This is a genomic window from Siphonobacter curvatus (assembly GCF_002943425.1).
Taxonomy (GTDB): domain Bacteria; phylum Bacteroidota; class Bacteroidia; order Cytophagales; family Spirosomataceae; genus Siphonobacter; species Siphonobacter curvatus.
In genome coordinates, this window is record NZ_PTRA01000001.1 from 57,672 (window position 1) to 115,342 (window position 57,671).

Annotated in this window: 48 protein-coding genes and 2 tRNA genes (2 of these 50 cut by a window edge); 23 read left to right on the top strand and 27 right to left on the bottom strand. The window is 46.1% G+C overall.

Annotated elements, in window-relative coordinates:
* Positions 1 to 824: the beginning of a glycoside hydrolase family 3 N-terminal domain-containing protein gene (locus C5O19_RS00215; RefSeq protein WP_165795899.1), read on the bottom strand. 2,071 nt of this gene lie to the left of the window's left edge; the window shows 824 of its 2,895 coding nt (coding positions 1–824); the start codon lies at positions 822 to 824; the stop codon falls past the left edge of the window.
* A 345-nt stretch (positions 825 to 1,169) separates the two neighbouring features.
* Between C5O19_RS00215 and mutL the strand changes: the two genes are divergently transcribed.
* The 4 genes from mutL (at position 1,170) to porT (ending at position 5,667) form a co-directional block, all read left to right on the top strand.
* Positions 1,170 to 3,233 (top strand): DNA mismatch repair endonuclease MutL, encoded by a 2,064-nt coding sequence (mutL, locus tag C5O19_RS00220; protein ID WP_104709403.1) that lies wholly within the window; start codon positions 1,170 to 1,172, stop codon positions 3,231 to 3,233.
* 178 nt (positions 3,234 to 3,411) lie between these two features.
* Positions 3,412 to 3,948, top strand: a complete 537-nt coding sequence (locus tag C5O19_RS00225) for a hypothetical protein (protein ID WP_104709404.1) — start codon at positions 3,412 to 3,414, stop codon at positions 3,946 to 3,948.
* Positions 3,949 to 4,158: 210 nt separating this feature from the next.
* Positions 4,159 to 4,881 carry a bifunctional demethylmenaquinone methyltransferase/2-methoxy-6-polyprenyl-1,4-benzoquinol methylase UbiE gene (gene ubiE / locus C5O19_RS00230; RefSeq protein WP_262509713.1) on the top strand — a complete coding sequence of 241 codons (723 nt, stop codon included), beginning with the start codon at positions 4,159 to 4,161 and terminating at the stop codon, positions 4,879 to 4,881.
* Between the two features lie 6 nt (positions 4,882 to 4,887).
* Positions 4,888 to 5,667, top strand: a complete 780-nt coding sequence (porT, locus tag C5O19_RS00235) for a type IX secretion/gliding motility protein PorT/SprT (protein WP_243406288.1) — start codon at positions 4,888 to 4,890, stop codon at positions 5,665 to 5,667.
* A gap of 81 nt (positions 5,668 to 5,748) precedes the next feature.
* Here porT and ftsZ read toward each other — a convergent pair whose 3' ends face one another.
* The 8 genes from ftsZ to C5O19_RS00275 all read right to left on the bottom strand — a co-directional run bounded on the left by ftsZ (position 5,749) and on the right by C5O19_RS00275 (position 15,956).
* On the bottom strand, positions 5,749 to 7,266 hold the full coding sequence (gene ftsZ, locus C5O19_RS00240) for a cell division protein FtsZ (protein WP_104709405.1): 1,518 nt from the start codon (positions 7,264 to 7,266) through the stop codon (positions 5,749 to 5,751).
* A 120-nt stretch (positions 7,267 to 7,386) separates the two neighbouring features.
* A complete protein-coding gene (ftsA, locus tag C5O19_RS00245) occupies positions 7,387 to 8,943 on the bottom strand; it encodes a cell division protein FtsA (RefSeq protein WP_104709406.1) in 1,557 nt (518 codons plus the stop codon).
* Positions 8,944 to 9,196: 253 nt separating this feature from the next.
* Positions 9,197 to 10,003, bottom strand: coding sequence for a cell division protein FtsQ/DivIB (locus C5O19_RS00250; RefSeq protein WP_104709407.1), 807 nt, complete (start codon positions 10,001 to 10,003; stop codon positions 9,197 to 9,199).
* Positions 10,004 to 10,089: 86 nt separating this feature from the next.
* Entirely contained in the window at positions 10,090 to 11,499 is a 1,410-nt protein-coding gene (murC, locus tag C5O19_RS00255) for a UDP-N-acetylmuramate--L-alanine ligase (RefSeq protein WP_104709408.1), read from the bottom strand.
* Between the two features lie 119 nt (positions 11,500 to 11,618).
* Positions 11,619 to 12,719 carry an undecaprenyldiphospho-muramoylpentapeptide beta-N-acetylglucosaminyltransferase gene (murG, locus tag C5O19_RS00260; protein ID WP_104709409.1) on the bottom strand — a complete coding sequence of 367 codons (1,101 nt, stop codon included), beginning with the start codon at positions 12,717 to 12,719 and terminating at the stop codon, positions 11,619 to 11,621.
* Positions 12,720 to 12,832: 113 nt separating this feature from the next.
* Complete coding sequence (locus tag C5O19_RS00265; RefSeq protein WP_104709410.1) at positions 12,833 to 14,062, bottom strand: FtsW/RodA/SpoVE family cell cycle protein; 1,230 nt, start codon at positions 14,060 to 14,062, stop codon at positions 12,833 to 12,835.
* 131 nt (positions 14,063 to 14,193) lie between these two features.
* On the bottom strand, positions 14,194 to 14,994 hold the full coding sequence (gene epsC, locus C5O19_RS00270; RefSeq protein WP_108724052.1) for a serine O-acetyltransferase EpsC: 801 nt from the start codon (positions 14,992 to 14,994) through the stop codon (positions 14,194 to 14,196).
* A 110-nt stretch (positions 14,995 to 15,104) separates the two neighbouring features.
* A complete protein-coding gene (locus tag C5O19_RS00275; RefSeq protein WP_133163280.1) occupies positions 15,105 to 15,956 on the bottom strand; it encodes a hypothetical protein in 852 nt (283 codons plus the stop codon).
* A 101-nt stretch (positions 15,957 to 16,057) separates the two neighbouring features.
* On the opposite strand from C5O19_RS00275, the gene C5O19_RS00280 reads away from it, so the two are divergent.
* Positions 16,058 to 17,260 (top strand): AI-2E family transporter, encoded by a 1,203-nt coding sequence (locus C5O19_RS00280; protein WP_104709412.1) that lies wholly within the window; start codon positions 16,058 to 16,060, stop codon positions 17,258 to 17,260.
* Here C5O19_RS00280 and C5O19_RS00285 read toward each other — a convergent pair.
* From C5O19_RS00285 to C5O19_RS00310, 6 genes are all read right to left on the bottom strand, one after another.
* Complete coding sequence (locus tag C5O19_RS00285; protein ID WP_104709413.1) at positions 17,232 to 17,855, bottom strand: LON peptidase substrate-binding domain-containing protein; 624 nt, start codon at positions 17,853 to 17,855, stop codon at positions 17,232 to 17,234. The genes C5O19_RS00280 and C5O19_RS00285 overlap by 29 nt on opposite strands.
* Positions 17,856 to 17,930: 75 nt before the next feature.
* Positions 17,931 to 18,392, bottom strand: a complete 462-nt coding sequence (locus C5O19_RS00290; protein ID WP_104709414.1) for a gliding motility lipoprotein GldH — start codon at positions 18,390 to 18,392, stop codon at positions 17,931 to 17,933.
* A gap of 43 nt (positions 18,393 to 18,435) precedes the next feature.
* Positions 18,436 to 19,629, bottom strand: a complete 1,194-nt coding sequence (locus C5O19_RS00295) for a PSP1 domain-containing protein (protein ID WP_094816247.1) — start codon at positions 19,627 to 19,629, stop codon at positions 18,436 to 18,438.
* Between the two features lie 88 nt (positions 19,630 to 19,717).
* Positions 19,718 to 20,995, bottom strand: coding sequence for a phosphoribosylamine--glycine ligase (gene purD / locus C5O19_RS00300; RefSeq protein ID WP_104713753.1), 1,278 nt, complete (start codon positions 20,993 to 20,995; stop codon positions 19,718 to 19,720).
* A 136-nt stretch (positions 20,996 to 21,131) separates the two neighbouring features.
* On the bottom strand, positions 21,132 to 23,450 hold the full coding sequence (locus C5O19_RS00305) for a RecQ family ATP-dependent DNA helicase (protein ID WP_394341754.1): 2,319 nt from the start codon (positions 23,448 to 23,450) through the stop codon (positions 21,132 to 21,134).
* Positions 23,451 to 23,655: 205 nt separating this feature from the next.
* Positions 23,656 to 24,126, bottom strand: a complete 471-nt coding sequence (locus C5O19_RS00310; RefSeq protein ID WP_104709415.1) for a DUF4293 domain-containing protein — start codon at positions 24,124 to 24,126, stop codon at positions 23,656 to 23,658.
* A 328-nt stretch (positions 24,127 to 24,454) separates the two neighbouring features.
* Between C5O19_RS00310 and C5O19_RS00315 the strand changes: the two genes are divergently transcribed.
* Together C5O19_RS00315 and C5O19_RS00320 are read left to right on the top strand one after the other, a co-directional pair.
* Positions 24,455 to 24,527, top strand: a tRNA-Gly gene (locus tag C5O19_RS00315).
* 41 nt (positions 24,528 to 24,568) lie between these two features.
* Positions 24,569 to 24,653 (top strand) — tRNA-Leu (locus C5O19_RS00320).
* Positions 24,654 to 25,077: 424 nt separating this feature from the next.
* Here C5O19_RS00320 and C5O19_RS00325 read toward each other — a convergent pair.
* Together C5O19_RS00325 and C5O19_RS00330 are read right to left on the bottom strand one after the other, a co-directional pair.
* On the bottom strand, positions 25,078 to 25,500 hold the full coding sequence (locus C5O19_RS00325) for a response regulator (RefSeq protein ID WP_104709416.1): 423 nt from the start codon (positions 25,498 to 25,500) through the stop codon (positions 25,078 to 25,080).
* Positions 25,501 to 25,511: 11 nt separating this feature from the next.
* Positions 25,512 to 27,740, bottom strand: coding sequence for an ATP-binding protein (locus C5O19_RS00330; RefSeq protein WP_104709417.1), 2,229 nt, complete (start codon positions 27,738 to 27,740; stop codon positions 25,512 to 25,514).
* Between the two features lie 478 nt (positions 27,741 to 28,218).
* Between C5O19_RS00330 and C5O19_RS00335 the strand changes: the two genes are divergently transcribed.
* The 4 genes from C5O19_RS00335 (at position 28,219) to C5O19_RS25905 (ending at position 31,234) form a co-directional block, all read left to right on the top strand.
* Entirely contained in the window at positions 28,219 to 29,055 is an 837-nt protein-coding gene (locus tag C5O19_RS00335; protein ID WP_165795900.1) for a sensor histidine kinase, read from the top strand.
* Positions 29,056 to 29,158: 103 nt separating this feature from the next.
* Positions 29,159 to 29,677, top strand: a complete 519-nt coding sequence (locus tag C5O19_RS00340) for an HNH endonuclease (RefSeq protein ID WP_104709419.1) — start codon at positions 29,159 to 29,161, stop codon at positions 29,675 to 29,677.
* A 114-nt stretch (positions 29,678 to 29,791) separates the two neighbouring features.
* Entirely contained in the window at positions 29,792 to 30,817 is a 1,026-nt protein-coding gene (gene ruvB / locus C5O19_RS00345; RefSeq protein WP_104709420.1) for a Holliday junction branch migration DNA helicase RuvB, read from the top strand.
* A 267-nt stretch (positions 30,818 to 31,084) separates the two neighbouring features.
* Positions 31,085 to 31,234, top strand: coding sequence for a hypothetical protein (locus C5O19_RS25905; RefSeq protein ID WP_165795901.1), 150 nt, complete (start codon positions 31,085 to 31,087; stop codon positions 31,232 to 31,234).
* Between the two features lie 38 nt (positions 31,235 to 31,272).
* Here the strand turns inward: C5O19_RS25905 and C5O19_RS00350 are convergent, their stop codons facing one another.
* From C5O19_RS00350 to C5O19_RS00360, 3 genes are all read right to left on the bottom strand, one after another.
* The gene (locus tag C5O19_RS00350) at positions 31,273 to 32,055 is read right to left on the bottom strand and encodes an alpha/beta fold hydrolase (RefSeq protein ID WP_104709421.1); all 783 of its coding nucleotides are present in this window, start codon (positions 32,053 to 32,055) and stop codon (positions 31,273 to 31,275) included.
* 107 nt (positions 32,056 to 32,162) lie between these two features.
* Positions 32,163 to 33,255, bottom strand: a protein-coding gene (gene prfB, locus C5O19_RS00355) for a peptide chain release factor 2 (protein ID WP_108724053.1) whose coding sequence is annotated in 2 segments (ribosomal slippage) — positions 32,163 to 33,194 and positions 33,196 to 33,255 — 1,092 coding nt in all. Because the reading frame shifts where the segments join, the coding sequence is not laid out codon by codon here.
* Between the two features lie 138 nt (positions 33,256 to 33,393).
* The gene (locus C5O19_RS00360; RefSeq protein ID WP_104709423.1) at positions 33,394 to 35,517 is read right to left on the bottom strand and encodes a peptidylprolyl isomerase; all 2,124 of its coding nucleotides are present in this window, start codon (positions 35,515 to 35,517) and stop codon (positions 33,394 to 33,396) included.
* A gap of 312 nt (positions 35,518 to 35,829) precedes the next feature.
* Here C5O19_RS00360 and C5O19_RS00365 point away from each other — a divergent pair, with 312 nt between their 5' ends.
* Complete coding sequence (locus tag C5O19_RS00365; protein ID WP_207766375.1) at positions 35,830 to 36,840, top strand: NAD(P)H-dependent glycerol-3-phosphate dehydrogenase; 1,011 nt, start codon at positions 35,830 to 35,832, stop codon at positions 36,838 to 36,840.
* Between the two features lie 169 nt (positions 36,841 to 37,009).
* Positions 37,010 to 38,626, top strand: a complete 1,617-nt coding sequence (locus C5O19_RS00370) for a hypothetical protein (protein WP_104709424.1) — start codon at positions 37,010 to 37,012, stop codon at positions 38,624 to 38,626.
* Between the two features lie 39 nt (positions 38,627 to 38,665).
* Here C5O19_RS00370 and C5O19_RS00375 read toward each other — a convergent pair whose 3' ends face one another.
* Both C5O19_RS00375 and C5O19_RS00380 read right to left on the bottom strand, forming a co-directional pair.
* Positions 38,666 to 40,129 carry a hypothetical protein gene (locus tag C5O19_RS00375; protein ID WP_104709425.1) on the bottom strand — a complete coding sequence of 488 codons (1,464 nt, stop codon included), beginning with the start codon at positions 40,127 to 40,129 and terminating at the stop codon, positions 38,666 to 38,668.
* 46 nt (positions 40,130 to 40,175) lie between these two features.
* Complete coding sequence (locus C5O19_RS00380) at positions 40,176 to 41,060, bottom strand: hypothetical protein (RefSeq protein WP_104709426.1); 885 nt, start codon at positions 41,058 to 41,060, stop codon at positions 40,176 to 40,178.
* A 281-nt stretch (positions 41,061 to 41,341) separates the two neighbouring features.
* Between C5O19_RS00380 and carB the strand changes: the two genes are divergently transcribed.
* Together carB and C5O19_RS00390 are read left to right on the top strand one after the other, a co-directional pair.
* Positions 41,342 to 44,167 carry a carbamoyl-phosphate synthase large subunit gene (gene carB / locus C5O19_RS00385; RefSeq protein WP_104709427.1) on the top strand — a complete coding sequence of 942 codons (2,826 nt, stop codon included), beginning with the start codon at positions 41,342 to 41,344 and terminating at the stop codon, positions 44,165 to 44,167.
* A 235-nt stretch (positions 44,168 to 44,402) separates the two neighbouring features.
* Complete coding sequence (locus tag C5O19_RS00390; RefSeq protein WP_104709428.1) at positions 44,403 to 45,263, top strand: alpha/beta fold hydrolase; 861 nt, start codon at positions 44,403 to 44,405, stop codon at positions 45,261 to 45,263.
* 134 nt (positions 45,264 to 45,397) lie between these two features.
* Here the strand turns inward: C5O19_RS00390 and C5O19_RS00395 are convergent, their stop codons facing one another.
* The 3 genes from C5O19_RS00395 to C5O19_RS00405 form a co-directional block, all read right to left on the bottom strand.
* Positions 45,398 to 46,150, bottom strand: coding sequence for a ferritin-like domain-containing protein (locus tag C5O19_RS00395; RefSeq protein ID WP_104709429.1), 753 nt, complete (start codon positions 46,148 to 46,150; stop codon positions 45,398 to 45,400).
* Between the two features lie 24 nt (positions 46,151 to 46,174).
* On the bottom strand, positions 46,175 to 46,921 hold the full coding sequence (locus tag C5O19_RS00400) for a ferritin-like domain-containing protein (RefSeq protein ID WP_104709430.1): 747 nt from the start codon (positions 46,919 to 46,921) through the stop codon (positions 46,175 to 46,177).
* Between the two features lie 366 nt (positions 46,922 to 47,287).
* Complete coding sequence (locus C5O19_RS00405) at positions 47,288 to 48,811, bottom strand: capsule assembly Wzi family protein (protein WP_104709431.1); 1,524 nt, start codon at positions 48,809 to 48,811, stop codon at positions 47,288 to 47,290.
* Between the two features lie 148 nt (positions 48,812 to 48,959).
* Between C5O19_RS00405 and C5O19_RS00410 the strand changes: the two genes are divergently transcribed.
* From C5O19_RS00410 to C5O19_RS00425, 4 genes are all read left to right on the top strand, one after another.
* A complete protein-coding gene (locus tag C5O19_RS00410) occupies positions 48,960 to 49,592 on the top strand; it encodes an NUDIX hydrolase (protein ID WP_104709432.1) in 633 nt (210 codons plus the stop codon).
* Between the two features lie 13 nt (positions 49,593 to 49,605).
* Positions 49,606 to 49,842 (top strand): DUF4834 domain-containing protein, encoded by a 237-nt coding sequence (locus tag C5O19_RS00415; RefSeq protein ID WP_133163281.1) that lies wholly within the window; start codon positions 49,606 to 49,608, stop codon positions 49,840 to 49,842.
* 2 nt (positions 49,843 to 49,844) lie between these two features.
* The gene (gene prmC / locus C5O19_RS00420; RefSeq protein ID WP_243406291.1) at positions 49,845 to 50,687 is read left to right on the top strand and encodes a peptide chain release factor N(5)-glutamine methyltransferase; all 843 of its coding nucleotides are present in this window, start codon (positions 49,845 to 49,847) and stop codon (positions 50,685 to 50,687) included.
* Positions 50,688 to 50,813: 126 nt separating this feature from the next.
* Positions 50,814 to 51,782: an AAA family ATPase gene (locus C5O19_RS00425; protein WP_207766376.1), complete on the top strand. Its 969-nt coding sequence runs from the start codon at positions 50,814 to 50,816 to the stop codon at positions 51,780 to 51,782.
* 89 nt (positions 51,783 to 51,871) lie between these two features.
* On the opposite strand, the gene nadA is transcribed toward C5O19_RS00425, so the two are convergent.
* Positions 51,872 to 52,876, bottom strand: a complete 1,005-nt coding sequence (gene nadA / locus C5O19_RS00430; RefSeq protein WP_394341755.1) for a quinolinate synthase NadA — start codon at positions 52,874 to 52,876, stop codon at positions 51,872 to 51,874.
* A 110-nt stretch (positions 52,877 to 52,986) separates the two neighbouring features.
* On the bottom strand, positions 52,987 to 53,838 hold the full coding sequence (gene nadC / locus C5O19_RS00435) for a carboxylating nicotinate-nucleotide diphosphorylase (protein ID WP_104709436.1): 852 nt from the start codon (positions 53,836 to 53,838) through the stop codon (positions 52,987 to 52,989).
* A gap of 159 nt (positions 53,839 to 53,997) precedes the next feature.
* Here nadC and C5O19_RS00440 point away from each other — a divergent pair, with 159 nt between their 5' ends.
* From C5O19_RS00440 to secDF, 4 genes are all read left to right on the top strand, one after another.
* Entirely contained in the window at positions 53,998 to 54,981 is a 984-nt protein-coding gene (locus C5O19_RS00440; RefSeq protein WP_104709437.1) for a hypothetical protein, read from the top strand.
* An 84-nt stretch (positions 54,982 to 55,065) separates the two neighbouring features.
* Complete coding sequence (locus C5O19_RS00445) at positions 55,066 to 56,088, top strand: acyltransferase family protein (protein ID WP_104709438.1); 1,023 nt, start codon at positions 55,066 to 55,068, stop codon at positions 56,086 to 56,088.
* Positions 56,089 to 56,242: 154 nt separating this feature from the next.
* Positions 56,243 to 56,599: a hypothetical protein gene (locus C5O19_RS00450; protein WP_104709439.1), complete on the top strand. Its 357-nt coding sequence runs from the start codon at positions 56,243 to 56,245 to the stop codon at positions 56,597 to 56,599.
* 112 nt (positions 56,600 to 56,711) lie between these two features.
* A protein-coding gene (gene secDF, locus C5O19_RS00455) for a protein translocase subunit SecDF (RefSeq protein ID WP_104709440.1) crosses the window boundary here: on the top strand, positions 56,712 to 57,671 show its beginning. The gene runs 2,118 nt beyond the window's last position; 960 of the gene's 3,078 nt are visible here — the first part of the coding sequence; its start codon is at positions 56,712 to 56,714; the stop codon falls past the right edge of the window.

The window sequence follows — 57,671 nt, forward strand, 5'->3', positions numbered from 1 at the left end:
ATGGCATCCGTCACCACCAGTCCATTGAACTTGAGCTGATTCTTTAGCAAATCCGTAACGATGGGGGCCGAAAGGGTAGACGCAATGGGTCGGGATTCGTAGGCCGGTACTTCCAGGTGAGCGACCAGAATACTCGCCACACTGTCTTCGATTAAAGCCCGAAAGGGCGGCAGCTCAAACTGATTGAGACGGGCCAGATCGTGCGTGATTTTGGGTAAGGTACGGTGTGAATCGGTATGGGTATCGCCGTGGCCGGGAAAATGCTTGGCACAGGCTAGTACGCCCGCTTCCTGTAAGCCTCGGGCGTAGGCCTTTCCTTTTTCGGCTACGTTTACGGGATCTTCGCCGAACGAACGGTACCCAATAATCGGATTGAGCGGATTGGAGTTAACATCTACGACCGGGGCAAAATTCATCTGTACACCAATGCGTTTACACTGACGACCAATTTCCCGCCCCATTTCGTAAATCAACTGATTGTTTTGAATGGCTCCCAGGGTCATCTGATGCGGAAAGGACGTACCCAACGCCAGCCGCATCCCTAAACCGTTTTCAGCATCCAATGAAACGATGAGGGGAATCCGCGACTGCCGCTGATACCGATTGCTCAGTTCAGCCTGTGAATACGGGTCTCCCTGAAAAAAGATTACCCCTCCAACATGATACGCTTTGATGAGTCGATCAATGGTCGCGTAGTATGATTCATACCGATTGGAGTACGTACCAATGACAAAAAACTGGCCGATCTTCTCGTCCAGTGTCATGCTCGAAAGGGTACTGTCCACCCATAGCTGAGCGGCCGAAACTCTGGTAGAATCCAGCATCGGGTTCGTCAGTACGAGGGAAGAGACCGGTTGACTTTCCGTACTTACACGTTCAATAGATTTCGGGGATTTCCAAGCCGTCAGAGCCCACAGAACACTTAATCCCAGATAAACTAACTTATTCTTCAACATCCTGATCATCAATACGTACTACGAGAACGCGAAAATATCTCTAAAGTATGAGTTCAAAACATACATATTTCAAAAATTCGGTTCGCTTTTACGAGGGATTTGGACGAAATTCGCGTTTCTACAGTATCCAACACACCCGATTAGGAATTCATTCAGAGTCTTTTTCGGAATCATACATTCATTCGGAAGACCCATTATAAGCCGATTTTTTTCATGCAAGATATAATTCAACTCCTGCCCGATTCTATTGCGAACCAGATTGCGGCGGGCGAGGTCGTACAACGACCCGCATCGGTAGTGAAGGAGTTGCTTGAAAATTCCATCGATGCAGGGGCTACGCAAATTCAGTTGCTGGTCAAAGACGCGGGTCGTACGCTGATTCAGGTTATTGACAATGGTATCGGAATGTCTGAAACCGACGCCCGGATGTGTTTTGAACGTCACGCTACCTCTAAAATCCGCACGGCAGAAGATTTGTTTAAAATCCGTACCATGGGTTTCCGGGGTGAAGCGATGGCATCCATCGCGGCGGTATCTCAGGTCGAATTACGCAGCCGCCGGGAATCGGATGAACTGGGTACGCACCTGAAAATTGACGCTTCTGAACTGAAAACGCACGAGCCTTGCCAGACGCCCGTTGGCACGAACATCTGCGTGAAAAATCTGTTTTTTAACGTTCCGGCTCGTCGTAACTTTTTGAAATCCAATCCTGTAGAGATGCGTCACGTACTGGACGAATTTCAGCGGGTTGCTTTGTCGTATCCCGAAGTGAGCTTCACATTACACCACGGCGAAACGGAAGTATACAATTTGCCGGGGGGCAAAATGTCCCGCCGGATTGTTGATTTATTCGGGAAAAACTACCGGGAACAACTGGCAGATACGCGAGAAGAAACCCCATTCGTGAAAGTATCGGGCTTTATTGGGAAACCGGAGTTTGCTAAGAAAGTACGCGGCGAGCAATTCTTTTTCGTCAATCAGCGATTCATTCGCCATCCGTACCTGCACCACGCCGTACTGAGTGGTTTTGAAGGACTCATTCCCGAAGGCAATCATCCCTTTTACGTACTCAATATCGAAATCGACCCGGCTCATATTGACATCAACGTCCATCCGACTAAAACGGAAATTAAGTTTGATGACGAACGCTCCGTATACGCGATTGTGCGGGCGGCGGTGAAACGGGCGACGGGTGTATACGGACTGGCTCCGGCCATCGACTTTGAGATGGACGTCAATCTGCTCAACCCGGCTCAATCGCTTTCGTTTCAGCAGAAAGACTACGCCAGTCACTTCGACGCGTCCGTTCGCGAGAATCGAAAAGTTACCGACGAAGAACAAGTTCCCAGCCGTGACTCGTACGCTTCGCAGGCTTCCCGACCCCCGGTTCCTAAACGGAATGTCAGTAGCTGGGAAAAGTTGTTTGAAGGACTCGAAGGCCCGATTAAGGAAGAGCGTCACAGTATTTTTGCTATTCCCCCCGATATTATTCCCAGTGTAAAACCCTTCACGCCACCCGCTCCCGAAGCTGCTCCGGAAGAAGAAGCGATTTCGGTAGGATCCAGCATTACTTTTCAGAGTAAGGCCAATCGGCTGCCGATGGAAGAGTCGCCTGCCGAACCCCTTGAAGAAACTCCGCAAGAGTCTGCCCACGAGCAAACCTTCAGTTCGAAAGCGACGCCCCGTCCAGCGGCTAAAGCTCCTTTACTGGATTATGAACGGATGCTGTTTCAGGTGCATAATCGCTACGTACTCTCGCAGGTAAAGTCAGGACTCATGGTGATTGATCAAAAGGCGGCTTACGAACGCATTCTGTACGATAAGTACCGGGGTTCCCTGGAAAAGCGTAATGCAGCATCCCAGCAATTGTTGTTTCCGAAAACAGTCACCCTAAATCCGATTGATTTTCAATTGGTACTCGAAATTCAGCAGGAAATCCGGGCTTTAGGCTTTGATTTCGCTGAAATTGGAAAAGATGCGTTCATCCTGTACGGTATACCCGCCGAAGTGATGGATGAAAATGAAGAGGATTTATTCGAAGGCTTATTGGCTCAGTTTCGACAACATTACGCCGAATTGAAACTGGACCGACCCGAAGCCTTGGCCCGTTCATTTGCCAAGCGTTCGGCGGCTCGCTACCTGACCCGTTTATCTGCCGAAGAAATGAGTGCTCTGGTCGATCAGTTGTTCGCTTCGAGCAATCCTTCCTACACGCCCGGAGGCGATCCGACCTTTACTATTCTGGGACTTGAAAAACTCGCGGGTTTATTACGGTAATTATACGTTGATAGCATTCATTCGTAGCTCAGGTCTGTTTATGGCCTGAGCTTTTTTGTGTTCAGAAACAAAAGTTTACCTTGTTTATGCAACAATGTTGCAAAGTATGCTACTTTTGTAACGAATTTGTTCCACGTTTACCGAAAGGAAAATTTCCGTTCGCAAACTTCAACGTTTTATGCAAAAGAAATTCTGGCTGTATTTGCCACTCCTTGCCTTAGTTACTTTAGCCTCCTGCAAAAAAGAGGATGATCCGGAACCGGATGAAAACGAATTGATTACGACCGTAGAATTAACGCTGACGGGTAATGGTACTTCAAAAGTGTATACCTGGAAGGATGTAGACGGGGAGGGCGGAAATGCTCCCGTAATCGATTCCATCGTGCTGGCGAAAGATCAGACGTATACGTATGCCTTACGTTTTCTGGATGAATCCAAATCACCGGTAGAGAATGTAACGGAAGAAATTAAGGAAAGAGATTATGAACACCTCGTGGTGATGACGCCCAGTCCAGTTGGCTCGATGACCGTTACGATTACGGACAAGGATCGTAATAACCGACCCGTTGGGTTGGTCGGAGAAATTAAAACCCAGGCTACGGCGGTAAAGGGAAAATTGAAAGTACAGCTTCGGCATCAGCCCGGGGTAAAGGATGGCTCTCCCATTCCCGGCGATGACGACGCCAATGTCGATTTTGATGTGGAAATCAAATAAAACGCTTCGGTACGGCTGATCGTTTTGTACGAAGGTCTTCCGAAAACGTTTACTTGGAAACAGCGGCTTCTTTGGAGTCGCTGTTTTTTTGTACCTCGTAAAAATCATTCGTGCGAAGTCACGTACCTTTGCCGAACTTTCCCGGGCAAACCAGCGTATAATGTTATACAGCAAGCCTATGATTTTCAGGTCATTTAAATTCTAGCAGACGTGGTCGTACCTTATAAAGAAGAGCAGAATAGCAGCAAAAAGGAACAGGTTGCCAAAATGTTCGATAACATTTCGCACCGATATGATTTCCTGAATCACTTTCTGAGCCTCGGGATTGACATTCTCTGGCGGAAAAAAGCCATTCGTTTACTCAAGCCCGAAAAACCCCAGACGATTCTTGATATTGCTACGGGTACGGGCGATTTTGCCTTGGAGGCTCTTTCGCTAAAGCCGAAGAAAATCGTAGGCGTAGACATTTCAGCGGGTATGCTGGCTCACGGTCGGGAGAAAATCAAAAAGCTGGGTCACGACGACATCATCGAATTACAACTGGGGGATTCAGAAAAGCTGCCCTTCCCGGACAATTCTTTTGATGCTGTGATCGTTTCTTTCGGCGTACGGAATTTCGAGAATCTGGGTAAAGGTCTATCCGACATGAACCGGGTCTTGAAGCCGGGCGGAACCTGTGTTGTACTGGAATTTTCTAAGCCGAAAGGTTTTCTTTTCAAGCACCTGTACAACTTTTATTTTAAGTACATTACGCCAACGATTGGAGAGTTCTTTTCGAAAGATCGAGCGGCATATAGTTATTTGCCCGAATCCGTTCAGGCATTTCCGGATGGTAAGGATTTTCTGGCGATTTACGAACAATCCGGTTTTCGCCAAACCCGAGCTATCTCTTTGACCTTTGGTATCAGTTCTATCTATCTAGGAAAGAAATAATAATTTATGGCGATTGCGTTTCGAGCTATTAAAGTACAGACTTCCGCGGATCATGTTTCCGGCTCTTCTTCTTTTCAACGCTCAACGCTCCCGGGCCTGATTTTTATTTTTATGGTGTTGGGTATGCCCGCCGTAAAAGCTCAGAATACGATTTATCAGCGAAAACACCTGGAGTTTTACGATGATAAAACGGTTCACTACGGGTTTTTCTTTGGTCTACCCAATACGCGTTTTCAGGTCAAACACTCTGACCAATACAATACGCAGGATTCGGTCCGTTCGATGCATTCACCGAATTCCATGGGTTTCCGGATGGGTTTTTTGATGAACGTGTACCTGAGCCCACGGCTGGATTTCCGATTTTCGCCGCTAACGCTTTCGATTTACAGTCGTCCTGTAGATTTGACGTACACGAACGGTACTGAACAGCGGTTAACTCGCGAATCGACTTGGGTAGAATTTCCTTTCATGCTGAAGTACAAATCCGAGCGGCGAGGGAATACGCGGATGTACGCCGTGGCTGGCTTCCGGGCCGGACTAGAAGCGAACGTACGGAGAAAACAGAATATCAACCGGGGCGTAGGACAGCTAGCTACCCGCTCGGCCGATTTTAGTGTGGAATACGGGGTTGGTCTCGAACGCTTCTTCGAATATTTCAAGTTTACACCGGAGTTACACTTTTCGCACGGTATTGCAAACTTAATTCAGCCAACGAATTCCGTAGCAAACCGGGGCATCAGTCGACTGACTTCGCATACGGTAACGATTTATCTGATGTTTGAATAAACGGAACCGTCTATAGATTGTCTATACAGTAAAAAGCCCGGCAGACTTCTATCTGCCGGGCTTTTTTATTGAATGATGAATCTAGTCGTTCAAATTATAATGATTGACTTTCTCGCCGTTCAGAATGACCATTAAATCAGCTAAAGGAATATTCTGACGAATGTATGCGGGCGTTTCCAGATCCGCTTCCCAACCCTGATCGGGGTGGTTGAGCTTATGGACGAACTCCTGAATCATTCGGGCATTGGACGAACTGAGGTCTTCTTCCCGCCAGATTTCCTGCTCAATGTGTTTAACCTTATCTTCCTCATTCAGCGTAGGAGAAGGAGCTGTAAACGGAGAAGCCATGACTGGTGTTTCTACCACTGCTTCCGGCATTACGGACGAAACCTCGGGCGTAAATGAAGCTTCCGGTGTAAACGAAGCCGAAGCCTCTGGGGTATCGCGACGATACTCGTTGAATCCGTAATTAGCTACCGGTAAAGGGGCCGCTTCAACCACGGGAACAGGAGGGGTCACTACGGGAGCGGAAACCGGCTGGTTCTGATACGATGGCAGCTTCGGAGCTTGACTCACTGGCTCATCCATTGGACGCTGGTAGACTGAGTTACCGGGCAAATCAAAACCAGCCGCAATGATCGTAAACCGCATGGCTTTACCCAAGCTATCGTCAGGTATCGGGCTGATTTTTAGTAAGCGAGCTTTGCCGCCAATACGATCTTCGATGAACTTGGTGATGGCTTTCTGTTCCATCATTCGCATTGGGCAATCCTTACTATAGGAGATCGTGATCAAGATACGCTTGGCACCTTTGATATCACGATTATCGAGCAGAGGTGAGCTCAAAGCTTCTTCAACGCAGGTGACGGCACGATCATCGCCTTCAGCCGTGTACAAGCCAATTACGGCCTGTCCAGCACCTTTCAGGATGGTCTTGACGTCATTCATATCGGAGTTGATCTTACCGGACTTGGTAACGATCTCGGAAATACAACGGGCCGCATTAGCTAAGACATCGTCGGCTTTGGCGTAAGCCTCATCGACGGTCATGTCTGGATAGAGCTCCAGCAGTTTTTCGTTTAGAATAACAACGACTGTATCGCAGTACTTCTGTAATTCGCGGATACCCTCGCGGGCTTGGGCAATTTTATCTTCACCCTCATCATCGAAGGGAGCAGTGACTATAGCTACGGTTAGAATGTTCAGGTCATTAGCGATCCGGGCAATGACTGGAGCCGCACCCGTACCCGTTCCTCCGCCCATACCAGCCGTAATGAAGAGCATTTCCGTATTGTCCTCAAGGACTTTTCGGATTTCTGCTTCACTTTCTTCGGCGGCAGCCCGACCCTGAGCTGCGTCCATTCCCGCTCCAATACCTTTCTGGTTGACGCTCTGATTCCCTAACTGAATCTTGTAATCAATGGGGCTTTCGTCAAGGGACTGGCGGTCCGTATTACAAACGATGAAGTCTACGTCTTCAATCGTTTGGTTAAACATGTGTCGGACCGCATTGCAACCTCCACCGCCTACACCAAATACCTTAATGTACGAGCGAAAATGCTTGACGGAGCTAAAGGAATAATTATGATCAAGAAGCATACTATTGAGGTTGGTTACGTAAAGGCTTAGTACCTCAACGCAATGAGTTTAGTCCGGAGGTAAAACTTTCAATTCAGGGGATAAACAGAAAATCAAACGGCCAAGACCGTTTGATTTCTACTATACAGTTTTGGGTTCCCAACCGTCGGGACGTTGACCATTCCGTGATTCAAATTCATCTCGGAAGATGGCTTTGTACCAGGAGTTTAAATCCATGCGTAATCGCCACCATTTCCATTCCTGTTCAGGTTCGGTTTGTGGTTCAGGCTCTTTGGTCGGTTCTTTTGTTTCTGGATTCCGGGGAGGTTCGGGAGGTCGTGGCGTATGGCCATTATTACCATTGGTATAGCTACCGTTACTGCCATTCGATCCATTACTAGGCACCGGACTGTGATGTTGACTGGTCGTATACGTATGCGGACGTGTAGGTACGGGTGCCTGAATAGGCGAGGGTACCGATACGAGCGATTCGTATAGCTCATCGCGGGGATCGAGTGAACGGAAGCCCAAACGAACGAGGCCCAACGCCGTTGCGTACGAAAGGTTATTCGTCGTTTCAGGTTTCTGTTTGTTGAAACCCTGATTTGGACGACCTACCTGTACGTGCATGCCCGTTACGGAGCGGAATACCTCCTGAATGCTATCCAGGCGAGCACCACCACCCGTCAACACAATACCCGTTTTGATTTTACGCTCGAAACCGGCGTGGCGTACCACGGCTGCTACAAACGTAGCAATATCCTTCACGCGAGCCTCAATGATGACGGCTACGTTTTTCAGCGAAACATTTTTCGGAGGTAGACTTTCCAGTACGTTCGGAACGGCTACTACCTCATTTAGGCGAACTTCCTTGTGCGTGGCCGTACCAAAGCGGAGTTTTAAATCTTCCGCTACGTTTTCTGATACGTCACAACCAATTTCGATGTCTTTGGTAATGGCTTTTCCACCTACTGGGAATGAAGCAACATAGCGTACTAGTTCACCCTGTACGATTACTACGTCCGTCTTCCCAGCTCCAATATCGACCAGTATAGCTCCGTGTTCTTTTTCTTCATCACTCAGCACAGCCATCGTTGAAGCCAAGGAAGCCAAATACACATGTTTGGGCGGAATGTTGCTCAAACCAGCCCAATCCAAGCTTTTCAATAGCGTACTTAAAGGCTTCAAAGGCATGGTAATTACCTGAAACTTACCTCGTAGGTGAGTTCCGGTAACGCCTACAATATGGTAATGCTCTTCAGAATCTCCGTCGACGCTATACTCTTGTGGTAATACGTGCAAAATGGCAGAACCGTCAATTTTTGTACGGCCTACACTCCCCAGTAAGCGTTGCAAATCATCATGACGTACTTCATCACCCTCAGATACGTAATCCCGTGAGATATCACTAATCTTTGGTATACAGGCAACCTGGTGACTAGCTACACTGATAAAATACTGGTTCGGGGTAACGCCTGCCTGTTCAATGGCTTCTGCCAGTGCTTTTTTAATGAATTTGCTGACAAAGTCAGGGTTGAGAATAGCTCCTTTGGTGACAAGATTCTTAAATTTCTTATCCTTGAATTCAACCCGACTAACGCCACGCACGTCCAGTTTTTCGTCGTGATCTTGTTGACCGATCACGACGCAGACTTTGGTCGTTCCTACATCAATCCCGCAAACAATCTTTTTCTCCATACGGCACAGCTTTAGGGTTGATTGGTGTTATTGCTCATCAATTTAGTCTAGTAATTATGGCGGTTAATTACAGGAATCCTACGGTGGTTTAAAGTAATAAAAAAAATAGGATTTTGACTAGGATATTTTTATGTGTTTTTCACTTAAAATTCTCAGTATGACAGCCTTCCGAATAATTTAAGCACTAGCTCCTTCATGTAAAACTTGAGCATAAGTGGTCTTGAAAGCTGACATTCTTCTCTTTAAAAAAATGCTATTGGCCAATAGCCATTAAAGTGTCCGTTTTAGTACAAACGAGTTGATTTTTATAACGAACGCTTACTTTCGAAAAACTTTTCCAACCACGTAAAGGCAAAATTTCTCGAAAAAACAGATTTATCTTCTGGAACTTCACGTCCCGAGCCGTAGCTGGACCATATTCGATAGCCGTATCACCTACTTGAGGCCAGAGCGTTATATTTCCTTCCGCGTCTACTTCCATCCATTCTAGCTGAGCCCGCCAAAGCGAATCCGTTTGAATCGCCTCAATTAAATGAAATAGAGACGTATCCTGCCGGGCTCTCAAATGATTTTTCCGTTCAAAATACGGGCCCGAAAGCAACATTACCCGAGCCGTGTACCGCTCCGAAAGCGGCATAAACCGACCTTCTTCGTTTAAATATCGATCTAACCCATTATCGGGTAAATCGGTTTGAATAAGCCGGGCAATGGGACGGTGGGTTTGTACATGTACTTCCAGCCAACCCCGTAAATTCCGGGCAATCTGACAATCTTTTACCAGTGGACTCGACTTTACCCGACTTTCCAGAAAACTCAGATCAATCTTTTCAAATGATTTTCCTTCTAAGGGCTTTCTGCCGAATTCCGAAAGCAAATTCTTAATGTCTTGCTGCGATAACAAAGGCGTTTCCTTGCTGCCTTCATTAAGCGTAATCGTTACTTTTTCACAGGGCTGGGAAGCGTACCAGTTCTCGGCAAAAGCTACCAAAAGGCCGACCAACAGGACTCCCAGGACGACCTTTACCCAGTTTCTTAACCGAAAGATAGAAAACTTCTCCAAGTCCTTAGGGCCTGAGTTTCAAAAATTATTCTATGGTAATTAGGAAAGTCTATACCGATTTTTCCTAATTTATTTCAGGTAGAAAACTACTGTTTTCTACCTGCTTTAGCTTGTACTAATTCCCGCAACGGAGCAATCAGTGTATCAATATCACCCGCTCCAATAGTTACGACAATGTCAAGTGGTAAGTCATTAATCAAATCCAGTACTTCATCCTTGGTGCACTGAATTTTGTCTTCACTGGTAACCTTGTCAAAAATCACAGCAGCGGTAATCCCAGGAATCGGTAACTCACGAGCGGGATAAATGTCGAGTACAATGGCCCGATCTGCTAACGATAAGGACTCGGCAAAGCCTTCCTGAAAATCGCGAGTACGGGTGAACAGGTGAGGCTGGAAAATAGCCGTCACGTGCCGATTCGGGTACAACGCTTTTACGGATTTCAGAAAAGCCTCAATCTCCGTAGGATGGTGGGCATAATCATCAATATAAACCGTTTCCGGAAGCTCCAAATGATACTCAAACCGACGTTTTACTCCGCGGTACGAATTTAATCCAGCCCGAATTTCCTGCGGCGAAAGGCCTACCTGTAGACAAACCGCAAAGGCCGCAACCGCATTTTCAGCATTATGAAAACCAGGTACTACTAAGGTAATATCTTCACAAAATCCACTGGGATATACCAGATCAAATTTAAAACGGGCATCGGCGATGCGACAGTTTTCAACGTGATACATCCCCGACTCAAAACCATACGTACGAACTTCAGCCTTGGTCTGATTGTTTAAAGACAAACCATTTTTAAGAAACAGTACGCCTTCCGTCCTAATCTGACTAACAAAATCCCCGAAAGACTTGAGTACTTCGTCGCCCGAACCATAGATATCCAGGTGATCGGCATCGGTCGAAGTCACAATCGCTACATCGGGATGAAGCGTCAGAAAACTACGGTCAAATTCATCCGCTTCTACTACGCATAATACGTCACGCAGGTTTTCAGTAGGTTCGTTAAGCAGAAAATTCGTTTGATAATTCTGCGTAATACCACCCAGAAAAGCGGCGACATTCCGACCACTATGTTTGAGGATATGAGCCACCATGGACGAAGTAGTCGTTTTGCCGTGCGTACCCGCTACCGCAATCAGAAACATTTCTTCCGTGAGTAAGCCCAGTACCTGCGAGCGTTTCAGAATGCGAAATCCATTTTCCCGAAAATATGCCCATTCCGTATGCTCTTTCGGAATGGCTGGGGTCAGTACAACCAGCGTCTCTTCGGGGTCCAGATACGCCTCTGGAATTTCTGCTACACCATCAGTAAAATGAATCGTAATACCTTCGGCCTGTAGGGCCTTGGTTAACGTAGTAGGCGTTTTATCGTAACCCGCTACTGCGTACCCGTTGACATGAAACCAGCGGGCAATGGCACTCATTCCTATCCCTCCAATACCGAGAAAATAAATAGACTTATATGAACGAATAGGCTTGACTGGTACCATGCAATGAACGGAATAATAAGCTTATAAAAAGAGACTATAAGTGTTGCATTTTGTTTTCGGAAATTCGTAACTAAACACGTAAAGTACTGATAGTCAATAGAAAAAAATAATAAATATGATTACTGAGATAACTTCCATACTTCCTCTGCGATCTGCTGAGCAGCCTGAGGCTTAGCGAGTTGCTGGATTTGTCGGCCCATACTTTGCTGTACTTCCTTGCTCTTGAACAATTCCAGCGTAGTGGGGATCAGCTTTTCTCGTGCTTCAGCGTCTTTGACCAGTAATCCCGCCTCTTCGCGTACCAGGGCCATCGCATTTTTAGTTTGATGGTCTTCCGCAGCCGTAGGGAGGGGTACAAAAATGGAGGGCTTACCCACCAAACATAGTTCTGAAATCGACAGAGCTCCGGCTCGGGAAATTACCACGCTGGCTGCAGCGTAGGCATAGGGCATCTGGTTAATGAAATCTGATACCCAGATTCGATTTGAATGCAGAGCCGATACCCGCTGCCGAGCCTTATCAATATACAGCTTGCCGGTTTGCCAGATGATCTGATAACCCGACGCAAGCAGTTGTTCGAGCCCGGCATCGATACTTTCATTGATGGTACGGGCTCCCTGACTACCTCCAATAACGAGTAAAGTAGGTATGTCGGGTGATAAACCTTTAAAGTATTCCCACACCTTAGGATCGCTCGCTGAAACGCTTCCAATATCACTCCGGACGGGATTGCCCGTTATGACTACTTTTTCGGTGGGGAAAAACGCCTGCATATCCGGATAGGCTACGCAGATTTTCCGGGCATTCTGGGCTAAAAACTTATTGGTAATACCAGCGTAGGAATTTTGTTCCTGAATCAGATACGGTACGCCGTTCATCCCAGCCATTAACAGCAAAGGTCCACTGGCGTATCCACCAACACCGACAGCTGCGTCGGGTTTGAAATCCCGAATTACTTTCCGAGCGGCCCAAAGGCTTTTCGTCAGCTTGGCGGGGAAACTAAGATTCGCTAAAAGATTGGATCGATTGATCCCCGCAATATCGAGACCGAAAATAGGATAGCCCGCCTGAGGGACTTTTTCCATTTCCATACGGCCGTTTGCCCCGACAAAGAGAATCTCCGTTTGAGGGTCTTTCGCCTTGAGAGCATTGGCAATGGCAATGGCCGGAAAAATATGTCCACCCGTTCCTCCGCCACTTATGATAATGCGTTTCGACACGTCGTTGAAAGCTTTTTTACGTAATTAAACCCGTAGTTAGCAATTCTTTTCTGAGTACTGGAAAGAATCATTTTTGCAAAAAAACAACGCGGCTGCTTAGAAGTCAATAAAAATTATGCAGCCATTGCCGCTTCCTCTCGGGGTTCAGCGGGTTGAGTTTCAGCCGCTTCCCGGCTAACACTTAAAATAGCTCCGATCGAAACACCCGTGAAGAGCAGCGAAGAACCACCCCAACTGATGAGCGGAAGCGTCTGACCCGTTACGGGAATGAGTTGTACCGAAACCGCCATGTGAACCAAGGCTTGTAGAACCAGACTAAAGGCCAGTCCGGCTGCCAGGAAATAACCAAAGGCCTGACCACTCTGAATTTCAGCCTTTTTTAGTCGCCGGAAGGCTACGAAACGAACGCTGCGATATAGTAACCAAAGGTACAGAACCAGGGTAAAGACGCCGCCGATAAATCCCCATTCTTCAATCAGAATAGCGTAGGCAAAGTCAGAATAAGCCTGGGTCATGAAATTTCGCTGTAAACTATTTCCGGGGCCCCGACCAATCCAATCGCCTGAAGCTACGGCTACTAAACTGTACTCTTCCTGCGAATCAATCCGACGATCTTCCGGCGTAAGCCGTTCCGGTGGGCGTACTTTCTGAATGACTTGTGAGATAACATTGGTAGGACGGCTAAAACGGCCTTCCCAGGTAGTTCCCCGCGAACCAAAAGCGTAAGCGATCATAAAGGCCAGCGAACCTGCCAGCGTCAGGTATACCAGATAACGAATGGGCACCTGACCAATAAACATCAGTAACCAGCATGGAGCCATTAATAGTAATGCCGCACTTCCGGAGTTCAAGGCCAGCAGAAAACCCAGAAAACCGCACCAGAAAATAGGAGGTACGAAAACCAGTGGATCGCTGTAATTGGCCTTGAGCCGTTTCGCCAACATGGCAGCCAGATTCGCAATGAGAGCAAACTTGGCTAAATCAGAGGGCATGAAACCAGAAAAAAACGGAATCGGTAAAGCCCGTTTGGCTCCACCACTTTCTACGCCTAATACCTGAACCAAAATCAGTAGCAATACCGACAACATGAGCAAATACCGGGATAAGCTGGCGTAGCTTTTAAAAGGTAATCGGTGACAAACGATGATAATGATGAGACAGAATGTTAAGTCCCGAATGTGCTTGAATAAGAACGACCCCGTGTCAGGTAAATCGTGGAATTGATACGTGCCCCGAGCCGAAAAAACAACGATCAAACCAATGGCAAGCAGAGCTAAGACAATATTCCAGATGGTACGATCACCTTCCAGACGAAAAAAGGTACGGAGTCGTTCGAGGGTCATAAAGAAAAAAGGAAGGATGAACGATAATTACGTTTACAAATGTAAATTATTTACATTTGGAAATACAAAATAAAATCAATAAAAAAATGCTCCGACTTTTTTTCGGAGCATCGTCATTATCAGGACTTCGGCTATTCTTTAATTAAAACCTGCTCCTGATGATAAATCTTGGTATAAGGCCGAATGCTGTGTACGAGCCACACGTTCCCGCCGACAATGCTGTGATGGCCGATGACGGTTTCTCCTCCCAGAATGGTCGCTCCCGAATAAATGACGACGTGATCTTCCACCGTTGGATGCCGCTTTTGCGAAGCTAGTTCTTTATTTACACTTAATGCTCCTAGCGTTACGCCCTGATACAGCTTTACGTGCTTGCCAATGCTGGTGGTTTCTCCAATGACAATGCCCGTACCGTGATCGATAAATAAATGCTCGTCAATTTCAGCGGCGGGGTGAATATCGATACCCGTACGGGAATGAGCAAACTCTGTCAGTACGCGGGGTAACAGCGGAATACCCAGGTCATAAAAAGCGTGAGCAATCCGATAAAAGGCGACGGCGTAGAAACCCGGATAAGCTCGAACTACTTCATATTCCGAAGTAGCAGCCGGGTCGCCCGCCATGATCGCCGATACGTCGGTACGGAGTAGGTGGTAAATTTCAGGAATCTGATTGACAAACTGCGAGGCAAGTTGCGTAGCGTCCTGAGGGAGATGCCCTTGCATGGACTGTAAAAGCTCACCTAAATCCTGCTCAATCCGGTCAAATGCGGCTCCGAGTTTCTCTACGGAATCATAGTGCTTTTTCGTTTGCTCGGGAAATAGAAGCAAAACCAGTCTAGTAACCAAACGAGCTACAGAAGAGGTCGCTGGAAAATATTCCGTAGTCGTATGGGCTTCATACAAACTTTCCAGAAAGGGGCGTGGCAACATGCAACGAGTGGTTTATAAGATCGGTATGCAATCCGCAGTGTAAGCAAACGTATTCTCAACGATACTTTCAAGGCTGTCTCTACTATTGCCCAAACGGAGGAATAGGTTCCCTAGCGTCTGCTTATTTTATATATTTTTCCTTTTTCATTGGTTAGTAGTAGCTCCGTATTACTGATGAAAACGAGCCCTTCTACTTGTCCACGTCCCACTTTCAGGCAAGAAATTGGATGCTTAAAGTTAATCTCCCCGTGCTCAATCCCAAAGAAAAAGACTTTTCCGTAGGTCAATAGGGCAAAGCTTTGCCGATCTGGACTGATGTCGGCAGCGGTAATCATGCCGTTTATCCGAATACTATCTTTTCGAATGGCCGTATGGTGGCCTTCCCGAGCCGGAATGGTATACAAAGTGGCTGTTTTATGCCCCCAGTTTTTCGAAAACAAAAAGAGACTATCCTGAGCATAGAAGAACGCTTCACAGTCAAAATTCTTGCGTGAACGTTCGGGAGGAAACGCTCGCTGATCTTCGTAATGGTATGTTATTTTCTTAGGTAAAGTAGCCGATGAATCGCTGGCTAGAGAGACCTGATAGATGCATAAATCCTGCCGGGTATTTGTATTATTGCCGATATCGCCAATGAATAAATGACCCCGATCGTCCCGACTAAGTTCTTCCCAGTCCTTGTTGGTAAGGTGTGGCAGCGACCAGGTAGTAAGCAAACGGCCGGAGGCATCGATTTCGTAAAGCTCAGGGCGACCACCCGAGTCGTTGTGCGTCCAGAAGGTGGGTTTTGCGGAAGCCGTTGCTAAACCCGAATTTTCATTGGCTACGGCAGGCATTTGTCCCATTTTCTCAATCCGGTACTGAGGTTTGGCCCGGCGGAAGCCCTGACGGTAGATGTCGGGCTGGCAAGAACACAAACTGGTTTGTATTTCGAATAGCAAAAAGAATAGTTTAGTAAGCATTCCGTAAAATTCGTTCTAATCAAGTTGAACCGCACACCCCGAAAGTCACTGAATCCATCGTCATCCCGTCAACCATTTATTTACAAGGAAATCCCCGCCCCATGACTCCAGAACCTACTTTGCCCTATCCCGTCCGACTGGCCGCGATACTCATTTGCGTACTGCTCATCATTTATGGCTTATACGCTCTGCAGGGCGTAGTAACCCTGCTACTTTTTTCGCTTTTACTGGCGATGTTATTGTTTCCCCTATGCCGGAAACTGGAGCGGTGGAAATTTCCGCGAGTCGCTGCCATCTTCGTTTGTCTGGTCATTCTGATTGGCGTTCTCGTAGGCATTGGCTGGGTTGTGTCCATGCAAATGGCTAACTTCTCCGACGATTTTCCCAAATTTCAGAATAAAATGAATGCCGTCCTTGATCGTGCCCAGGAAATGGCCAACGATCAGTTAGGGCTGGATAAAACCCGTCAGAACACAGAGATTAGACGCATTACGAACGACGTTTTACACAATAGTGGTAGCTATATCACTACTTTTCTATCCTCTACTACGTCTACGCTCGCTGACTTGTCGTTGATTCCCTTGTTTGTATTCTTTATCCTTTTGTACCGGGACTTTTTCCGAAGTTTTGTCTATAAGCTGTTTTCGAAAACCAAACGTTCGCGTCTGGACGACGTACTGAGTAAAATTTACGTCGTCGTACAGGGGTATCTGGCGGGTTTAGTACTGGTAATTGGCATTGTAGCCTGTTTGAATACAACCGGATTACTGATTCTGGGTATCGACTATGCCTGGTTCTTTGGAACGCTGGCGGCAGTCTTGCTGCTGGTTCCCTACATCGGTATTCTGATCGGGTCGCTGTTACCTACTATTTACGCCCTAGTTACGAAAGATTCACCAATGTATGCCGTCGGGGTAATCGGTGTATTCAGTTTCGTTCAGATTCTGGAAGGAAACTTCATTACGCCTTACGTTGTCGGCTCAAAGGTAAGTGTTAACCCGCTAGCAGCGATGGTTGTGTTGATTCTGGGTGGACAGTTGTGGGGAATCTCAGGACTGGTACTGGCTCTACCCGTAACTGCCATTGTGAAAGTGATTTGTGATAATGTCGATGGACTCAAACCATACGGGTTCCTGCTCGGCGACCCCGAATACAGTAGGGGAGCAGTAGTAAAATCAAGTAGTAAGTTGCCTAAGCTCGATACGCTGACCAAACGAAAACGGAAAGTGGAAGAAGCTTTAGCTAACGAAGAGCAGCCTCAGAACCAAACGGAAGCTAGAAGTTTAAGGGATCAAAATTCCTGAAATGCCCATTGAGACGAATTCGCTCTTTGGTTTTTTCCAGTTCCTGAATAACAGGCATGATCCGATTCAAATGGCGGGAAATAAAGCGTTGTCGTTCCAGCTCTTGTGGAATTTGTAGTAACTCGTATTCTTCCTCAAGCGATAAGCCAATTTTATGAGCGATCTGGTACGAAAAGTTCTCGGATCGGTCGTTAAAATCTACGTTTGTCTGTAGATGCTGATATAGTTTCTTGAGATGGTCCAGTAAGCCCGGCAGCAGTTCGGTACTGGATTCATGGTTATGGTAAGTTACCTGGCCCCCAGCGTATAGCTTTCTTTCTACGGGATTGATAAAACTCAGCAGACGAAAAATTTGCAGGGCTTCCGTACGTATATCCATCCGGCCATCGTCGTAACGTTGGGATACCTCAAGTACGCGTAAGGAAGTACCAAAGTCCATCCGCTGATTCGGAATGTATACAGGAATACCAAAGGGCGTATCTGCTTCCAAACACTCAGTAATCAACTGAATGTAGCGGGGCTCGAAAATGTGGAGGTTTAGTTTTTCCCCCGGAAAAGCTACCAGATTGAGCGGAAACAAAGGCAGAAAAGCCATAGATCTGTATCGAAGGGAGGTGGAAGGTATCGCCTAGACAATCAACACACAAGGTTGATTCCGCTTAGATAAAAGCTAATTCCGTTCAACGGTAAGACCTACCGTCTGAATCTCCGGTAGTGGGTCCTGACGCATGTACTGTTCCACCTTGAAGGTGTAAGTACCCGCTTTGGCGAAACGGTAATTTTTTACGACCAGAAATTTATGATCGTAGATGTCGCCCAGGCCGTTACCCGTTGGTTTACCCGTGGTCGCATTGGCCAAAATGAGCTCATCCAGTTTTCGTTCGATGGTTTTTCCATCCGGCCCTAACAGCGTACGAGTAATGTAAAGGTTGTAATAGGGGTAAGACTTCGTATTGCGCAGGTTATAATATAGATTGTACGTTCGAGTAGTATCGCTGATGTCAAAGGAAAAGCTAGGAACGGTTTTGACCGGCCATTTAGCATCTGGCAGTTCGATATTATCCTTGAATACCGCGTTCGGATCACAGGCCGTTAGACTGACCAGAAAGAATAAAAAGAGAAATAGTCGCATAGGAATGAAAGTCCCGGAGGTGTTGAGACCTCCGGGAACGAAATCATTTAGAAGGAGGACGGTTTGAGCCTCCGCCCGACCGTTTTTTCTTATTCTTCGACGCAGGACGATTTTGCGATTGAAACTTCTTATCCATACGTACCAAGTCACTATTAATGCCTGAGTTTTTCGCTTCGATGACGGGCATGATCTCCAGCTCTTCGAACGAAGGAGGAATGACACCTCGCTTATTCATCTCTACGATTTTCAGTACTTGCGGAATGGCTACCGGATACCAGTTGTCATCGCCACGGAAACTAAACCACATGATCTTACGGAAAATATCCGTTTTAATCAGGTTTGCATCCCCTTTCTGTACTTTCAGTGGTCCTTCCAGGCTTGGAATATCCCGTAAGGCATCGATGTACGTTTCCAGCTCGTAATTCAGACAACACTTCAAACGACCACATTGACCGGATAGCTTTACTGGATTCAGCGAAAGATTCTGGTAACGGGCTGCTGAAGTAGTTACGTTCTTGAAATCCGTCAACCAAGTAGAGCAGCACAATTCGCGACCACAGACGCCAATACCACCGATACGGGCCGCTTCCTGCCGCAGACTAATCTGCTTCATCTCAATACGGACCTTAAACTCGCTGGCCAGCACCTTAATCAGCTCCCGGAAATCCACGCGTTCATCCGAAGAGTAATAAAAGGTTGCCTTGGTACCGTCAGATTGAAACTCAACATCTGATAATTTCATGTTAAGCTTCAACTCCTTCACGATTTCCCGAGCCCGGTACATCGTCGGTAAATCCCGGGCAATGGTTTGCTCGTGTTTTTCGAGATCCTTAGCCGTCGCTTTCCGGTATACCTGCCGAATTTCGGGATCTTTCACCCCGCGTTTCACGACTTGCAACCGGACCAGCTCACCCTGTAAGGAGACGAAACCCAAGTGATGACCACTCTGCATTTCTACCACTACTGGATCGCCCGTATAGAGTTCAAGTTGAGCCGTATTACGGAAATATTCCTTCCGGCCTCCTTTGAATTTTACTTCTACCAGGTTACTCCGCTGGTGAACCGGGATTCCTAATCCCGGAGCTTCCATGTCCGACAACCAGTCGAACACATTCATTTTATTACAGCCACCCGTACCGCAGGCTCCGTTGTTCTTACAACCGGATACGGAGGCACCTGCTTTATCTTTCGAACGAATGCTTCCACAGCCACCCGTTGCACATGATGCACATCCCATTTTTTGTATGTAGAATTTTTGAATGATAGAAGCCTGAACGCAGCTCATAACGAGCCTGTCACTCATTCGTTGATTCTACCATCCAAAATTATAAAAGGTCCAGGCCGATGTCCCGTCGGAAGTACTTGCCTTCGTACTGGACAGCGGCTGCCGCCGTTTGTGAACGCTGGCGGGCTTCTTGGATGGACGTTCCCAGAGCCGTAACGGCCAGGACGCGTCCTCCATTGGTGACCACTTCCCCGGACTCGGAATGTTTTGTTCCGGCGTGGAAAATGGTCGTATAATTCTGTTTACCGGGCAATTGAATTACGTCACCCTTAGCGTAATCCCCCGGATAACCACCAGCTACCACAACGGTAGTAACGGCCATCTTATTGGATACGGCAAAATTTACGTATTTCAGTTTGCCTTCAGCCGCGGCTTTGAGCAGCATTAGCAAATCTGAATCAATACGGGGCAATACGACTTCCGTTTCCGGATCACCCATTCGGCAATTGTATTCAATCACGAAAGGATCACCGTTGACATTCATCAAACCAATGAAAATAAACCCAACGTACCGAATGCCTTCCGCTTTTAGTCCATTGAGTGTGGGGCGTACCACTCGCTCTTCTACTTTCTTCTGGAAAGCATCATCGGCGAAGGGTACGGGTGAAACCGCTCCCATACCACCCGTATTAGGTCCGGTGTCGCCTTCACCAATGCGTTTGTAATCTTTAGCTTCCGGTAGAATATGGTAATTCTCTCCGTCGGTTAACACAAATACTGATAATTCGATTCCGTGCAGGTACTCTTCAATCACTACTTTTTGGGAAGCATCCCCGAATTTCGCGTCTACCAGCATTTCCCGCAGGGTTTGCTGGGCTTCGGCTACGTCAGCGGCAATGATTACGCCCTTGCCCGCGGCCAGACCATCGGCTTTCAGTACCAGCGGAAAGGCTTGCTGCGTAATGTATTCCAGACCTTCCTCTAGGGTTTCTTTCACGAACGTACGTGAAGCAGCCGTGGGAATGTGGTATTTGGCCATAAAGTTTTTAGAAAAATCTTTCGATCCTTCCAACTGAGCTCCACGGCTATCTGGTCCTAGTATCAATACTTTCTTCAGGTCTTCGCGACTTTCGAAATAATCCCGAATGCCACGAACCAGCGGTTCTTCCGGCCCGACGATGACGAGTGAAATATGGTTTTCAAGAACAGCGGTAGCAATCGCGTCAAAGTCATTGACTCCAATCGGTAAATTTGTTGCCAGTTGAGCGGTACCGGCGTTACCGGGAGCTACGAATAACTGTTGACATAGGGGGCTCTGAGCAATTTTCCAGGCAAACGCATGTTCCCGGCCGCCAGACCCTACGATGAGAATATTCATCGGATAATTCTTAAATGACCACTCAGGCTGAAGCGTAAACTCCTTACGAGCGTATAAAGTGAAAATGATTGAAAAAAGGTACGAATAAAAAGCGGGCAACTGTACCAACCCTGGTACGGTTGCCCCTACTTATGGCTTAGTGACCTAATTCGCTGTGGAACTTGATCCGCATCAGCCGAAGTTCTTCTTCCGAGTACTCGTTGCCTAGTTCTTTTAAGGCAACGGCCATAGAATCAGTTTCCGCCCGCATGAAATATTCGTAGATTTCATCCTGACGATCATCATCCAGCACCTGATTGATGTAATAGTCCAGATTGAGCTTAGTACCGGAATAACAGATGTGCTCAATTTCTTCAATGAGCTCCGTCATACCTAGGCTTTTGGCTTCGGCAATTTCCTCCAGGTCAATCTTACGGTCAATTTGCTGAATGATAAAAATCTTAACCTTCGACTTGTTCGTCGTCGTTTTCACGACTACTTCCGTCGCCGTTTCGATTTCATTTTCCTCTACGTAACGGGTAATCAGTTCAATGAACTGTTTCCCGAATTTAACGGCCTTACCCATCCCAACGCCCGTAATCTGAGCCAGCTCCTGAATGGTGGAAGGGTAGGTAGTAGCCATTTCTTCCATGGATGGATCCTGGAAGATAACGTAGGGGGGAATATTTTTTTCCTTCGCAATTTTCTTCCGAAGGTTCTTCAGCATTTCAAATAAGGCTTCGTCGTAGGCTTTAGCCGACGCACTTACCTCATCTTTATCTTCATCTTTTTCTTCGCCTTGCTGGGTATAATCGTGATCCTTGGAAAAAGCCGAAGAGAAGGGAGCTTCCAAAAACTGAGCTCCTTTTTCAGATAGCTTTAAAGTACCATAGTTCTCGATATCCTTATCCAGAAAACCGTAAATCGTCAGTTGTTTGATGATCGAATGCCAGAACTCGGGCGTTTGCAGACCATCATCTTTTTTGTCAACGGTCTTAGGCTTGGCCTTAATAATAACATTGCCGTCTTCGTCTTCCTCCTCTTCGGGCTCATCGTCGTCGGTATCGGCCTCGTAGCCTATTTTGTACTTACCCTTGCCGAACACATCGAGTTTGTTGTGTCCGTGGCTCAGTACATAGGGGTTTTCAACGCCCAGCAGAATGTCTGCGATGTGATAGCAATCGAAGCGATTACCGGTCTGCTGAACGGCCTTGAGTATCCATTCGGCCTCCTCCTGCATTTTGAATTTCTGCGTAGGCTTAAGGCAGTTGTCGCAGAAACCACAGTCTTTGGCAAAATATTCACCGAAATAGCCCAGCAACTGACGGCGGCGACATACGCCCAGGTTAGAGTAACTAACCATTTCCATCAATAAAGCCTTGGCATTATCACGTTCAGTTACGGGCTTGTCCTTGTTGAATTTATCCAGCTTAACGATATCGTCGTAGCTGTAGAACATCACACAATTGCCTTCCAGACCATCCCGGCCCGCCCGACCCGTTTCCTGGTAGTAACCTTCTAGCGATTTTGGAGCGTCGTAGTGAAGTACAAAACGAACGTCGGGCTTATCAATACCCATCCCAAAAGCAATCGTCGCAACGATCACTTCAGCCTCTTCATTCAGGAACGCGTCCTGATTACCCATACGCGTTGCCGGATCCAGACCCGCGTGATAGGGGAGAGCCTTGACGCCGTTTACGTTCAGTAATTCCGCTATTTCTTCAACTGTCTTACGGCTCAGGCAGTAAATAATACCCGATTTGCCAGCCTGACTTTTGATATACTTAATGAGTTGCCGATTGACATCTTTCGTTTTCGGACGAATCTCATAATACAGATTCTTCCGGTTGAACGAAGATTTGTAAACCGAGGCATCTTCCATCTGCAGGTTTTTGATAATATCCTGCTGAACTTTTGGCGTTGCCGTTGCGGTAAGAGCAATCAGAGGTAAGCTCGGATTGATGGTTTCCACAATGCTGCGGATTCGCCGATATTCCGGACGGAAATCATGGCCCCATTCCGAAATACAGTGAGCTTCATCAATGGCCACAAACGAAATCTTTGCTTTTTGCAGAAAAGCTAGGTTTTCTTCTTTCGTCAACGACTCCGGAGCAACGTATAATAATTTAACTTCTCCGCTCAATACATCTTTTTTGACTTGCGTCATTTCCGATTTGCTAAGCGTAGAATTTAAAAACTGGGCATTGACCCCTACGGCATTCAATTGATCAACCTGATTTTTCATCAGGGCAATTAGCGGGGAAATCACTACGGCGGTACCCTCACTTACAACGGCAGGAAGCTGGTAACACATAGACTTACCAGCCCCGGTAGGCATAATCACAAACGTATGATTTCCTGCAAGAAGGTTACAGATAATATCTTCCTGTTCACCCCGGAACTGGGTAAAGCCGAAAACCTCTTTCAATTTTGCCTTGAGGGTATCCTTCAATGACGGATCAGCGAGCATGGCCATTTGTACTTTTCTTCAACATCAATGGATGGTTAGATGCTATTAGGGGAATATCTTGTCTAAGCGACAGGAATCGGAATTGAAATTAATAAAAAAAGTCTGTACAGGACCAAAAATCTTTGCTGGCAAAAAACACAAATCGTCTGCGGGAAAAGCTATACCGTCAGAAAAGGCAACCATTTAGGTACGCAAAAGCGAACGTTTTACTTTACCGAAGCCGCTCAAAGGCATCTTTCACTTTCTTTTCATCGATACGGATGAAACGGTTTGCTGCTACATTCGACAGCAGAGCCACGGCCAAAACAAAAAAGCCTATCTTGAAGCTACCTGAGGTCTGTGGAGCAAACTGAGCATTGGCCTGTATGTGGGACAGGTACGTGGATAAGCCCAGCAAAACCACCATCACGAGCGTATTAATTAAATTTAGCATCATCTGTCGCAAGCGGTTGGTGTATTGCAGCAGCGAAAAAAGAGCCAGACCTGCTGATACCAGGGCTAAACCCGCCAGATACATCGTATTCGTTTCGGTCGTTGTTTCGCCTTTAGTATACGTCAAAGCATAGGCATCCAGGACGGCTGTTTCGGCTCCAACTGACTTTTGCCAAATGGGAAAAGCTAAGTACAGAGCCATGGACAGTACGATTAATGCAAGAAAGAGTGTTTGAGGACGCTGAAGCATAGAAATAATCGAATGAAATTTATAAAGCAAAAGTAACGGACAAAAATCCTGTAACCAATCCTAGCAGGTAGCTACAGGAAGGAGATGTAAAGGTAAAGCTTGGTTATAGAAAACCACACTCGGGAGGTATCTAGAAAAAAATAGAAAAATGTGCAAAAAAGTAGAAAGCGGTAAGGTTTTGATTTAGAGAGTTTTATTGGCTGAGAGGATTAGAATATCGATTCCTGAAGCAAAATTTTTAAGATTTTTTTGACTGGCCTCTTGACAAACCCCCTTTTTAGCTCGTATGTTTGCAGTCCCAACGGTAAGGGAAACGGCAAATTAACAAGCGAAAGTAGCTCAGCTGGTAGAGCGCGACCTTGCCAAGGTCGAGGTCGCGGGTTCGAACCCCGTCTTTCGCTCGACAAAAAGGCTCCGCAAGTCGGAGCCTTTTTTGTAGGAGGCCCGGGTGGTGGAATGGTAGACACGAAGGACTTAAAATCCTTTGGGCAGTGATGCCTGTACGGGTTCGAGTCCCGTCTCGGGTACAATAAACCCCTTGTAAGTATCTAACTTACAAGGGGTTTTCTCTTTTAAATACTATTTATTGCAATCTTTAAATTTGGCAATAGAAAATTAGTCAGGCAAAGCCATTTAAAATAGACTACAAGGACATTCCTATTTAATACGTCGTTACTGAGAAGAAAAAAGTTTTACAAGAGCTAATAGCCTGCTTTTATCTTATCCACATGAATACTGTTAAAGCCGACTTAATGGTATCATTTAATGGAAATACATAGCACTGTAAACATTGTAAAGTAAATTTCTGTACGTGAGAAAGTAATGTTATACTAGCTAAGCGGTTAAAGCCTTCATAAAAAACCACTGCATCTATTACTGTGATTACTATAAGCTTATCTACTATTAGTTGAGATACCAATAAAAAAGCCGGTCTCTAAAGTCCGGCTTCTGTTAGTGTTGTCCTCTTTGGGCTACCCAAAAATCAATGGCTCTTTGCAGCATTTCACTGACTTCTCGATAACCGCCTGGTTTGATCAAATAAGCGTTCGCTCCTAAGTCAAAGGCTTCCCGCATATCTTTCGGGTTATCCGACGTACTATAGACCACAATGGGTAATGTACGTCCCTGATTATGAGAGCGAATTTGCTGTAAAACTTCAAAGCCGTTATTGCCCGGTAGATTCAAATCTAGCAACAACATTTTAGGCGTCGACGTCTCTTTATTTTGATAGGTACCTCGACGAAGTACGTAATCTACGGCTTCTATACCGGTGTTTAATACTTTATAACTGGGCGGCTGCTCGATCTTGCCGACCACACGCTTAAAAATATCAACGTCGTCCGGATTATCCTCTACATATAATACATCTATCATGGCCGGCCTGATTAATGGGTGGGTATTGCTACGTAAAAAGTTGTTTCTTTAAAAGGTTCGCTATAAAACCATACTCTACCGTGGTGACGCTGCATAATACGTTTGACAATGGCTAATCCTACGCCATGCCCTTCAAACTTTCTAGCGTTATCCAACCGCTTGAATAAATCAAAAACCTTACCACCTTGTTTCATATCAATGCCAATTCCATTATCCGTTACAGAATAGATGATTTCATCGGCATTTTTTACTCCTTTTACAACAATGTGAGGCTTTGCTACCGGACGCGTATATTTAATAGCATTAGACAATAAATTGCTAAATACTTGCGTAATCATCGTTTTATCACCTTTTAACGAAGGTGTTTCTTCAATTTCGATGGTAATAGGAGTCCCTTTTTCGCTAACGAGTAACTCGTCTTTTAGCGAATAAAGTAATTCCCGCATTTCAATGGGCTCGGCGGATAATTCAGTCCGCCCACTTCGAGCGTAATGAAGAATTTCCCGAATGAGGTCGCCCATTCGATTACTGGCGGACACAATTTTCTCAAAGAGGGGCAACATTTCCTCATCTAATCGATCTGAATAATCAATTAGAAGCACTTCTGCGTAGGTTTTAATGGAAGCTAAGGGTGTTCGCAAATCATGTGACACCGTATAGCTAAACGTATCGAGTTCCTCATAAGCCAGCTTGAGCTGTTCGTTCAGGATACGAATTTGGTTCGCTCGTTGGGAAAGAATTTGTAAAATGTCTTCCCGTAATTTCAAGGCTGTATTAATCTCAGCCTGCCGCCATACGTCAGACGTACTGCGTACAATCTGGGTCCATTTAGCAAAACTCTTCCGGGGACTCAAGCGGAGTTGACCACTGGCTTCGGCTACTACGGGTTTTTCGTCTGGATTGCCGCCCCAGGATACCTGTTGAATTACTTCCGGTTTGAACCAGATAACGTACTCTTCCAATTGCCGGGAAATCACAATCGCCATCACACCCGAAGCTTCAGCCCGATGAGCTTCGGCCGGACCAAAAAGCCGGGGAAGCTGATGGGTGTGGAAAATGGTATCAATTTTAGTATGCTTCAGCCACTCGATCAATTGCCGGATGAAGGCTTCGTTAGGGGTATTCCCCAGCGTATATAACTTCCCTTCGTACAGCAGAGCCATTCCCGACGCTGAAGTAATGTCCATCGCGGTGGTTTCCATCTTAATTAAGCCCTGTACGACATTCCAATCCCGCTGCATTTGCTCAAACAAGGTTTGTTCGCTTCGCCAAAGTTTATTGACCAGGGTCAGATCTTCTTCATCTTTGCGAAATTCCAACGCAGCGGATAGCAACTGGCTAATGACTTTTCCCGACATACGAGCGGTATAATCAACCAGTCGTGGTCCCTGATAATGGTGGCAGGAAATCAGTCCCCAGAGTTCTCCCTTGTACAGCAGAGAAAAGCTCATACTGGACCGAACGCCCATGTTTTTCAGGTACTCAATATGAACCGGCGATACGGCCCGTAATACCGAATGCGTCAGATCCAGCGGATTTCCGGTCTGGTTATCCGTAGCGGGGTAAATGGATACGGCCCGTTCACTAGCGTCAACAATCGTGCGGACCAGATTAATTTTATAAAGTTCGCGGGCTTGACTGGGAATATCAGAAGCGGGATAATGAAGCCCTAGAAAAGGTTCGAGGTCTTTATCCTTCGCTTCAGCGACTACTTCACCGTTCCATTCTTCATCAAAACGATAAATCATAACCCGGTCATACCTGGTAATGAGTTTGATCTCCGCCGCAACCTTTTCCAGTAATTCCTGGATCGTCTTGCTCTGCTGAAGGTTCGTCATGACCCGACTCACTAGGTTTTGCAGCGTACTGGGAAAGAGGGCTTCGTCTTTCAGTTCAAACTCTAGTAGATAAATGTCGTCCTGCCGCTGAATAATCAAGTGATAGTCGCGTTCCTGCACCCGAACACTGAAAGGATTTAGCGTTTCCAGCGAACTTTGTTTCAACGCAAACTGAATCAGCTGCGTAATCTCCTGCCCTGACAAATCGCCCATTTGCAGCTTTTCGAGCGGCAGACCAATCACCTGCGATAAATTATCCGGATAAAAAACCGAAAGATTACTACTGCATTGACGAATCAGAAACGTTTGAGCATCTACCGAAAGTAAATACCCATGGGCCTGAATTTTACCTAAATGCCGGATGGGTTCGCGGTCACAAGCTTGAATATCTATTTCTTGCATCTATTCAGAATGGATAAACAAATCACTTTTCTAAAAACGGAAGAAGGCTTTTTAAGTAACGAATTTGGCAAGCTAGAGTTTTCAAAAGTAATAGAAATGTTAATACGAAGGCAAACCTGTAGTAATGAGTTGCCCGAATCCGCTTCGCATGAAAACTGTTCTGAAGATGTGTAGGCCTATCCATTAAAAATACTAATTCAATAGAGAATCAGCGGGAAAACGGATATATTGCGTGCTATATATCCGTCGCCTGCTTTTAGATAAATGCGTAGTTGGCCTGGCCACATACATGAATTCCAGCCGTATATCCCCTTCAGAGATCAGGAAGCCGCTTGGCTTCTTTCTTATATCCTTAGACGGAACGTTTATAGACTGTAGTTTTCACTTCCTTCAGTTTACTTCCTATTCGGCTGCATCCTTACTAGGAAAATCTATTCAAGACGTCTTTACGCCTGCAACAATTCAATGGATTGAACAGGTGATCGAGGAGTCCGTTGCCACTACGAAGGGTTCTCTTGTCACACAGGCGGGAGCAGAAGTCCATGGTACCTATGAAATCGCCAGGGAAGAACAAGGCGTTCGGTTTAGTTATACCGAGTTTACGGAAGTTTCCAAACATAATTCGAGTGAAGACTGGTCTGTGATGAGTAAAGTTGTATCGCACGATCTACGGGAACCCTTGCGTAAGACGTTGCTAAACATTGATATGATTCGGGGAAATACGCAGAACGTTATTACGCCCGATAGCCGAATGCTATTACAGATTACCAACGATCTCAGTTACCGGGCCCTGCAACTGCTCGATGCCATTCAGTTATATATTTCTCTTGCTCACGTTACACGGCGTACGTTGAGACCCATCAATCTTAATGAGGTTCTCCACAAGTCCTGGAATAAAGTTCAGGAAGAAAACGGACTTTCGTCTCAGATACTAACTGCCGGCAAATTACCAGTGGTCTGGGGTCATTCGGATACCCTACAAGCGTTGTTTTACCAGTTACTGGACAATGCCGTAAAATTCAGTAATCCGGAACGACCGTTACAAATTGCAGTACAAACTTCCGAAGCTGACCAGAATATGGTCCAGATTCACGTACGCGATAACGGGCTGGGCTTTGACCCCGCCTATCGGATGGATGTTTTTCAGCTCTTTAAACAACTCAATCGGAATACGGCCGGGTGTGGAGCGGGTCTGGCCATTAGTCAAAAAATTGTCGAAAGTCACCGGGGAAAAATACAGGCTCAAACGCAAATGGGTGAGGGTACAACCATCACGCTGACACTTCCCGAAGCAGCCCCTTCTCAGCTGAATTGAGTGTATTCGGCTACTTCTGAAAGGCATATATTATTTTTTTGCAAATACTTCGTTATTGTTGAGAAAACGCTAACTTGCTTAGCGTCAAAACCCTCGCAAAACCATGGGCAGAAAAGTATTAGTGCTGAATCAGGATTACTCAGCCTTGACGATTTGCTCAGTCGCCAAAGCTTTTTTACTCGTCTACCTCAAAAAGGCTGATCTAGTTTCAGAATCACAGACGGAAAATCTACGGAGCATTTCACAATCTTTTCCCATGCCGACGGTCATTCGCTTGCACAAGTACGTGTATTTACCGTACCGGGGCGTAATGCTGACGCGACAAAACATTTTTCGGCGGGATGGGCACCGTTGTCAGTATTGCGGTACCAGCGACGACCTGACGCTTGATCACGTACTACCGAAATCCAGAAGTGGCAAATCAAGCTGGGATAATCTGACTACGGCCTGCAAACGCTGCAATTCCCGGAAAGGTGATTTTACTCCCGAAGAAGCCGGAATGCCTCTGCGACAAAGGCCTTTCAAGCCATCGTTCATCATGTTTATTCGGGATTTTTCGGGTATGATTGATGAAACCTGGTTGCCTTTTCTGACGCGTAAGGAAAAAAAGGTGACGGATTAAAAGCCTTACCTTTTGTAAATTTCCGTATTTCCTTCTCCCTGTATCTCGTAGTAGGTGGTTTTCGTTGCCGAAACTTGTATTTTTGAAAGTGGACGATCAAACAGGAACCAGAGCATGCGGGAAGATTATTTGAAAGGCGAAAAAGAAACGCTTACGAGAGATGACCGGGAGATGGAGCGGGCGTTACGGCCTTTGAGCTTTAGTGATTTCACCGGGCAGGAGAAGATTCTTGACAATCTGAAAATATTTGTTTCTGCCGCCAAGATGCGGGAGGAACCCTTGGACCATGTACTCTTGCACGGCCCTCCGGGATTAGGTAAAACGACGCTTTCCAATATTATTGCCAATGAGTTAGGGGCCGGTATCAAAATTACATCCGGACCTGTACTGGATAAACCCAGCGACCTAGCCGGGCTTTTAACCAATCTGCAGCCCCACGACGTTTTGTTCATTGATGAGATTCACCGGCTGAATCCCATTGTTGAAGAATACTTGTATTCGGCGATGGAAGATTACAAAATTGACATTTTACTGGATTCTGGTCCCAACGCCCGTACCGTGCAAATTGGACTCAATCCTTTTACCCTGATTGGAGCGACAACCCGGGCGGGTTTACTGACCTCTCCGTTACGGGCTCGCTTTGGGATCAATGCCCGATTGGAGTACTACGATGCAAAGCTACTGACGTCGATCATCAAGCGTTCGTGTGCCATTTTGAAGACTCCGGTAGAGGATACGGCTGCTTTTGAGCTTGCCCGCCGAAGTCGCGGAACACCACGGATTGCCAATAACCTGCTTCGTCGAACGCGAGATTTTGCTCAGGTAAAAGGTGGTGGAGTCATTACGGTAGCCATTGCAGAAATGGCTTTGGCTGCTCTTGACGTCGATCATAATGGACTTGATGATATGGATAACCGAATTTTGAGTACCATCATTGAGAAGTTCAAAGGGGGTCCCGTAGGTTTGTCCACCATTGCCACGGCCGTAGGCGAAGAAGCAGAGACGATTGAAGAGGTGTATGAACCATTCTTGATTCAGGAAGGGTATTTAAAACGAACCTCTCGCGGAAGAGAAGCTACGGAAAAAGCGTATAGCCATTTAGGGATTATTCCTAAGTACCGGGCGGGAGAGCTATTCTAAAAATCGTTGGTGGGCACTGGGTGAAAACAGATTACATTGAGTTAAGAAAATAGAAAGGGTAGAAAAAAAGATAGGTGTATTGAATTAATTCAAGAAATTTTTGTTTTATTCAACAAATGGTTAACTTTGATCATCTTGTCTGTAAATGATAAAAAATTAGATAATACGAAGATTAATTATTCGCGATTTCTAAAATTTTTATTGTAAATTTATAGGCCTAAAGATTCGCGTATACCACCAAAACCACCTAAAACTACCAATACAAGTATGAAAAAGCTCAATCATTACCGCCTCTTGCAATGGGTAGTTTTTTCACCAATTCTGATTCCGCTGTGCTTAGTTATGGGAGCTATTGAAGGAATCCAGACTACGTTCGGAAAAGTTATTCACCAAATCAAAACGGACGTCGCTTCTTAAACTCACTACTCTGTTTGCATATATGAAAAAGCTCCAAGCTAGGCTTGGAGCTTTTTTCGTTGCAGATATTCAGCCGTATGCTGAATGAGATGATTATGTCCACATCGCAATATGATTCGGCTGGCTGTGGGCACTTGATCACATAAGTGATTAACTAGTTCGGGAGGCATCATTCGATCAAATTCACCCATGAAAAACTGCACTGGTATCGCCTGTTGATTCAACAAATGGATGAGTGAATGCGGAGAGAAACGCAAGTGACGAAAGGCAATCCAGGAATGATATACGCGAGTTCGTTTTTCCGGAGAATCCAGCATCCACAGCGCAAATCGCATCGTACTGGGATGAATCAGCTTGACTCGTCCCAGCCATTGGGCTAGCTTCATCAGCCAGGAAACATGGAAAATCGTGTACTTGAAAATAGAACGACTCACGGTATTACGTACTGCCAATGTATAATAAGGGCTTTCACGAATTCCGTCCGGAGCTAGCAAAAACACATGCCGTATACGCGAAGCAAATCCTTCAAGGGTAGCCAGAGCAAAACGCCCACCCATACTAAAACCTACGATACTAAAATCTTCGATGGACTGCTGAGTTAGGAACTCCTTAAACTGTGCTTGCCATTGGGCTTTAGAAAAAGCTTCGTCAGAGGTATGTGTATTGGCTCCGTGAAAAGGCAGATCAAACGCATAAATGGTATACAGCGTACCCAAGGATTCCGCCCAACTTTGGTAAATCTGGTGACTTTGTCCGATACCGTGAAAAGCGACTAAGACCTCGGGCCCATTGCCCCAACGGTGGTAGGTAATCAGTGACATAGTTGAATAGCTATGAAGCAGTACCGCAAAGAAATAGGCAATGAGCTACTTCTGAAACCGGGACTTCGTAAGGAATAAGAAAGGGTACCCCTGAGGTACCCTTTGTATTAATTCTGCTCTTCACTTACGTCCGACATGAGGTACGCCTTGATGAAGTCGTTGATTTCTCCATCCAAAACGGCATCTGTATTAGAGGTCTGGTGACCGGTACGGTGATCTTTTACCCGGCGATCGTCCAGAACGTAACTACGAATCTGACTACCCCACTCGATTTTACGTTTAGTGGCGTCCAATTCAGCTTTCGCTGCCAGACGTTTCTCCAGCTCCATCTGGTACAATCGTGATTTCAGCAATCGTAAGGCTACTTCCTTATTTTGTAACTGGCTACGTTCCTGCTGACATTCGATGATGATACCGGAAGGTTTGTGTTTCAAACGAACGGCCGTTTCTACCTTGTTCACGTTCTGTCCACCGGCTCCACCGCTTCGGAACGTATCCCAGTCGATATCCGCTGGGTTGATTTCAATTTCAATGGTATCGTCCACGAGCGGGTACGCAAATACGGACGCGAAAGAAGTATGACGGCGGGCATTGGAATCAAAAGGTGAAATCCGTACCAATCGGTGTACACCAATTTCAGCCTTTAAATTACCATACGCGTATTCACCCAAAATTTCGAGCGTGGCTGATTTTACACCTGCTACATCGCCATCGGCTACGTTAACGACGTTGATTTTAAAGCCATTTTTCTGAGCCCACATCGTGTACATGCGAAGCAACATATTCGCCCAATCCTGCGATTCGGTACCACCAGCTCCGGCGTTGATCTCCAGTACAGCGTCCATATTGTCGCCTTCATCGGACATCATTTTACGGAATTCAATTTCGGCCAGCTTCGCTTCCAGTTTGGCTGCTTCGGCTTCCACGTCTGCTTCGCTGGCTTCACCGAGTTCCTGAAATTCCATCATGGTTTCCGTGTCGCCCAGGTGTTGATTGAGCTGGTCGAAACCTTCCGTCCAGAATTTGAGTCCCCGAATTTCACGGAGGATTTTTTCCGCCCGGTCGCGATCATTCCAGAATTCCGGATCGAGCGTTTTCTGTTCTAATTCTTCAATTTGGTACTTTTTGCCATCGTAGTCAAAGGTACCCCCTCAAGGCCTCTATGCTGGCCTTCAAGTCTTTCAACTTGTCTTGTGTCATATGCTTAAGAAGTTCGTCGTTGCCGACAAAAAGCTATGGTTGATGATAATCGTTTTCCTTATAAAAGCGAAAACCCGGCCTAAGCCGGGTTCTCATTATCCGACATACGGATTAACTGTAAAATCCGTAAGGTTGTTCCTAGAAGAATTTCGCCCGGTAATCTTTCACTTTCGCGTTATCACGAATGGCTTCGTTTACGAAGTAACCGGAACGTTGTAATTCCATCTGTAAGGCCGTGTTTTTGTACTGAGCGTAATCAGCGATTGCCGGAGCAGGCGTTTTCTTCAATGTTTCCATGATGAATACACCACCTTCCCCTTTGAAAGGCTTCGATTTCTGACCGGGTTTCATACCGAAGGCTTTACCCAGAGCGGTAGGATCGGCACCCGCTGAGGTCAGCAGACCGCTAGTCAACGTCAGATCGTTGGCTGATTCTACCAGAGCACCCGCTCCGTATTTCTGAGCGATAGACTCCAGCGTACCGGCACCGGCCAGTCCACCAAGCTTCTTCATGATTTCTTCAGCTTTGCGTTCGTTGCGTACTTTAGCCGTCAGCTCGTCACGGAAATCATCTACTTTCACTTCATCTTCCGAAGTTTTGCCCGTCAGAGCCGCTACAATGTAGGCGTCGTTTACTTCAAATACTTGCGATACATCACCTACATCCGTTTTGTCATCAAAAGCCCAACGAACCACGGGTTGAGCATTCTGCATCATGTTCAGGTTTGTCGATCCTTCCGGAATACGGTTTGCTTTCAACAGTACCAGCGATTTGTCTTTCTTAGCCGCTGCTTCCATGTCTTCGAGCGATTTGTTGGCTGCTGCAAACGCATCCGCTTTACGATATACTTCGTCGCGGGTAGCTTGGCTGGGGCCGAGTTGTTTCGAAACGGCAATGATGCGGTACTGCAGGTTGTTTTTCGCTTCGGTTACTTTGATGATGTGGTAACCAAAATCCGTTTCAACTACGCTAGGAAGCAGACCCGTACCGTTGAAGCCGAATACAGCCGTTTCAAACGGTTTCACCATGGAGCCATTGTTCTGGAAATAACCCAGATCGCCACCACGTTGAGCCGTACCATCCGAACCATTTTGAGCAGCCATAGCGGCAAAATCCGCTCCGCCTTTCAGTTCTTTCAAGATGTTTTCAGCCCGTACCCGAGCAGAAGCCTTAGCCGAATCCGACTCATTCGTAGGACGGATCAGGATGTGGCTGGCTTTAACCGTATATAGCGAATCGCGTTTAGTACCCGTGTACTTATAGATCGTATACGTATTATCCGTACGGAAAGGACCCGCAATCTGACCAGGGAAAAATCCGGCTACTGCTTCCTTCAGTTGGTCGTCCATGTCACGCAGGCTCCAATAAAGTGGATGCGGTACATCCGAGTTCATCCGGGCAAACGATGAATCGTTAGGCGATTTCGCCAGATCTTTCGCCAGTTGAGTCAGTGTATTTTTTAATGCTAAGCTATCCGCTTTAGAAGGGGCTACACCGAAAGCTACGTAATCGAGGCTACGAGTGTTAGCTCCTTTGTATTCGTCTTTGTGGGCATTCAGGTAGTCTTTCAGTTCTGAATCGGTCACCTTAATGGTAGAATCCGCAATCGAGTAGAAAGGTACGTACAGGTATTTAGCGTCCACTTTCGCCGTTTGTCCTTCGTAGTCCTTCTTGGCTTCAGCCGTCGTAACATAGCTGGACATACGGATCAGGTTCACGTACCGCGACATCAGGTGTTGACGCTGAATGTCCCGTACGAAAGCCTGCCAGCCCAGTTGCTGAATCGAACCAGCGGGCATTGCCATGATTTGCTTCCGCTGCTGAAGAACGCGGTTTTTGTCAAAGATGCCCGTTTGGGGATCCGTGAAGCTTTGGCGTACGGCCGGATCAATATATTTACCAAAGAACATGTCCGTTTTTTCCTCGTCGGAAAGGGTCAGTCCTAAAGCATCAAATTCTTTCTGGTAGGCATAATCGATTAACAGATCATTCCAGACTTTTTCGCGGAGCTGGGCCAGCACCTGATCATTCGCTGACTGACCGGACTGAGCTTCGTACTCGACGCGGGCCTGGTCCAATTTTTTCTGGAAATCCTGGGCCAGAATACTATTTCCGGCTATTTCACCTACTTTTTGAGTCTTTCCACCAAAAAGTCCCCGCGATCCGAGGAGGTCACCGCCCACAATGAATAGAATGAGGGCAATGGCAATAATGGTAATTGCAATTCCTGAACGTTCTCTGATTTTGTTAACTAAAGCCATACGACCATTTTATTAGAACCGCAAATTAACGTTTTTTTCCATTGATTCCCAAACGTATCCCGACTGCTTTTCAGGAAAGTAGTTCGTGTATTTACGAAGTAAGGTTAAGGATTGACCGGGTTTTTCGGGAATGAATGGGAGAGATTCAACATACATGCTGTATTTTCACCCGACCGAAACGATATTTCTGAGAAGCGTTGGGTAGAAAAGGCGTAACAAATCTTGGCTTTATGCCGGAAAATAGGGCAGTACTTGCCTACATTATATACCGAAACTTCGCTGCATTCTACTCAACTTTTTTGATTATACACCTTGAAAGAAGTTAGTAAAACGCCTACGTCCGTGGCAGTCATTGGCGGAGGGAGCTGGGCAACCGCCATCATTCGTATTCTTTCCGAAAACGAAGTGAAAATTCGTTGGTGGTTACGTAACCGGAAGGATGCTCAGCATATCCGTAAATTTCACAGTAATCCCCGGTATTTAAGTGGTGTGGTTCTGCATCCCAAACGCGTCAAACCGTTTACGCGTCTGCCCGAAGCGGTGAAAGGAAGTGAAGTCATTATTCTAGCCGTACCCGCTGCTTTTATAACGGAAGCTCTGGCGGAGTTGAAACCTGAAGACTTTGTGGGCAAAACCGTGGTATCAGCCATTAAAGGTATGATTCCGGGCGAAAACCTGTTGGTTACCGACTGGCTGGAAAAAAACTACGGCGTTTCGCAGGATCAGTTCTGCGTAATTGCTGGTCCTTGCCATGCCGAAGAAGTAGCCCTGGAAAAGCAGTCGTACTTAACCATCGCTTCACCGGATATACAGCGGGCTACGGCTTTTGCCGACCTGATGAATTGCCGTTTCGTCAGTACCCATCCACTAACGGACTTATACGGCGTTGAATACTGTGCGGTGATGAAAAACATCATTGCTCTGGCCTGCGGAATCTGTCACGGGATTGGGTACGGGGATAACTTTCAGGCCGTATTGGTTTCCAATGCCATGCAGGAAATCAAGCGTTTTCTAGACGTTATTTACCCGTATTATCGCGATTTAATGGGTTCAGCCTACCTCGGCGACTTATTAGTAACCTCGTATTCTCAATTCAGCCGCAACCGAACCTTTGGAAGCATGATCGGGCGGGGATACAGCGTCAAGTCTGCTCAGGTGGAAATGAATATGGTCGCTGAAGGGTATTATGCCGTTAAATCTATCTATGAAATCAATCGCCAGTTTGAGGTAAACATGCCCATTATGAATGCCGTCTACGCGATCTTATACGAACGTTCTTCGCCGACGGTTGAAATTGAAATTTTGAAAAATTTGTTACGATAGTATTTTGAGGAGATGCAGGTAATGAGCAAAGTATAAATTCTTTTTAGAACTATACTTTGCTCATTACCTTTATCTTTAAGTCTGCTCATTGTTCTTCTATGGATCGTTCTTTTAATTATTATTTTACTTAAAGAAGAGAAATCATCGATTTAATGAAACCGCCTATCAAATGCTTAAAGCTTTACCCTTATTTATTGCTTTTATTCCCGTTGTATTTTTCTATATAATAATTGATCAGGTATCCGTCAATTTACCGTGGGCCGATGATTCGATCCTGATGTATTTTCTTTATACATACAAAATTCCAGAAGTTGGCTGGTTGCACTTCTGGAAAGATGCTTTCTCTGTACATGCTGAACACCGAATTGTCGTACCCCGGTTATTAATGCTACTTATTTATCTAATCCAAGGAGAAATTAATGTCAAAACGGTCTTATTGATAGCAAACTTAAGTATACTGGGCTCGGCTTATATTCTCTACAGCTATTTTAAACGTTCAGATTTATCGACTTGGTTCTTTGTCCCCGTGACCTTGCTATTGTTTCAACCCATCTATTGGGAAGATAGCTTATGGTTGATTTGTGCATTACAACATACACTGGTTATTTTCTGGGTATTATTATCCTTGCATCTTTTACAATTTGATAAAAAGGTATACTTCATTAGTGCCTGCATAATTGCTGTTCTGGCAATTTTTTCTAGTGGAAATGGATTACTTGTTTGGTTTTCGGGAATACTACTTCTATTAATGCAACAGCGTAAGAAAGAGGTAGCTATATGGGCTTTTTTTATAGGGATTGCTGCGGCTAGTTATTTTATTGGTTTTAATCAGACAAGTCCTTCGAATTACGGAGAAAGCTTAAATAATCCAGTAAGATTAATTCAGTACGTATTTGTTTTTCTGGGAGCGAATGTTTCCGTTACAAATACCGGAAAAGCCATGCTGGTTGGCATATTCATTATAGGTATTGCGATAGGGTCACTTATTTATTTTGTACGAACTTGCCAGATTAAAATTTCCCCAGTTTGGGCCTTTTTGGTCTTCCTGATTCTCACTGCGAGCTTGGTCTCTTTATCACGCTCTTGGCTCGGTCTTTCTGTTATTGGACGATACCAGATTTATGCTACCTATGCAGTCACAGGAGCATATATGTTATTTATTTTCCTAATTGCCAATTATTCCTGGAAGAAATACCTGATAGCTCCTTTGGTAGCCATAACGGTATTGTATTCGGCTTTAGTTTGGTATGTGTACTGGCCTACTCTTTATTATCGTAAACACTTTATGGAGGCTGAAGCAGTAAACTGGCAACAAAATGGCGAATTTATGAGTGCATACGAAAGCGATAATCTGATTACAAAGCGATTTTATCCGAAGCTTGTTAAAGACCATATATATCGCTTCCCTTCTGATTTGCATAAAGCTCTTAAAAATGCTTCTCAAATAACGTCTCTAGACTCTGTGCGGTATCAATATGAGCCTGATCGAATGTACGGTAGAACGGAAGCTTTGGTAGTAGAAGCACCTCTGATAAACCCAAACGAAATGAGCACGTATCTTATCATGAAAGATTCAGCTGATCGTAAATTTTTAGCTCCTTTTCAGGTTTCATCTAATAAAGTAAGAGACTTTATAACTACGGGTCAACTATATGCTCAGGGTGGAAAAGCTATCATATTGGTAGAAACGTTACCAGCGGGTACTTATGAATTGGGTTTGTTTCGTAAGGATACTATAGAATGGCTTGCTCAAAAATGGATTAAACCTCAACGAAACTTGAATTAAAAATAATCAAAAAGGCTTCCTTTAAGGAAGCCTTTTTGATTAAGAGGGTTTATTCGTCGAAATAGTTTTAATCTTTAATCGCTTCCCTTTTAAGTTTTCTTTAGGTACACTAATAATAATTTTACGAAGCATACCTTGCCATTCGGGCATATCTCCTATGTTTACTTCGTAGGTGTGATATTGTCCATCAGCAGTGAGTTTTAAAGTTGTTTCTAAGTGGGCATAATCGCTTAAGCGAGAAGAATTCTGCCGAAACCCTACGATTGTCATTTCTTTGCCGCTACCATCATAAGCCATTTGGATATACAGTTTTTTATCTTTCCGCGTATCCCAGACAAAGTCTGGACTCCACAAACTGGCTAGGCTATTATCTAAATCAATATTCCATTCACCATTGAAAGGAGCTTCGACGATTTCATTGAAATAATTCCAGTGTTGTCGGTCTTTGGAGAAATTGAAATCGGGCTTAATTTGTTCACTTTTATGCTCCAGAGCATATTGGCGAGTTTGCTCAGCGGTACCTAAAATGTAGGCAAATTTGCTTTCATAGCGAAGATTACGATCCAATACTTCATTCATGTGGGCACCAATTCTACCAGTGTTCCCACTAAATTCATCACCTATATTAGGGCGGCCCATCATCTCCGTAGAAAAATAGGTAACCGATGGTACCCACATACCAAGCCCAACTCCCTTGTCATTGTAAATATATGTCCAGTTTTCAGGAAGGTACATTTCAATACTATTGGTAGTACCATTGGTAAAAGGTGGTGAAACCAAATCAATATCAGTTAGGGGAGCATTGGTAAAAGGAGCTAAGCCCCAATAGGCCTTACCTCGCGTGAAATCGGAAGTTAGGAATCCTCCGGCTATATCCTGACCTCGGCTTACGAGCGAATAGCTGTCCGTCCGATTCATCTGCAATACATTCCGCATTTCGAGTACATTCCCTTTTAGCTCAACATACGTCTCAACGGTACACTCACAGGGAACATTATTAAAGGCCCATTGCATAGGAATGGTCTTGAAATAAAGCTTGTTACCTTCTACCCGTCGCTCAATCACCCGTGAGCCGTTACCATAAACGTCTCCAGTCTGAATCGGATCCCAACCCATACCTGCCCAGGCAGGATGTGGAGATACACCATTAGGTTTGTACGTTTCTAAGGGGTAGGAGTAATAAGCGTACTGCAATTGACGACCTAAGTCGAAGTTATTAATAATGCTGGTAGAGCTATTAGCAGGCGACAGATACGTGATGGCTCCGCCGTAGTCCATACTAAACCCTACTTTCATGCTTTCGCTGGTAAGGTATACCATGGATGCGGGTTTTATAACGGGAGGATTGGGATTGCCACCTCCGGTTCCATCGCCACGTCCGCGTTCATCAACAGCATTGTTTTTCTTAGGCGAGAACAGAAAACCCAGATCGCTACAACTGGTTAAGAGGCCGCTGGCGACTACTAAAACCAGTATGGTTTTAACATAGGAAAAAGTCTTCATAAGCGGGTTCCAAGGAATAAATCGTTTTATATAGTGAGAAGTGAAACTACAGATGAAGGCCATACTCCTTGATCAGGTACTCTTTGGCAATGAGTTCGCCTTTCTCGTACAATTGTTGATCAAACAGAGCCGCGTGACCACTATTCATGCCGCCCGTCCAATCGTGAATGGCGTAAGGGTCAAAGTCTACGTGTTTAACACGGTAACCCGCATTACTAATCGACCAGAACCAGCCGGTAGCTGTATCCAGTCCGTCAATATTTCCGAAAGCAGTAGCCGGACCTTGGGGTATCGTAAGTGGACGAGCCAGTTCTAGGTTCAGCATAGCCGTATACTCATTCAGGCGACATTCGGGAATAGGCCAGGAGCTACGACGATTCATTTCATAGTCAAAGTGAACCGTCCGGGCTCCGGGATGCTGATGAACTAATTCCTGCACCTCCTCTTTTGAAGGTCGGTAATCCCAGTATTTTTCACTGTTACACTTGTTGGCAAAATAGGCGGGGCAATTCCAGCATTGTCCTACTTTACCTACGCCAATGTGATCGCCGATCTCTGATAGATAGACGCCTACCAGATCTTTTTCATAAAGCACATCGTTATGCGTAACTAAAAGAAATTTCTTATCGGACTTTTCCCAGGCATACTGATACCGAATCGCTCGCCGAATGAAGGGAAGTTTCATGAGCCATTCCTTCTTGAATGGATTGGTCCATAACCAAAACCAGGGCCGGTATCGAATGAGCTTATCACCCAACAACGGGTACAAAAAGGAAAAATCGGTCCCTTGGGGTTGTTTCCGTTCTTCGATGAAATAAATCTTATCAATCCACTGCCCCGAATGCTTTAACAAGGAAAGAAGCGTAACTGCGGTCTGATAAGGTTTGCCGTATACATTGATGGCTACATCTACGGGTGGGCGAGAGGGCATAAAGAACTGCAACTGGTTAATACGAGAACGAACCTTACTGGAAAAAGTTTGTAAAGTCCCTGTTACAAAGAAAGGCTATTCCCTCCAAAGCCTCCGGCAATCAAGAAACTTTTTAGAAATTTTGGGTGCAAGTTCTTTCGTTTGCTTCCGATCCCCTAATTTTGCACGAATTTTGCCCGGCCCTTTCCGGGACCTTGATCGTTATTCGTTTGTCTGTTTTAGTAAGACCTTGAAATTCAGGCTTTACAAAATCAGCGAACTGCTAACTGATACCTGAAACAATGCCCAAAAATCCCGACATCAAATCCGTTCTGATTATTGGCTCCGGCCCCATTGTCATCGGTCAGGCCTGCGAGTTCGATTATTCTGGCTCCCAGGCAGCTCGCTCCCTCCGCGAAGAGGGGATCGAGGTTATTCTGATCAACTCCAATCCGGCTACGATCATGACAGACCCCCTCAGTGCTGATCATGTGTATCTCAAGCCATTGGAACGAAAGTCCATTATCGAGATTCTTCAGAAACACAAGGTTGACGCCGTTTTGCCGACTATGGGAGGCCAGACGGCGTTAAATTTAGCTATCGACTGCGACAAAGCCGGTATCTGGAAAAAGTACGGCGTGGAGATTATCGGTGTGGATATCAACGCCATCGAGACGACGGAGGATCGGGAGAAATTCCGGCTGAAAATGCTGGAACTGGGTGTGGGCGTTTGTAAAGGCCGCACGGCTCGCTCTTTCCTGGAAGGAAAAGAAATTGCTCAGGAAGTGGGTTTCCCGCTGGTAATCCGTCCCTCTTATACGCTGGGTGGTACAGGCGGTGGCTTCGTGAATGATCCGAAGGATTTCGACGAAATGCTCAACCGTGGTCTGCACGCTTCGCCGGTACACGAAGTACTCGTCGAGCAGTCGATTGTGGGCTGGAAAGAATACGAGCTGGAATTGCTACGCGACGGGGATGGAAACTTCATCATCGTGTGTTCGATCGAAAACTTCGATCCGATGGGCGTACATACGGGCGACTCGGTAACGGTGGCTCCTGCCATGACATTGCCCGATACCCTGTACCAGAAAATGCGGGATATGGCCATCATGATGATGAATGGCATCGGTAAGTTCGCGGGTGGCTGTAACGTACAGTTCTCCGTAAACCCTGCGAACGACGATATCATCGCCATTGAAATCAACCCCCGCGTATCGCGTTCGTCGGCTCTGGCTTCTAAAGCTACGGGTTACCCGATTGCGAAAATTGCGGCGAAAATGGCCATTGGCTATCGTCTGCACGAGCTGATTAACCCGGTTACGGGCAGCACGTCGGCCTTCTTCGAGCCTGCCATTGACTACGTTATTGTAAAGGTGCCCCGCTGGAACTTTGACAAATTCAAAGGTTCAGACCGTCGTCTGGGGCTGCAGATGAAATCCGTAGGTGAAGCCATGGGTATCGGCCGTAACTTTCAGGAAGCTCTGCAAAAAGCCTGTCAATCGCTGGAAATCAAGCGGAATGGCATGGGAGCGGATGGCAAGGAACTGACCGATCAGGAAGCCATTCTGCACTCGCTGGCAAATCCGTCCTGGAATCGTCTCTTCCACATTTACGACGCCTTCCGACTGGGTATTTCTTTCAAGAAAATTCAACAACTCACTAGAATCGACCGTTGGTTCCTGTACCAGGTTGAAGATTTGGTTCGTCTGGAAAAGGAGATCGAAAAACATACGCTCGACTCCATTACGAAAGATTTACTGGAAGAAGCCAAAGTCAAAGGATTCGCCGACCGTCAGATTGCTCACATGCTCGACTGCCTGGAAAGCCAGGTATACGAGAAGCGGAACGATCTGGGTATCAAACGCGTATTCAAATGCGTAGATACGTGTGCCGCTGAGTTTGAAGCGAAAACCCCGTACTTCTACTCGACGTTTACCAGCGGATCAGAAGCTTCGGATGAATCCATCGTAACGCCGAAGAAAAAGGTAGTTATTCTGGGCTCAGGTCCTAACCGGATTGGTCAGGGTATCGAGTTCGACTACTCCTGCGTACACGGCGTACTGGCCGCGAAAGAAGCGGGCTACGAAACGATCATGATCAACTCGAACCCCGAAACGGTTTCGACGGATCCGGATATTGCCGATAAACTGTACTTCGAACCCGTATTCTGGGAGCACGTATACGACATCATCCAACACGAAAAACCGGAAGGGGTAATCGTACAGTTGGGTGGCCAGACGGCTCTGAAACTGGCTGAGAAACTGTCCAAATACGGTATCAAAATCATTGGTACCAGCTACGAAGCACTCGATTTAGCGGAAGACCGCGGAGCTTTCTCCAGTCTGTTACGTGATCTGGGTGTACCGTACCCCAAATTCGATACGGTTGAAACGGCCGATCACGCGGTGGAAGTAGCCCGTACGCTGGGTTATCCCTTACTAGTTCGTCCGAGCTACGTACTGGGTGGACAATCCATGAAGATTGTCATCAACGAAGAAGAACTCGAGCAACACGTCGTAAATACACTACGCGATATTCCAGGTAACAAAATCCTGCTCGATCACTTCCTGGAGAATGCCATCGAAGCGGAATCGGATTCGATCTGTGACGGAGAAAATGTGCACATCATTGGTATTATGGAGCACATCGAACCGGCTGGTATTCACTCGGGTGATTCGCACGCAGTACTGCCGACCTTCGATTTGAGCGAAAACGTACTCCAGCAGATTGAAGAGTATACCAAGAAAATTGCCGTAGCTCTACGAACGAAAGGTTTGCTTAATATTCAGTTCGCCATCAAGGATGAAAAAGTATACGTAATCGAGGCTAATCCCCGGGCTTCCCGTACGGTACCGTTCATCTGTAAAGCGTACCAAGAGCCTTACGTGAACTACGCGACCAAGGTAATGCTGGGTGATAAGAAGGTAACGGACTTTAATTTCAACCCCGTGAAAAACGGATACGCGATTAAAATCCCGGTATTCTCTTTCAACAAATTCCCTGGTGTGAACAAGGAGTTAGGACCTGAAATGAAATCGACGGGTGAAGCCATCTACTTCATCGAAGATCTCACCGACGAAGTTTTCCAGCAGATTTACGGTGAACGGAATCTGTATCTGAGTCGCTAATTTCTACACAAGTACTTATTTGCCCCGCTTATTTTTAAGCGGGGCTTTTTTTTAGCATACATTCTGATTTCTAAGGGATTAAAAGGAATATTCTGGTACATAAATGCAGGCGTTGATTAAGATTGGGGCCGTTCGGCTACACTGTTATCTTTAGTCAATCGGGTACGGAATTTTAACAATTAAGAGCGATACTATTTTATCCACAACCGTCTGATCGGTTAAAACGCTCACTTGTATGCCTTATGTAGAAACCTCCCCCGGCGTTCAGCTCTTCTTTGAAGATTGGGGACAAGGACAACCCGTAGTATTCCTGCACGGCTGGCCTCTAAACCATAAAATGTTTGAATATCAGGTAAATCAGTTGGGAAACCATTACCGCTGTATCCTGATCGACCGTCGGGGTTTCGGTATGTCCGATAAACCTTGGGAAGGTTATGATTATGATACTTTGGCGGATGATCTCAATGCCGTATTTGAAGCCTTGGATTTACAAGATATTACCTTGGTAGGCTTTTCTCAAGGGGGTGGCGAAGCCATCCGCTATATGTCTCGCTTCCAAGGTGCTCGGGTATCAAAACTGGTTTTATTGGGAGCTGCTGCTCCGCACATGCTAAAGACCGACGATTTTCCCGATGGAATTGATAAGAGTATGTTCGATGAAATGATCGAAAACTCCTTACAGGATCGGGCAGCCTTTATCGAAGACTTCTCGAAGAAATTCTTTGGTGTAAGTCTGTTGAACAATCCGGTTAGTAGCAAATTGGCGGACTGGTTCCATGGACTGGCGATGCAGGCCTCACCCAAAGCAACGGTTGATAATATCTTGACGTTTAGCCAGGCCGACTTACGGGCTGATCTGGCTAGTATTCAAGTGCCAACCTTAATTATTCACGGTACTAGCGACCAAGTAGTACCTTATGAAATCTCAGGTCAACTATTGGCAGAAAATATTGCTGGATCGCAATTGATTCCTTACGAAGGGGCTCCGCACGGATTTTTCTATACGGAGTGGCCTCGCCTGAATCAGGATTTACTCGATTTCCTAGCCGTTCCGGTAGTAACTTCCAGTACAGTACCCAGTGGTACAACCTGGTAAGTAAGTCAACGTAATTGATGTACAAAAAGCGGACGCATGAAAGTGCGTCCGCTTTTTGTTATGGATACTAACACTAGAGAATAATAAACTCCGGCTAGATGATCCAGCCGGAGTTTTATTCAGGACAACTTGTATTATTTAATGAACGCTCCAGCCAAAGCTAATACTGCCTTTTCATCTAAAGGTTCATCGAAAGCCTCGGAAGCTGAATTAGACGTCTGACCTGGTAAGCCCACAATAGAAACGCCAGCTTGGGTAGTTACTTCTTCACCCGCGTATACCGCTGCTACGGCTCCACCACTATTGTTGCCTTGAATCCAGCCTTTATCGCCGCGAAGGGCACGTACCATGGCTGCGTGACGAGCTTCAACCGAGTGAATCTGCAAAGCTACGGTCAGGTAGTCCGTTTGTTTAAGGACACCAGCCTGACCTTTATAAGCCCGAACGCCTAAATCCTCAAACGACTGGGAATACGTCAAGAAGTTCTGATAGCTATCGAAAGCAGGACCAAAGTCAAACATGGGGGAGGCAATCGAATTACTAGCCAACGCACCTTGCAACAACTTTACGTGAGCATCTTCGTGTTTGCCAATCTGAGCGAAAATAGCCCGGTCTGTACTTGGAATAAGACCAGATTTCTCCAAACCCATTTTGTAAAAAGCAGCTTCGAGGTACTCCAGCGTGAGGGCGTATTTAAGTACTTCCGTAGCGTTAGGTAAAGCGGCATACGCCTTATTTACTACTGAGCTGAAAAAAGTGGGCAAAGCAGCCAGTGCTGTAGCTTTAGCACCAAATTTCAGTACGTGACGACGGTTATAGAAGGAAAAGCGGTCCGCAGCTTCTGCGTCAACTTTTTCAATGTTCGAAAAGATGTCGAATAAATTCATAGTAATCGAAAGTTTGAGAACTTACTAAGGAAGATATTTAGCAGTAAAAGCCGTTTTGATGAAGCCACCGTCCGTAACGATTTTCAAAACTTGAGAAGGCAGTAATGCCTTGTCCAAGCCCGTGGCTGGATCTACTTCCACATCACTGGCAAAAGCTGCCGTTTTAGGGGCAATCATATTGCTGATGATGGCAGCGTGACGAGCTTCAACCGAAACAATTTTACCCGCTAAGAGTAAGTAATCAACGTTCTCGATGTATTTACCGGCTCCATTGTAAGCAGCAACGCCTAGGTCTTCGAATGTCTTCGCTAACGTGAGAACTTTCGCACTCGTAGAAAAAAGATCGTCCGGAAGATTCACTTCAAGCGTAGGGAGCACCTTGGACATATCACCTTTTACGGCCGCAGTAATCGCCGCTTTGAAGAAATCGCGGTGAGCTACTTCATGAAGTTTCAAATCATTGAACACCATTTGCTCTTGCGAAGAGAAACGGCCCATAACTGCCGGACTAGCTACAATTTTCGTATAAAAAGCCGCTTCCAATTGTTCCAGAGCATAGGCGTAATTCAAGGCTCCTAAATCGCCCTGACCCAAATCAAATACGCCAGCTGGGGGCTCACCATTGTGATCAGTACAGGCCGCAGCAAATAAACCTACAGCCGCCGCAGAAGTGATGCCCGCCGACTTTAGAAAAGTACGACGACCCACAGCTGCTTTACGCTCCGAAGGACTCCCTTCCGATTGAGCAGAGGTAATAGAAGAACGATTCATAAATTATTATTGAAAAAGGATTAGTAAATAAGTTCAACTCGGGTCGAATACTAAAAAGGCACTAAGTAAAATAAATTATTAACAAATGGTAATGTCTCCTATACATACGTGGAGATTGGATTTTGGGTTTAAAGAAAATTGATTTTTGTTAATATTTTTACAAATCGGGAAAGAAAGTAGTAATTAGCTGCGAACAGATACAAGGTATTTACTCCACAGGAAGTACGAGAAGAGTGAATAGAGGCGGCTAACAACATGAGAATAAGTTACAAGGTATTGGGTGAACTCTGACGGTAACTGGCTTAGTAAAAAATCATACCAAACATCAATCTATATTGCGAGCCCCTAATTTTAGGGGACTGGGCATTATTTTCCTTGTTTTACGCCCATCCAGGTTTTCGATACGGACAAGAAAGCCCCAAATGTGGACGGGTACAAGTCACCGGCATCACAAGCAAGTCGAGTCGATATAGAGAACCCTTTTAGCCAGTTTGGATGCGTGGATATAGCTAGTAATGAGGAGAATTGCGGGAGTGTACGCGGGAAGGGCAGTGAAAAAGTCCCTTTGTTGAGGCTGTAGGTGAAACGAGCCTGAAAATTTAGTTTTTCGAACAAACTTCCTTGTCCGGCTAAATGGAAAGCCGTTACGCGATTGTTTGGGAAGAAAAACTGTACGTTCGTTAGCGACCCATTCAGTAATTCTGAACGAACGGGCAGTAAAGGTGTTCCAATCGCCCGGCCATAATATGACCAACCCTGTATGTATTGAGAATGGTTGAAGTAATTATCCCCCCCCTGAAACCGGGCTGTGATATCGAAAGTTGAACCAGCCTGATTGGTAGTAGTTAGGTATTCAAAAAGGAGTTTGGTAAGCTTTACATGCCGGGAATTGGAGGGAAGCGACCAGCTAAAGCCATGCAAACCATCCAAGCCATTCAGGAACAAAAGTCCTGACAAATCTTCAAAGATATGTTGATGGTACCACAGGAAAGATTGTCCATTTCCTTTTATCGCTACGGCAAAGTCATAATTTCCTAGGTGATTACCCACGCGATTTTCGCCGTCAAAACCCGTAAAGCGGTCGTTGTTACGTTCGCTGGAAAGCTGACCTAATAAAATACCACGAATAAAATCTCCCGGATTGGTAGTCAGATGTCCGTTCACTGCGAAAGGCGATGAACGCAGATAGTCGGCATGGCCGCCCCATTGAACCATGTGATTGATTCCTACGTACACCGCCACCCGGCCCGAAGGTTTCCCGAAACGGCCATGTAATGATTTGTAATGTAGGTAAGCTCCCTGAATATACGGAACATTAAACCAGCCATGAGCCAGCGTGCCGCGTAGGGCAACGAAATTGCGAAGAAATTTCAGCGGAAGGAATCCAGCCGTACCAATTTGAATCTTAGGAATGGGCAGTGCATTACCCGACCACGCCATTGAACCTGAAGTCAGCGTAGTATCCGTAATACCAATGAATTCCCGACGACGCCCTCCCCAGAGTTCCACCTTTCCGTAACGGAGTTTCAGATAAGCTTCAGGTAATAAAAATTTTTGTTGCGTACTACTGACGAGTGCTCCTTCAACGCCCATACCCCAATCCAGCTTCCGCCGATTACGCCGGGTAGAATCTGGTAATGGCGTAGCGAAATCAACCGAAAGGCCCGCCCGAATAAGACCCGCGGGTGCGCCGAGTGGGATTAAACCATATTGATTAGCCCGGAGCCAAAAAGGCGATTGATTGGCTCCGGATACAAGTCCACTGGCCTCGGCCTGCAAGGTATAGGGTTTGGCCAGTTGACCCCAGGCGGTACTGGAAAGTAGCCCTACCAGCATGGCTAGACCGTAAGCTCCCAAAGAAAACAGTAACGTGGGCCGGCAGAAAGGCATGAATTAGCGACAAACAGGTGTGGTAACTGTACAGAAGCGGTAAAAGTAACAGTACAAACTAGGATCGTAGATGAGTTGTTTATAAATTTTACGTGAAGTCTTTTGAACCCAGCCGCTATTTTTGTGATTCATCGACTGATCGACCTTCATGAGTCAGCTTCTGGAAATCGCCAAACGGTTAAATGCTCTCGCTCAGGCGGGCTTGACGTATTCACCCAATCCCTACGATTTAGAACGTTTCGAAGAAATTCGGGAGATTAGCGTAGAATTGCTTCACACGCTGACGGATGAGCCCATCGAAAAAATTACTCCCCTGTTTGCCAGTGGTACGGGCGAGTACCCAACGCCCAAAGTAGATATTCGGGCCGTTATCTTTCGGGGAGCGGAGGAAGTACTGATGGTGCAAGAGAAAATTGACAGCCTCCGCTGGACGCTGCCGGGTGGTTGGGCCGACATAGGGTATACGCCCACGGAAGTAGCCGTGAAGGAAACGCACGAGGAAACGGGATTGGTGGTGCGGCCGGTACGTTTGCTGGCCGTACTCGACAAGCGTCAGCACCCCCATCCACCACAACCCTGGTATGTGTATAAGTTTTTCATCCGCTGTGAAACCGTTGGTGGTGAGATTACGGCCGATGGTCACGATATTGGCCAGGTACGCTGGGTGCATCGAACGGAAATACCCGAGCTTCCGTTATCAGAGGACCGGGTAACAGCCTCGCAACTCGAAATGCTGTTTAACTTTGCAACAAATCCGGACGCTCCTGTGTTGTGTGATTAAGCTTTAGAACCCTATGATATTCAAGATATTATTAGTTGTAATGGCCATTGGCTTTATTTTCCCCCGCATTGTTCGCTGGGTATTCCGTCTGTTTCTGAAAGATCAGTTTTCCCGGGTAGAGCGGGAGTTCCGCCAGGAAAAAGCACAGAATCGGCAACGCGAAGGAAAAATAAATGTTGATTATGCTCCGCCCCAGAAGGAAGGTTATAAAGGCGGCGATTATATTGATTACGAGGAAGTGAAAGAGTAAGTATGATGACTGCCCAAGTACTCTTTCGGCACATTTCCGAAACGCTTGCTAACGTATACGATGCTAATGAAGCCAAATCCATCGCGTATTTGGTGCTGGAAACGCGGTATGGGCTCAGTCGAACGGCCGTAATTCTTGATACGCCATTAGCCACGGATTTGGCTGAGGTAACGCCTCTCTTGGAACGTTTAAAAAATCAGGAACCGGTACAATACGTGCTGGGAGAAGCTGATTTTTACGGCCGTACATTCGAGGTAACTCCAGCCGTACTTATTCCCCGACCCGAAACCGAAGAATTGGTACAATGGGTACTACAGGAACTGAAAGGAACGACTATCCCTGACTTACTTGATATTGGTACCGGAAGCGGCTGCATTGCTGTTACCCTGGCTGCTGAACGCCCGGATGCCCGCGTAGCGGCTTTGGATGTTTCAGAAGAAGCGTTGACCGTTGCCCGAAACAATGCCCAGCGTCTGGGGGTAACTGTCGAATTTATTCAAAAAAATGCCCTGATTACTCAGGACCTACCGGCTCAACGATACACCGCCATTGTATCCAATCCGCCGTACGTGAAACAGGCTGAAGCCGCCATCATGCTTCCTCATGTACTCGATCACGAGCCTCATCTGGCCTTGTTTGTAGCGGACCACGATCCTCTGATTTTTTACCGGGCTATTGCTCAGTATGCCAGCACGCATTTGTTGGAAAATGGCTTTTGTGCCGTTGAAATCAATCAGGCTCTGGGGCCGGAAACGGCGGCAGAATTCAGTGAAGCGGGCTTTGCCCACGTAGAGATCCGAACGGATCTTTCAGGACGGGATCGGATGATTCTGGCCCGTAAATAATAAATGAAGATTGTCCTTCTACGGATTCCGCCCTATTTTCGATCCCTGGTTCTAGCGGACCACTCATGAACTAAAAACTGTTTTTCCGGAACTAGCGGCTAGCTCGGTTTCCGTAACATGCATATTATGGCTGATCTACAGCACGCCCGAAAAATCAAACAGATGTTTACCGAAATGAGCAAAGTCGTAGTTGGACAGGAACGGCTGCTCAATCGTTTACTGATTGGCTTATTTACGGGAGGGCATGTCTTACTGGAAGGAGTTCCGGGTCTGGCAAAAACCCTTACAATCAATACGCTGGCAAAAGTATTGGATCTGGATTTCCACCGAATTCAGTTTACGCCGGATCTGCTTCCCGCTGATTTGGTCGGAACTATGATTTTTGACCGGAAAATGGACGATTTCCGGGTACGGAAAGGACCGGTATTCGCCAATCTGATTTTGGCAGATGAGGTAAACCGGGCTCCGGCTAAGGTTCAGTCGGCCTTGCTAGAGGCCATGCAGGAAAAACAGGTAACGATTGGTGATCAGACGTTTCCACTCGATAAGCCCTTTTTCGTAATGGCGACGCAAAACCCAGTTGAGCAGGAGGGAACCTATCCCTTGCCCGAAGCTCAGGTGGACCGGTTCATGATGAAAGTCTTCGTAGATTATCTGGACAAGGCGGATGAACTGGAAGTCATGCGGCGGATGACGAATATGGAGGCCGTCTATGAAGTAAAACCGATTCTGAGTCGGGACGAAATTTTCGAGATTCGGAAGGAAATCAATCAGATTGCCATTTCTGAAACGCTCGAACACTACATCATTGAGCTGGTATTCGCTACGCGTCGTCCATTAACATACGGTCTGAAAGAAGAAGCCCGATACATCCAGTTTGGAGCTTCACCCCGGGCTAGCATCGCCTTGAACCTCGGGGCCAAAGTACTGGCGTATTTCAACGAGCGGGATTATGTATTACCCGAAGATATCAAGGAAATAGCCCCCGACGTACTGAATCACCGCGTATTGCTCAACTACGAAGCCGAAGCCGACGGCATTACCAGTCTGCAAGTAATCGATTCTATTCTACGAAGAGTCGCTATCGGACGGTAGATAAAGTTATTGGTTGATGGTTGTCAGTGGATAGTTTTTGCTAGACGTTCTACCCAACAACTATCAACCAACAACCATCAACTCGAAATCTACTTACTAATTTCTAACATCGCTTTTACAGCTTTCAATGCTTTGACCCGCGTTTCTTCCGGAACGTGGATTTCCGGCATTTCGTAGTACATGCAGTTGTACAATTTTTCAACGGTATTCATCTTCATGTACGGACATTCGGAGCAGGCACAGAAATTCTGTTCATTGGCCGGAGCCGGAATGATCAACTTATCCGGATTAGCCAGCTTCATTTTGTGCATAATTCCGGCTTCCGTTGCTACGATAAATTCTTTGTTCGGGGACGTTTGCACATACGCCAGCAGACCCGTAGTACTGCCTACGTAATCGGCTTCCATCAAAATATCTTCTTTACATTCGGGATGGGCTACCAGCAACGCATTCGGGTGTTCGGCCCGTAGTTTGGCCAATTTTTCCCGCGAAATATCAATGTGAACGATACAGGCTCCATCCCATAAAATCAGATCCCGACCCGTTTTCTTGGCTACGAAACGACCCAAGTTGGCATCAGGAGCGAAGATGATCTGGCGATCTGCGGGGATCGATTCGACGACTTTCAAGGCATTTGATGAAGTACAGATAATGTCCGTCATCGCCTTAATGTCCGCCGTGCAATTGATATAGCTCACTACGACTGCCTCCGGATGCTGAGCTTTAAATGCCGCAAAATCTTCTTTCGGAGCAGAATCGGCCAGCGAACAACCCGCATTGAAATCCGGAATGACTACCTTCTTGTTTGGATTCAGGATTTTAGCGGTTTCGCCCATGAAGTGAACGCCGCAAAAGACGATCATATCCGCCGTGGTCTGTTCGGCTGCCTGAGCTAAACCCAGACTATCGCCTACAAAATCGGCCAGATCCTGAATTTCGCCATCTACGTAGTAGTGAGCCAGAATAACCGCATTCTTCTCCTTTTTCATGCGAAGAATTTCGGCCTTTAAATCAACATTTTTGGGTACAGAGCGACTGATGTAGCCAATACGTTTGACTTCCTCTTCAGTGCTCATGGGGAATACAGCAGGCATAAATTTCTTTGGGTTTGGAGTTTAGGGTTTGGAGTTTAGGGTTTTGAATAAATGATCTTTGATTCAAAACCCTAAACCCAAAACACCAAACTCAACTTATTTTCTCGTTGTTACCAGGCCTTTAAACTAAGGTCTAAACTCTTTACCTGATGGGTTAGGGCACCCACCGATACGAAATCAACGCCACATTCGGCGTAGGTACGGATGGTTTGTTCATTGATGCCACCCGAGGCTTCCGTAGGGTATTTTTTATTCACGCGGCGAACGGCTTCCCGCATGTCATCAAAGCCAAAATTATCGAGCATAATGCGGTGGAGTGACTGCGTTTCACCGACTCGTAATACTTCGTCTAGTTCCGCCAGATTGCGTACTTCAATTTCAATTTGCAGGTCTCTTCCGGTTTCTTTCAGGTACGCGTTCGCTTTCGTAAGAGCAGCTTCGATTCCACCGGCATAATCGACGTGATTGTCTTTAATAAGAATCATGTCGTACAAGGCATAGCGGTGATTGACAGCTCCGCCAATCCGCGTGGCCCACTTTTCGCAAATGCGGAAATTAGGTGTAGTTTTCCGCGTATCCAGCAATTTGCAGGGCAAATCAGCAATCAGGTCAGCCAGACTACGCGTGTAAGTCGCAATGCCACTCATCCGCTGCATGCAGTTCAGTACCAATCGTTCCGCTTTTAGAATCGATTGCGAACTACCTTCAACGGTCAGAGCGATGTCTCCTTTCTGAATCGACGTACCATCCTGAAGCAATACCTCTACCTTCAATTCCGGGTCTACTTCGGCGAAAATAAGTTGTGCCACTTCAACCCCGGCGAGGATGCCCGTGTCTTTTACTAATAAGCGGGCCCGGCCCATGGCAAAAGGTGGAATAGTCGCTAAGGAGGTATGATCGCCGTCGCCTACGTCTTCCTGCAAAGCCAGGCGTATGAATTCGTGAATGTCTTGTCCGTACATATAAAAAGAGCTTCCCAGAGGCTGGTTTAGTAAGCGAAAATAACACATTTCCTCGGGTGAATGGTCCTCAACTTCACGCAACCTGCCAGAAGGGTTGGTCCTTTGGATGGGATTGCGTATATTAGAAAGCCTCTATTCAAACCATTTTTCGGAAAACATATGATTAACAAAGGACCTTTATTAACTGTTCAATCCAAGCGTCACTGGCTTTATTTCTGGGGTGCTCTCGTAGCTATGGTATTGTTCTGTTTAGGTGCAGGCATTGCCTTTTCTTACTCTTTTTTCAGTCACTACGGACAGCAAAAAACAACTACGGGTGAGCAGATAGCGATGTTATTTGGGATCGGTTTAATTATTACTTCCTTCTACGGATCCTGGTCATTCTGGGAGCAGGCCCCGAGCGTGGTTCTGGACACCGAAAAACTAATCTATAACGGTACAGAAGTTTTTTACTGGAAAGATCTAGCGCGACTGGAATTGACGGGCAAGCATCACTCCAAACTTCTATGGGCCACGGGCGAGGGCGTACAGATGTTATTCGAGGGAAATGTCAAACGCGTCTTTTTTGATCACATGTACCAGAATAGCTGGTTAATGAAGCTCTTTCTGGAACAAATCGTACAGCAGGGCCAAGCACGCATTACTTTGCCTCAAGTAACGGTCCTGGAATACAGCACGAGTAAGGCCACCTATTATCAAGGGAGTGTATGGCGGGCTATGCCCTTTTATCTCTTCCTGTTCATAAACGTTATGTTTTTTGTACCAGTACTCAACCCAATTAACCGGCAACCTATTTATTTCCTTAGTTGTGGTTTTATATCTATTTTGCTTTGGCGTGTAGTGACATCTAGTTTACATTATATAGGCCTGTCAGAAACGGAACTCATTATTAAAAACGGTCTGTGGCCTGGGTATCAAAAAGTATTTCTTTTGGAGCAACTACGGGAAGTAGCTTATGAACATAGGGGAAAAGGATTTCCCGCTCTGAAAGTGATTCGGAAGGATTTTAAAACCCATTCTTTCATTGCCGATGGGCTTAGTAATCGGGAATGGCTGGACTTACGCGACCAACTTCGGGCTAAAGATCTACGAGTACGAAATGAACTGGGTATTCGGGAAAAAACGCCGTTAGTAAGACAGTAAAATAGAGACACATGGAAAGGTTAACTTTATTTGCAGTTAAACGAGCCTTTTGTATCTACTTAAACTGATGTGTATCTAGCCTTAATGAGCAATACTAGTAGAAATGCTACTCGAATAGAATCCATCGAATGGTTACGGGGAATTGCCTCCTTAGGTATATGTATAGTACATATCTTTTTCACGCTGAATTACTTTGATAGCCAGGACGTTTTTTACCAACGCTACTTCCGTTATTTTCAGGAAATGGGACGATTTTGGGTGCCCATGTTTTTTGTCATCTCAGGGTTCATTATCACGTATTCACTGGATAAGAAGAATTATTCCTTAAAAGCGTATCCGGTTTTCTGGGTTCGTCGGATCATCCGAATCCAGATTCCGTATATCGCTTCGTTGGTAATAGCCATCGGCAGTTTATATATTTATTCAGTCGTTTCAACTACGGAAACGCCGTCCTTTAGTCTCAAAAATTTGTTACTAAATGCGATTTACGGCAACGTTTTTCTGGACAGTCCCTGGATTAACCCCGTAGCCTGGACTCTATTTATTGAAATTCAGTTTTACTCCCTAATCGGTCTGATTGTTCCTTTGATACGGGGAAACAAAGTAATTCATACCCTCACTCTATGGCTGGGCTTATTAATTTGTCTACGTTTCACCGCGTATGAGGGAACCGAACGATTTCTGCCCTTCTACTTTGATGTGTTTATGGCGGGTATCTTAAGTTTCAAACGATACAGGGGCTTAATCTCTCGCTCTTCTTTTGCTATACAGATGGGTATAGTGCTCGTTCTTATCGCAATGATTCACGGCAAAGCCTATGCACTGGCATCTACCCTGGCAATACTAGTCATCTTAACAAATTATCAGATACCCTTGAAGAGCCTATACCGATTAGGCCAACTATCTTATTCTCTGTATCTGATTCACTGGACGCTGGGTGTGGAAATTCTTCGCAATTGGTTTACACTGACGTATCCTGCCTCTGGCCCGGTACTGAAAAGCCTGGCCGGAATAGGGATTCTGGGTATTTGCCTCGCTTTCGCTGCCTTGTTTTATCAATGGATTGAAAAACCGGCCATAGCGTTAGCCAGAAGAGTAGCACTATAGGCTATTGAGTGATGGTCTTTCCTTTCTTCGGAAAAGAAAATAAGGTCTACGGCTGACAGAGCTATTCTTTTTTCTGGAAAGGCAAACATTTTCCCAAGTAATCCGTTGAAGAGCGTTTGTCTTTCCAAAAAAATTGCTATTTTCGTCCCCGCAAATGAAAAGTCCACGTTCCATAGCACGGTTATTCAGCTTGTTTCTGGCAAGTGTGTTACTGATTGCTTCGGTAGCAGTGAAAGGCGTATCGGCGAAAGCATTGCCCTTGCCTAAAGCTCCTACTGAAAAGTCAGATCAGACTTCCGGTACGCCCAAAGCAACCGTTCAGGCACTCTCCCCGATGGCGACGGTCTCGGTGGCCGATTTTTCATTTACGCAGGACTTTTACCTGCTACCGCCCTCGGTGTACTGCTTCGAAGTTAGCAAGCAGCAGCCTACGTCGGTTGGAATTCCTCAATTCCGACTTCCTTATCATGAAGTGCTCTTTGAGCATGTGATTTCACCGAACGCTCCCTAGTTGTTTTTATCCGGATTCTCAATCCCTAGTTTCAATAGTATCCTTTTCCAATTGTTTTCTTATGTACTCTGGTTGTGGGCGTGAATGCTCGTAACCCAAAGCCAATTTATCCATGCAAAATCGTGGTGTTATAGTGGCTCTAACGGGGATTTTTGCCGCGTTATGCCTCTACTACCTCTCTTTCACGTTCGTATCGCAGGATTACAAGAAAAAAGCGATCGAATACGCTACGGATCCCCGCACGGGTGAAGTAGACAAAGCTAAAAAACAACGGTATACGGATTCTTTGTGGAAAGAAGATGTATGGCTGGGAAGTACGCTTCAGCAAGTAACCGAGCGTGAACTGAACCTGGGTCTTGACCTTCAGGGTGGTATGCACGTGATTCTGGAAGTATCTCCAGTAGACATCATCAAATCGCTGGCCGGTAACAGCCGCGATCCCAAATTCCTGGAAGCTCTAGCTGTTACGCAGAAAGAGCAGGGTAACTCACAGTCGAACTTTGTCGATGCCTTTGCCCGTAACTTCAAAAGCCTGAACCCAGATAAGAAACTGGCGGATGTTTTTGCGAATGCTACGAACCGGGCTACGATCAACTTCCAGACTTCCGATGCGGATGTGGTGAAAATGATCAAAACGGAAGTAGACGGTGCCGTAGAGCGTGCCTTCCGCGTTATTCAGCAGCGGGTGGATAAATTTGGCGTATCGAACCCGAACATTCAGCGTATCCCGAACTCTGGCCGTATTCAGGTGGAATTAGCGGGTGTGGATGATCCGGCTCGGGTACGTAAACTGTTGACGGGTTCTGCGAAACTGGAATTCTGCGAAGTATACGAATTGCAAGAATACGCTCCGGCTCTGGATGGTATTGGTAACATTCTCTTGGAAGAAGAACGTGAGCAAAGTGCGGCTCTGAAAAGCCCCGCTACGCAACAGGCTTCCGTAGATACAGCGGCTAAAGCAAACGGTGGTCTAGCTTCTGCTCTGACGAAAAAAGATTCAGGTGCGGCCAAAAGCGACACTACGCAATCGGCTAACGCAGGTGCTGCTCTGACGAAACTGTTTATTCCGATG

Coding starts and splice junctions, on each gene's coding strand:
- mutL (WP_104709403.1), top strand. CDS start 1,170: ATGCAAGATATAATTCAACTCCTGCCCGATTCTATTGCGAACCAGATT.
- C5O19_RS00225 (WP_104709404.1), top strand. CDS start 3,412: ATGCAAAAGAAATTCTGGCTGTATTTGCCACTCCTTGCCTTAGTTACT.
- porT (WP_243406288.1), top strand. CDS start 4,888: ATGGCGATTGCGTTTCGAGCTATTAAAGTACAGACTTCCGCGGATCAT.
- ftsZ (WP_104709405.1), bottom strand. CDS start 7,266: ATGCTTCTTGATCATAATTATTCCTTTAGCTCCGTCAAGCATTTTCGC.
- ftsA (WP_104709406.1), bottom strand. CDS start 8,943: ATGGAGAAAAAGATTGTTTGCGGGATTGATGTAGGAACGACCAAAGTC.
- murC (WP_104709408.1), bottom strand. CDS start 11,499: ATGGTACCAGTCAAGCCTATTCGTTCATATAAGTCTATTTATTTTCTC.
- C5O19_RS00265 (WP_104709410.1), bottom strand. CDS start 14,062: ATGACCCTCGAACGACTCCGTACCTTTTTTCGTCTGGAAGGTGATCGT.
- epsC (WP_108724052.1), bottom strand. CDS start 14,994: ATGTTGCCACGCCCCTTTCTGGAAAGTTTGTATGAAGCCCATACGACT.
- C5O19_RS00275 (WP_133163280.1), bottom strand. CDS start 15,956: ATGCTTACTAAACTATTCTTTTTGCTATTCGAAATACAAACCAGTTTG.
- C5O19_RS00280 (WP_104709412.1), top strand. CDS start 16,058: ATGACTCCAGAACCTACTTTGCCCTATCCCGTCCGACTGGCCGCGATA.
- C5O19_RS00285 (WP_104709413.1), bottom strand. CDS start 17,855: ATGGCTTTTCTGCCTTTGTTTCCGCTCAATCTGGTAGCTTTTCCGGGG.
- C5O19_RS00290 (WP_104709414.1), bottom strand. CDS start 18,392: ATGCGACTATTTCTCTTTTTATTCTTTCTGGTCAGTCTAACGGCCTGT.
- C5O19_RS00295 (WP_094816247.1), bottom strand. CDS start 19,629: ATGGGATGTGCATCATGTGCAACGGGTGGCTGTGGAAGCATTCGTTCG.
- purD (WP_104713753.1), bottom strand. CDS start 20,995: ATGAATATTCTCATCGTAGGGTCTGGCGGCCGGGAACATGCGTTTGCC.
- C5O19_RS00305 (WP_394341754.1), bottom strand. CDS start 23,450: ATGGCCATGCTCGCTGATCCGTCATTGAAGGATACCCTCAAGGCAAAA.
- C5O19_RS00310 (WP_104709415.1), bottom strand. CDS start 24,126: ATGCTTCAGCGTCCTCAAACACTCTTTCTTGCATTAATCGTACTGTCC.
- C5O19_RS00325 (WP_104709416.1), bottom strand. CDS start 25,500: ATGATAGATGTATTATATGTAGAGGATAATCCGGACGACGTTGATATT.
- C5O19_RS00330 (WP_104709417.1), bottom strand. CDS start 27,740: ATGCAAGAAATAGATATTCAAGCTTGTGACCGCGAACCCATCCGGCAT.
- C5O19_RS00340 (WP_104709419.1), top strand. CDS start 29,159: ATGGGCAGAAAAGTATTAGTGCTGAATCAGGATTACTCAGCCTTGACG.
- ruvB (WP_104709420.1), top strand. CDS start 29,792: ATGCGGGAAGATTATTTGAAAGGCGAAAAAGAAACGCTTACGAGAGAT.
- C5O19_RS25905 (WP_165795901.1), top strand. CDS start 31,085: ATGAAAAAGCTCAATCATTACCGCCTCTTGCAATGGGTAGTTTTTTCA.
- C5O19_RS00350 (WP_104709421.1), bottom strand. CDS start 32,055: ATGTCACTGATTACCTACCACCGTTGGGGCAATGGGCCCGAGGTCTTA.
- C5O19_RS00360 (WP_104709423.1), bottom strand. CDS start 35,517: ATGGCTTTAGTTAACAAAATCAGAGAACGTTCAGGAATTGCAATTACC.
- C5O19_RS00370 (WP_104709424.1), top strand. CDS start 37,010: ATGCTTAAAGCTTTACCCTTATTTATTGCTTTTATTCCCGTTGTATTT.
- C5O19_RS00375 (WP_104709425.1), bottom strand. CDS start 40,129: ATGAAGACTTTTTCCTATGTTAAAACCATACTGGTTTTAGTAGTCGCC.
- C5O19_RS00380 (WP_104709426.1), bottom strand. CDS start 41,060: ATGCCCTCTCGCCCACCCGTAGATGTAGCCATCAATGTATACGGCAAA.
- carB (WP_104709427.1), top strand. CDS start 41,342: ATGCCCAAAAATCCCGACATCAAATCCGTTCTGATTATTGGCTCCGGC.
- C5O19_RS00390 (WP_104709428.1), top strand. CDS start 44,403: ATGCCTTATGTAGAAACCTCCCCCGGCGTTCAGCTCTTCTTTGAAGAT.
- C5O19_RS00395 (WP_104709429.1), bottom strand. CDS start 46,150: ATGAATTTATTCGACATCTTTTCGAACATTGAAAAAGTTGACGCAGAA.
- C5O19_RS00400 (WP_104709430.1), bottom strand. CDS start 46,921: ATGAATCGTTCTTCTATTACCTCTGCTCAATCGGAAGGGAGTCCTTCG.
- C5O19_RS00405 (WP_104709431.1), bottom strand. CDS start 48,811: ATGCCTTTCTGCCGGCCCACGTTACTGTTTTCTTTGGGAGCTTACGGT.
- C5O19_RS00410 (WP_104709432.1), top strand. CDS start 48,960: ATGAGTCAGCTTCTGGAAATCGCCAAACGGTTAAATGCTCTCGCTCAG.
- C5O19_RS00415 (WP_133163281.1), top strand. CDS start 49,606: ATGATATTCAAGATATTATTAGTTGTAATGGCCATTGGCTTTATTTTC.
- prmC (WP_243406291.1), top strand. CDS start 49,845: ATGATGACTGCCCAAGTACTCTTTCGGCACATTTCCGAAACGCTTGCT.
- C5O19_RS00425 (WP_207766376.1), top strand. CDS start 50,814: ATGGCTGATCTACAGCACGCCCGAAAAATCAAACAGATGTTTACCGAA.
- nadA (WP_394341755.1), bottom strand. CDS start 52,876: ATGCCTGCTGTATTCCCCATGAGCACTGAAGAGGAAGTCAAACGTATT.
- nadC (WP_104709436.1), bottom strand. CDS start 53,838: ATGTACGGACAAGACATTCACGAATTCATACGCCTGGCTTTGCAGGAA.
- C5O19_RS00440 (WP_104709437.1), top strand. CDS start 53,998: ATGATTAACAAAGGACCTTTATTAACTGTTCAATCCAAGCGTCACTGG.
- C5O19_RS00445 (WP_104709438.1), top strand. CDS start 55,066: ATGAGCAATACTAGTAGAAATGCTACTCGAATAGAATCCATCGAATGG.
- C5O19_RS00450 (WP_104709439.1), top strand. CDS start 56,243: ATGAAAAGTCCACGTTCCATAGCACGGTTATTCAGCTTGTTTCTGGCA.